Source organism: Paenibacillus jilunlii (genome assembly GCF_900102965.1).
Lineage (GTDB): Bacteria > Bacillota > Bacilli > Paenibacillales > Paenibacillaceae > Paenibacillus_AQ > Paenibacillus_AQ jilunlii.
In genome coordinates this window covers 115343-173013 of sequence record NZ_FNGM01000001.1, presented here as the reverse complement: position 1 = coordinate 173013, position 57671 = coordinate 115343, and the positions used below count along the sequence as shown (strand labels likewise).

Genomic DNA, 57671 nt, shown 5'->3' with positions numbered 1-57671 from the left:
CGTCATCAGCGTGCATTTTCTGAGGTAAACCTCTCGTATCCGCTCGACATGGCCCGCATAATCGTATTCCTTCATGAACTTGTACGCCAGAATTTGCGGCAGCATTGCCGTGTGCACATCTTCCCCTTGCTTGGCAACTACCATTTTCTGAATGATTTCATCCGGGGCGAGAACAAATCCCACACGAAGGCCGGCGGACAAAATTTTGGAGAACGACCCCACATAGATAACCAGCCCTTCATCATCCAGAGATTTGATCGTCGGCACATCTTCCCCGCTGAAACGCAGCTCTCCGTAAGGATTGTCTTCAAGAATGACAACACCATACTTTTTAGCCAGCGTATAAATCGCTTTCCGTTTCTCCAGGCTTGTTGTGATTCCCGTCGGATTCTGGAAGCTTGGAATCAAATACAGCAGCTTTACATTGGGCTCTGTCTTAAGGGCATGCTCCAGCCTGTCAAGATTGATCCCATCCGGTTCCATTGGGATGCCAACCAGCCTTGCACCGGAAGAGCGGAATGAATTAAGCGAACCAATAAAGCTGGGACTCTCACAAATAATCGTGTCGCCTTCGTTGCAGAATACTTTGCAAGCCAGTTCTATTCCCTGTTGGGCACCTGATACGATGAACAGGCTGTCTGAATCTTTTCCCGTATTGAATCCTGATTTTAAATGATAAGTCAGCGCTTGACGGAGGGGGGAATATCCCTCTGTTATCCCGTACTGCAGCGCTGTTACCGGGTCTTGTTCGAGAATGTCTCTCGTAAACGACCGGATAGCTTCAATAGGAAAGGTCTCGGGGGCCGGATTGCCCGCAGAAAACGGGATAACATCCTGACCCGATGTGGCTTTTAAAATTTCTCGGATAATTGACGGCTGCAGTGCCGCGATACGGTTGGAAAAAGAGTAATTCATGTATGTACCTCCCCTAAGAATGAATGAACTTTTGGTTTCAGTATAACGTACTTGGTATACCAATCCTACCTAAAAGTCGCTCCAGCCTTCGGAATGAGGACAAAATTCTTGATGATTTTTTTCCATATGACAGATTCGCTGTATGCCTCAGCTGCTTATTCCTTCGTCCGTGACAGTTGGATGGCCGGCTTGCTCCCTTTCCTGAAACTCCCTCCGATAGAAACACCCGATTAAGACAGCAATTGTCGTCATAGCCGCAGCCAGCAGATACACTTGTACCATTCCAAAGCGGTCTGCATACCATCCCAAGAACAACAAAGATAAGCCAAAGGCAAGGTTCGTGAGCACGTCAATTCCCGCCATCACTTTGGGCAGCTGAGCAGCCGGAGCGCTTGTCTGCAGCAAGGTACGGCGAATAATTCCGGCCATTTGCACCGGTAAACCTGAGACGGCAAAAAGAACAAGCGCAGCAGCCGGGATCGTATTGAGAGCAAATACTACGGTAATCAGCACATACACAAACAATGCTCCAAGCATGTACAAAAAGCTGTTCTTTTGCAGCCGTTTAACCAAGCCGACAACAAGCACCCCGCCTAGAATCGTACCGGAAAAAAAGGAGGCATTCATAAACCCCCACCAGCTAGCATCCTTATGCAGCACCTGAGTCACATACGCCAGAATAAATACACCGAGCCAGGAGGTTCCCCCAATGGTGTCTATGCTGTCCACGATCATCAGGGAACGAATGCGGCGGTTATGCCAAATAATCCTCCACCCCTCCCCAAGTTCTTTCCAATAACCTCCTTTGGATTCGGCTGCTGCCGGACGGGTATCGGATGCTGGAGCTTCAGAGCCTGATTCCTGATGATCCAGCGGATCACGAATGAATGAGGTGACAGTTGCAGCCACCAAATAGCAGCAGGATGCGATCACAAGAGTATTCAATGTACCGAGCCAGGCTACAATAATCCCGCTGAGCGCCCAGCCTGCACATCTAACTACTTGATCACTGACCGCCATCAAGCCATTCGCGCGCATGAGTCCCTCACCGGTGGCCAAGCGGGGAACAAGCGCATTTCGCGCCGGGTTGGTCCAGCCATCCAGAAATGACATGCCAAACACCAGCACAAAAATGAACAGAAACGACCTTTGTCCAGGCACGTTCCACAAGTAAAGCAGCAGCAGGGTAAAAATGACAAACTGCCCAAGTTGGGAGAACAGCAAAATCCGCGTGAGCCGGAACCGGCCGAGAATTATAGGTGCAACCAGCCCGCTAACCACTTGGGCGGACAATCGGAACAACGGAATTAAAGTGGTCTGCATTAGAGAATTGCTTGAGCTGAATACCAAGACCGTTATACTCAAAATGTAGATAATATCTGCTATATTCGAGATCGTCTGAGACCCCCACAGATAATAAAAAGACCGCTTAATCAAAATATCTCTCCTCTCTTTTTCATTGCGATTTTATCATTCCCATAACCAAACTTAGCTTTTTAATGTCCCAATCCCCTTATATGTAAGTTTAATACATTCTGCATAAACCCTTAAATTCCCTCCTTTTGTTTATAAAGGAAATTCACTTGCCACGACATTACCGAAGCAGCACCTGCGAAGGCTGTCCCGTGAAGAAAAGGCAAAAACAAAGAGCAGCGACTCTCCAAGTAAGGGAGAATCGCTGCTCTTATGAATCCAACAGGATATGAAGCACCAAGGGGCATGGATTAATTTCGCGCCACTTACGGATTTACCGCTTTGTAGGCAGCCTCGTATTCGGATATGATTTTGCTGCCGCCGGATTTCTTCCATTTATCAATTTCGCCTTTGAATTCATCCAGACCTATTTTGCCGAGAATGTATTTATAGGTTGCGTCAGTGATAATCTTCTGCAGTTCAGAGCCCTGTGCAGTATTGGTTTCGGATTCAAGCGAAAAGGCCGGGTTCAATACCCCGTATTCCGCATTCTCCTGGATCAGCCGTTCGGCCTCCACCTTCAGCGGGTCGGCATCATGGATCTTGTAGCCGGTCTCATTCGGACGGGAAGCCGCAAACGGCTGTACCTCCTGCTGCCACAGATCGGTATCCTTGATGGTTACCGCGAGGTTCGCATCTGCTGTATAATGCACGCCTTCGATACCATATGTCATCAGAGCGTACACTTCATCACTCATCAGGTCGTTGACAAATTTCAGGAGCCGCTTCAGTTCGGCCTCATCCTTGACCTCCGATTTCGGGAAGGACAGCAGGCCGCCGATACCATTGCTCGATGACCAGATGGCCCGGTCTTCAGGTTTGCCGGTGGAAGTGATATCATTGACCATCACCAGTTCCATGCCGTCCTGTACGCCTTTGGCCAAGTTCAGCAGGTTTTTACTGTCAAAGAGCGCGCCTACATAAATGCCGGCTTTTCCCTGTGCGAAATTCTGCTGCTGATCGTTTTTAGCCGTCACTGCAAAGTCCTGGTTAATGTAGCCGCCGTCATACAAGGCTTTCATATAGTCCATCGTCTGGATGTAGCCCTCCGTTGCAAATTCGGGCGTCATTACACCGGCATCGTCCACCCCCCAGTTGTTCGGGGTTCCGAAATAGGAGCCGAGCGTTTTGAACGCCCCGAACACCAGGTCGCTGCGGTCCATGAATCCGGTGGTATCCTTTTTGCCGTTGCCGTCCGGGTCCTGTTCGGTAAACGCTTTCGCAACTTCCTTCAGCTCGGCGGTTGTTTTGGGAACGGCAAGCCCCAGCTTATCCAGCCAGTCCTTGCGGATAATAACTCCGTTTCTGGCCTTGGACTTCTGGAACGGCACACCGTACAGCTTGCCTTCAATCGAGGCTGAAGTGCGGGTATCCCGGGAAATCGCTGCCAGGTTCGGGAATTCGTCGAGATAAGGGCTTACCTCCCAGAACATGCCGGATTTCAATGCGTTGCGGACCGAAGAGTTGTCGAGAATCGTCAGGGTTACGATATCTGCAAGGGAATCGGAGGCCAGCGAGGTGTTGATCCGCTCTTCCTTGGAAGCATCGGGAATCCAGGAAAACTCGATGTCCGCGTTGGTGAATTCTTCAATTTTGTTCAGCACGGTATCGGTTGGCGGTGAAGCGGTATGCAGAACGTTGAGCCAGGAAATCTTCGTTTTGGCCTGCGTTCCTCCGTTTGCTCCAGCGCTGGCTGCCGCATTTTCTGACCCGGCCTTGCTGTTGTTGTTGGCGTTTCCGCCGCAAGCCGTAAGCAGCAGCCCGCTGCACAGCATTAGAGCAGCCAGTTTTTTGTAATTGCGATTCATGAACATTACCCCTTTGATTGCGAATTGGCATTGCTATATCTTCTACCCCGCCATTGGCGTGGGTACGAATTCACAAGTGCGGCTCTGCTTAATAGACTCCGTCTTCCCCGATTTTCTTCGCCAGTTTGTTCGACAGCATAACGAGGATCAGACCCACAACCCCTTTGAACAAACCAACCGTCGTACTGAAGCTGAGCTGGCCGTTCTTGAGCCCGGCTGTATAGATATAGGTATCGAAGATTTCCCCGACCTCCCGGTTCAGGGAGTTGATCAGCAGATACATATGCTCGAAGCCCAGATCCAGGGTATGTCCGATTTTCAGAATCAGCAGAGTAATGATAACCGGACGGATCGCCGGCAGGGTAACATGCCAGGTTTTGCGCAGCCGTGCCGCGCCGTCCATTTCTGCAGCCTCGTACAGCTGTGTATCTACGACGGTAATAGCCGCAAGATAAATAATCGTGGACCAGCCCAGCTCTTTCCAGATAATCTGGCCGATATACACGGTGCGCAGCCATTCGGGAGAGGTCAGGAAGCTGATTTTGTGTCCGCCCATGGCGGCAATGATCTCATTCAATACCCCGCCGTCCACATTCATGAATACATAAGTAATGGAAACAATGATGACCCATGAGAGAAAGTGGGGAATATAGATGATCGTCTGGACCACATTTTTGAACATCTTGTGCCTGACCTCATTAAGCATCAGCGCCAGAATAATCGGCAGCGGAAAAAAAATCACGATATTCAGCGCAAACAGAATCAGCGTATTCTTCAGCAGCATAAAAAAGGTGGGCTCTGTAAACAGCCTAATAAAATGCTTGAGTCCGACCCAGGGACTGCCCGTGATCCCGAGGAAAGGCTGGTAATCCTGAAAAGCGATGATCAGCCCGCCCATAGGCAGGTACTTAAAAATTACAAAATACAAAAATCCCGGAAGTATCATTAAATACAGCAACTTGTTTCTTTTTAGACCCAGCAGGCTGCGTCCCGTCCGCTTCTTCCTTTCCGGTGTCACTTTCATCTTCATCGTGGTGACATTTGCTTCTTCCACCCTACCGTCCTCCTTGATCGCATTTCTGTAACGCTTCCCAGATTACGGTCCTTTGCCTGTTACGTAAATAATCATCAGTTACTCTAAGCCACGGAGCCGCGCCGTTATGCGGTTTTCCTAAAGCCCACCCCATGCAGGGATACCGATCGCACATAAGGATTATGCCGGATTCCGCCTGCTTCTTCGGCCCCGGACAAAGCCAAAGCTAATGATTATATACGGAATGAAGACCCCCTGATACAGTGTCATTGATACGATAACAAGGAGGATAACCGCATGGCACAATCTTCATTAAAAAAAGAAACTATGGGCAGCAAGCTGTTCACCATAGTCAACACCACCCTGCTGGCACTCATTGCCCTCATCTGTCTTTTACCTTTTGTCAACGTGTTTGCCAGCTCCTTTGCCTCTACCCAGGAAGTTGTGGAGAAAAAATTCATTCTGTTCCCGACCACCTTCTCCCTGGATGCCTACCGTTATATCCTGTCTACACCCACCATCTTTAGGGGCCTCGGCATATCCATCGGCGTCACCCTTGCCGGTACTGCGGTAAGCATGATCCTGACCGCCCTGATGGCCTACGGACTGTCCCGAAAATATCTGGCAGGCCGCGATATCATCAATTTTATTGTCGTGTTCTCCATGCTGTTCAGCGGGGGAATGATCCCTACATTTCTGGTGGTCAAAGCCTTTGGGCTGATCGACTCCTACTGGTCGCTGGTCTTTCCGGTCGCCATCAACGCCTTCAACCTGATCATCATGCGCAATTTCTTTCAGGCCCTTCCAGAGGGTTTGGAGGAATCGGCCAAAATTGACGGGTCCAATGACTTTGGCGTCTTCCTCAAAATCATGCTGCCGCTGGCACTGCCTTCCATCGCTACTTTGTCCCTGTTCTACGGCGTCGCTTACTGGAACACTTATATGACCGCTATCCTGTACATCACGGATTCCACGAAATGGCCGATCCAAGTGCTGCTGCGCCAGATCGTCATCGTCTCCAGCGGGATGCAGGCCGAAGGCACATCGGTCGATGTCATCCCGCCGGCCCAGACGATCAAGATGGCCGTTATTGTCGTCGCTACTGTCCCGATGCTGATCGCTTATCCGTTTGTGCAAAAGCATTTCACCAAAGGAGCCCTCCTGGGGGCAGTCAAGGGCTGAACAACCAGCAACCGCATTCTTCAGCAGCAGCGGCACCAAAACAGCCAGCTTCCGTAAATGGCAGCTGGCTGTTTTTTTAATCTTATGATTGGTGCCGCTAATCCTGCTTCACTTGTCCTGCCTCAAGGCCCGGTAAGCACCCGGTGTGACATGCTCCTTCTTGCGGAAGGAGCGGATGAAATTCTGCGGGTTATGGTACTGAAGCCGCTCTGCAATTTCCTTGATCGTCATCTCGGTCTCCACCAGCCATTTTTTCGCCATTTGCAGCCGATAGCCCATTACATATTCACTGAAGGTCATGCCGAACTCCTTCTTGAAGATACTGCTTAAGTAGTTCGGGCTGTAATGCAGGCGCTCACCGATCAGCTCCAGTGACAGATCCTGATCATATTCAGTGCGTACGATGTTCGCAATCTGGTCGGACAGGCCGCGGAACTGGCGGGTGGTCTTCTCCTTCATAGCGGCAACCATCGGCTGAATGACTTCCTTCACAAGGATTCGCTCAATTTCCTCCGGGTTGCGGATATCCAGCAGGCGGTGATACAGCGCATAATTATCCTCAGTCAACAATACCTCCACGCCGATCAGCTGCTCCAGTTGGATCAGATTGTTCACGAAGCGGATCAGCATTACCTCGAAATTAAGCGGGTTCTTGCTGTGCTTCATGATTTCGCCTAGCAGCGGATAGAGCGCACGCGACACCTTCTCTTCATCTCCAAGCCGGATAGCATCGAACAGCTGTGACTCCAGCTCCGCCGGATAATGCAGCAGCACCGGACCCGAGATTACCCTGGAAATATCTTCATAAAAAATAATGGATTCCTTGCCCAGATTCAGCCGGTGATGCAGCGCCTGCTTACTCATCTCACAGGCCTCTTTGCTGAAGGTAAGATCAGCGTAGAAATCGCTGATCCCAACGCTGACCGACAGCTTCAGGATATCCCTGACTGTGGTGACAATCCGCTTCGCATCCTCCAGCACCTGCTTGCGGCTTCCGGGCCCGCTGCCATCCTCAAAGATCAGAATCGTGGCCTGCGTCCGGTCATTCAACAGAATCGGGATCATCCGCCGTGAATCCGGAATCAGCTCTTCCACCAGCCTGTTCACGGCAACGAGCAGCAGATCCTTGTCGCTGGCCTGCCGTTCCCCGTAATTATCGAGCTGAATCAGCATCGTTGCATACACCGTCCCTTGGGCAAGGGAATACCCGAAACGGGACATATTATGATCCAGCTCCTCCGCCGTAATCCGGCTGTGGAACAGATTGAGAATGAATTGGGTTTCCAGCTGCGGCAGCTCCGATTCCAGCAAATCCTCCAGGCTTTCCTTCTCCAGAAGGATGTTGTCGATGGAGCTGATAATCCAGTCGATCTCATTCTTCAGCACCGGCTGGGTGCTGCCCGAGAGCCGCCGCTGGATTTTCTGGATCGGCTTGTTGAAATAAACAGCGATGACATAGGCCACGATCACAATCAGGAGCGTAATGACCAAGACCATCAAAAACAAGCCGAAACGTGTGGTCTTGAGGGCATCCGCTATTTCCTGCTCGTCGAGCAGCGTAACATAGATCCAGTTATTATAGGAGGATTTGGCGTAGATCGCCGTAACTTCCTGATGCTTCACCTTCTCCAGCACGACACTTCCCGTCTGGCTCACGCTGCCGGCGGTCTCTGTAATACGGCTCAGCTGGGCCCCGCTCAAGCCCGGGGCGGATTCGGATTCATAGAGCAGATCCCCCTGCCGGTTCAGCAGGTATACAGGTGTGTTTTCTTCGGTCTGCAGGGTGTGCTGCAGCGACAGCAGCGAAATATCCGATAGAGCGATGGCCTGCTTCTTCTGTGAGAAGACGGGCAGCGTATTGACGAAACGGATGCCGGTATCCGTCTTAATCCAGAACAGGGACTTGCTCTGGTTGCCGATGTAGCTTGCGGACAGCTTCTTTTTGCCATCCTCCGTTAAATAAGACAGTCGGCCATTAGAAATCTGCCAGTCCTTCACCAGACTGATCAGCGAATATTCAACGCCGTCCATTCCCATGGAGGCAATATAGTTAAGTTGGGAATTAATATCGCGATAGGCCTCAAAGTCCCGCTCTGTGATCGGATTTTTGATGACCTCACGGAAGGAATTGGTGGTGCTGTAAGTATTGAAAGCATATTCAATCGTTTTGATTTTTTGCTCCAGCGTGTTTTTGATCTGGGTGATCAGGCTCTTTTTGCTGTCCGCGACCCTGTCAATGACCGAATGGATGGTCGTTAAGTAAATATAACTGCCAAAGCTGATGACCAGACCAATGCCGAGAACCAGAATGGGGATAAATATCTTGTAGAACATTCTGCCTTTTTTCATAGGGAGACTCCTTCAATTATGTAATCATTTTCAATTATAGCGTTTTCATAATTTGAAATTCAAGGATATTTAACGTGTGCATTGTCTATATTCCCGAATGTGCGCCGCCATCCGGCTTAAGATGTAAGCTTGCACAGTTATACCGGAGTCTACGCAAGCCGTCAAAAAAGCAGGCCTCCCGTCTCAGGAGGCCTGCTATCTTTTGACAACATATTCTCTATGCTTATGCGTTCTCCGCCGTGCCTTCTTCCATGTACATGGTTTCCCACAGATGCCCGTCGATATCCTGGAAGCTCCAGCTGTACATGAATCCGTGGTCGACCGGGTCATTATATTTCGTGCCGCCTGCGGCCAGCGCCTTGTGTACCAGCTCGTCCACCTCTGCTCTGCTGGAAGCGGAGAAAGCCATAATTACCTCAGTGTGGCTGGAGGTGTCGGTGATTTCCTTGGAGACAAAGGTCTTAAAGAACTCTTTGGTCAGCAGCATGGCAAACGTGTTGTCATTGATGATCAAACATGTGGCGTTTTCATCGGTATACTGCAGATTGAATTCGAAACCAAGTGCGGTAAAAAAGTTAATCGAAGCCTGCAGATCATTTACCGGCAAATTGACAAAAAGCTGGCCTGCTTTGAATCCCATTCTCTGATCACCTCTACGTTTATTTGAGTGTTTACCGCTCGATTATAGCATGAAGCGGCAGCAGGAGTTTCTTCCCGATTGCTGTACTTCTTGAAATTGACCAGGGTGAGGAGTACCCTATAGGTGAAGCGGTACGGGTTGCGCCGGCTTTCCTTCCTGCTTCATCAAGAGAATTACAATCCGCTTGAGCATTATCCAATCTCTTTTAACATGAAGCCTGTATGCTGAGGGTAACTACGATCAAGAGGGGTGAAATGAATGCCGAACATTTGGATGCATCTGGAGTATGGGCAGCAGCTGGCGGACGAATTCAGCCGTGATTTCCCTTTTCTGGCGGAGAGGAAAAACCGTCCTGAGCTGTACCATCTGGGCTGCCAGGGGCCGGATTTCCTGCTGTACCACAGCTTTCTTCCCTGGAAAAAGGATACCCGGGCCATCCGCCTCGGTGATCTTATGCATACGGAGAACTGCGGACCTGTACTGATTGATTTCTGGCAGCGGGCTTTGGCCCTTCCTTCCGGTGAGCTGAGGGAGGCGCAGCAATATTTTCTGGGCTTCCTTACCCACCATCTGCTGGACCGCAACCTTCATCCCTATATCAATTGGAAAGCGGGCTATAAGCACCGCAATCACCAGCGTTTTGAGATTGTCCTTGACACTCTGTTCATGAAGCGCCTGAAACAGCTGGACACCTGGCGGCATGCGGCCTGGAAAAAAATCAACGTGGGCTCCCGCCTGCCCTTCCCGATTCACACTATTCTTCGTGAAACGGCGTCAGACTGGTATCCCGAGTCCCGGCGTCTTCCGTCTGAAATCTGGCATGAGGCCTACCTCGACATGATTTTGGCGCATAAATGGTTATACGACCCCAAGGGGTGGAAGAAATCGCTGCTCCGGGGCAAGGCCCGCCGCCTGTTTTCACAGCAGCTGTCCCCTGCGGAAGAGAAGCTCGATTACCTGAACGAAAAACACGGCGAGTGGCGGCATTCGGCGCTCTACTCCGAGGTGCGGACGGAAAGTGTCTGGGACCTGTGGGAGGAGGCACTTGCGGAGGGACGGACGGTGCTGCGCGCTCTGGCGTCTTGGCTGAACAGCACGGTGCCGGCAGAAGCCGCCCGCGCGCTGGAGCATTTCAAGCAGGTGCTGGGCGACCGTTCCTACGATACAGGCAAAGAGTGCAGCAGCAAGCTTAAGAATCTGTATGCCGAGCCGATTTGGGAGGCAGGCATTATCTCGTGAAGGCGTATGTGTTCGGCGTAAACCGTCCATATAGGACATCCACTGGACAGATCTCCGCATGGAGGTCTGTTTTTTCTGGCTCCAGCCGCCGCGATATCCTTCATCATCCGCCCCGTGCCCTACCAAGTAAATAGCCAATGCTCTTAAGCCTCCTGTTCCGATGAACGTTAACCGGACAAGGATACGCTCAGATGAATAGGAGTTCTACACCGACGGGACGAATACAATCCGCTGCTGGCTGTCAGCAGGGGCATTCCAGACGTCCTCTACACTGGACAGCGGAAAAACTACAGGGTTCGTTGTTAGTTTGCCGTCAGCAATAGCATCTATTAATGCCGGAAATTCGGCCATATATCCGGCTGGTGTGACAGACCCCTGGCCACTGCCGATGATCTGGAAGTTGGCAGAACGGAGTGCTGCGGAAGGTATAACGGCATCCGCTCCTGCAACAGAACCGATTTGAATCCAGGTCAAGAGCCGGCTGCGGTCTGATCTCCGGGTGAGAATCGGGAGCATGGCCAACCCGGCAGGCTTGCCCCACAGATAATCTATAACAATGTCAACCTCGGCTGCGGCCTCGCCAAGGCGCCGGGCTACTGCCTCTGGATCACCAGCCAGACACACGGTTACATCAGCACCGATTGCCGTAAGTGAATGGAGGCGTTCCTGGTCACGTCCGGCAGCGATGACCTGGCTTGCGCCGAGAAGCTTGGCAATCTGGACTGCCATCTGTCCGGAATTGCCTGTAGCCCCCATAATCAGAACCTTGAATCCGGGCTGAACCTGAACCCGGCGGCGGAGTGTCACCCAGGAGGACATCGCCGGATTCATTGCGGCAGCAATGAGCACTGGATCGGCATGAGCCGGCAAGGGTACGCTGCGCCGCAGATCAATTACTGCTTTGTCGGCAAAAGCGCCCAGAGCCGAATCTGTTGCCACGAAATAGACCAGCCGGCCATCCGGCAGACGTCCGACCCCATCAATACCGGGGATCAGCGGCAGTTCATCCGTACTGGTATAGTGGGATCCATCAGCCTGAGAACGGACTCGCGGATGTAAACCGGAAGCAAGCACGTCAATCAGAACCTCATGATTGGCGGAGGGTTCGGGCGTGTCGAAGAACTCGTATTTGGGACCTGAATCAAATGATCGTACAACAGCAGCATACATAATATTGACCTCCAGTTGTCCTTATGGACGAAATTAGTTTGTGATACAAACAATATAGTTTGTCCCACGTACAAAGTCAACAGTTATTGTGTTACAATATGAAAATCAGGTGCTGGGCGCAATGAACGGCAGCGCCGATTGTCCGAAATATAACAGAGTGCGGAGTGAAAAATATGACCAGTTACGATGATTCTTTTAATAATCTGGATGACCTGTCGATCGTGGACGCCCTCGTACAGGTTTCATTTCTTATCCAGAACATTCTGGCTAAAATAGGGGCTGAACATGATCTGTCGGTCATTCAAATCCGGCTGCTTGGCATCCTGCGCGACCGGGAGCCGAGCATGCAGCAGCTGGCCCGGCATCTTGGCCTGGATAAATCCAGCATTACCGGACTTGTCGACCGCGCCGAACGGCGCGGATTAGTTGAACGTACGGTTTCCAGTAGCGACCGGCGTGGGTTCAATGTGAGGGCAACTGCAGTAGGCTGGCAGATTATTCATGAAGTCGGTGAGCAGATTGAGCATCAGATTACGGCTATGACTGTAGGGCTTACGGAATCGGAGCGTACCCAGACCATTGTGCTTGCCGGCAAAATACTGGCCGCTGCAGCGGGGGCTAATCGATGAACCGCAGATGCTTCTATGTAGATGTTGCCGTCCCATACGGTTCATAGTACAATTCGGATTTAATTCGAGTACAGGTACACAACAAATTGCCCCTTGCGCCGTTTCGGCAGAAGGGGCAATAGCCTTTTTTACTCATGCGTTTTCATTCATCTGCCTGCCGCGGTCATGCTCCACCACCACACAGGCTCCGCCCTCCGGTGTGTTGCTCAGGTGGATTGAACCGCCCAGCTTGGCAGCCAGCTGCTTTGCAATGTACAGGCCAAGCCCGGAATGACCGTCCCTGCTCGCTCTGGCGTCATCTCCCCGGTAGAATTTTTGAACAGCCTTCTCCAGGTCCCTGCGGCTGAAGCCGGGGCCGGTATCACAGATTTCATACAAGACACGGCTGCCGCGCAGGGTAACGGACACCGAAATCGAACCCCCGCTTGGTGTATATTCCAGGCTGTTCATTACCACATTGTCGAGAATACGCTCCAGCAGCTCAGCATCGGTGTAAAGGCAGAGCCCCGCCGCGTCTTCCATCCGCAGAAGGATGTCAATCCCTTTTTGGCCCGCCTCCAGCCCGTAAGCCTTGATTTTACGTTCCAGAAACGGCGCCAGTTCAAAAGTCTCCGCATGCAGTACAGTATCCGTCCGCTCCATATCCGAAGTGTACTGCATCTGCCGTACCAGCTCGCTGCTTTTACTAGCATTCTCGTGAATTACGCCAAGATAGCGTCTCAGCCTTTCATCGTCCGTCGCTCCCGAATCCATCAGCGCTTCGGTGTAGCTGCGGATAATGGAGAGCGGAGCCTTCAGATCATGCGCCAGCGCTTCGACCATTTCTACCCGTTCCTGCTCCATCCGCCATTGTGCCGAGAGCGAGCTCTCCAGCTCTGTCTTCATTTCGTCAAAAGCGCTGCTCAGCTGGCCCAGCTCATTGTCCGAATGGTAGCCGATTTCGAAGTCAAGATCCTTCTCTTTAATCTTACGGGCAGCCTCCATCAGCAGGCGCAGCGGCTTGTTGATGTTGTTCGACACCACCCGCGAGAAGAGCAGGGCGAACAGGATGATATACAGGAAGGGTGACACCAGTGCGCCAATAAAAATCACCGTCAGCCACCAGTTGCCGGATTTATTCACATAGGTAGGCTTCAGGGCATAGGACAGCAGCACCGCTCCTTTTACTGCACCGTCCCCATCGATGATCGGCACCGTGCGCACATAATTTCCCTGAACACTGGAGGTCGTATTCAGCAGCTTGTACAGCTCCGTTCGTCCTTGTATATGTACGGTGTCCAGTGTGCCATATAGTTTATCTGCATTCCTGTCCACCACCTGGTAGGTGATGCCCTCACCCGGTATCGCCGCTTCCAGCGCCGTTCTGGCAGAAGAGGCAAGCAGTGCCGTCTGCTGCTGCAGAATGTAGCTTTCGATGGCAGGCAGGCGTTTCTCATAATGATTGGCGGGATAGACCAGCTTGTTCTCCACCCGCATAAAGAGCAGCACGGCAAATGCATAGGTAATCACCGTCGCCACTACACTGGCCAGGATAATATAGGTGAAGGCCAGCTGAAACTGGGTTTTAAGCGGTCTTTTGTTCATACAGCAGCTCCTTGCTTACGGATTTGTCCATTTATAGCCGATTCCCCACACTGTAGAGATATAATCCCCGGATGGATCGGCAGCAGCCAGCTTGGCGCGGATTTTCTTGACATGCTCCACCACGGTGGAGGCATCCCCTTCGGCATCATAACCCCACACCTTCTCATAAATATGCTCGCGCGAAAAAACCTGCCCGCCATGCAGCGCCAGCAGCTCGGTGATCTCATATTCCCGCCGGGTTAGCGCAATCGGCTCTCCTGCCACACTGACCAGCCGTTCCTTAAGGCTTAGCTCCAGCTTGCCGAACCGCAGCCGGCTCTGCTGCTGGGGTTTCTGCCGCGACCGCTCCTCCCGCCGGAGATTGGCCTCAATCCGGGCCATCAGCTCCCGGAGGCCAAACGGCTTAATCACATAATCGTCGCCGCCCAGTGTCAGCCCCCGGACCCGGTCCGCTTCCGACTGCCTGGCGCTCAGGAAAATAATCGGGCAGCTTACCCGGTCGCGGATGCTGCGGCAGACCTCAAAGCCGTTCATCCCCGGCATCATAATGTCGAGGATCACCAGATCAGGCTCGCTGTCCGCCAGCCTGACCCCTTCGTTGCCGTCATAAGCGGCCAGCACCTCATGCCCCTTGGCCTGCAGCTCATCGGTGAGCAGCAGAACCAAGGCCACCTCATCGTCAATGATCAGAATTCTGCCCACCTTATCCCTCCTGTCATTTGTTACTCGTAGCTCTTGCGGCCTTCCCATCTGCGAAACCATAGTATACTACAAACAGCAGCAAGCAAAAATACTATACATGCCGGAACGAGGCCGCGGATCAGTTCATCCCGCAGAAACCCGGATAATGCGAAACCCTCCGGCAGAGGGAGCCCGGGCATAGCCAGGGCGGGAAGCCCGGCCAGCCGCGCGGGCCAGGACCATGGCACAAACGGCCAGATGGCATCCCCTATGGAAGTGGTGCCCACGATGGCGGAAATCAGCAATCCGGCCCCTCCTGCTCCAACGGAAGCACCAAGCCCAAAGGCGAGTGACAGGAACAAATGCAGCACACACAGGGCCAGGCTGCCCGCCAGTGCAAGCAAACCGCTGAGCATAAATATCCCGATGCCAGGCTGCCCGATATGCAGCACATAACGCATTCCGGATAACAACACCAGCATAGAGCCGAACAGGAATAACGTCACCAGCATAACCAGCTGCAGCAGCTTGCTTAGATAGATCAGCGGTCTGGGGGCACTCTGCCCCAGCAGACCATTGAAATGCCCGGCATTCTCTTCCTGGGCCGCGAGCAGCCCGGCCAGCAAACCTATGCCGACAGGCAGAATAATGCTGGCCGATTGAAAAAAGGCCTGATGAATCTCATAGGGCAGCTCCGCCGTACGCGCAGGGCGGGCGAAATACCACAGCAGCAGCGCAGGATAGCCGAGAATTGCGGCACCCGTCAGCCAGCGGACCGGTGTCCGCTTCGTTTTGAGCCAGTCCGAAGATAATAACCGCAGCAGCATCGCTATTTCACCTCTTTCCGGGCAAACCACACTCCCGTGAGCCAGGAGCTGGCCGCAAAAAACAGCAAGGATACGGCAATTCCCACCGGAATCACCGAGGGTTCGAGCAGCGGGTTGCCGGATTCCAGCGGGACCCCGTTCGGATGCACACCGGCTACGGGACACATCAGCCGCAGGGCCCAGCTCCATGGCACATAGATCCAGTTTGGCCCGGGTGCGGCAATTACACCGGCGAACATACCGGCAACACCCAGTCCGATAGATGCCGCGATGCCCTTCCACGCCGCTGCCAGCAGCTGGAGCGGAATGAGGCTTAACGATACCAGCCAAGTGAGCAGGCTGGCAACCACAACCTTTTCCACAGGAAGGGTTCCATCCGTAATCAGCAGGCCGGCAATCAGAGCAGCAGCAATGGTTCCCAGGGAGGACAGCAGCATATAATAGGCCAGCACCATGATTTTGCCGAACCATAACGCTCCGGGACGGACATTATGAAGCCGGAGGCTGCGGTAATTCCCGGCCTTGCGTTCCCTAACCTCAGCCAGCGCACAGAGCAGCGCCGTGCCGAGCGGCACAAATACAAACGGCCACCAGTTAAAAACCATACTAAGAAACAGGTCACCCGGCAAGCTCTGTCCTTTGGGAAGATACAGCAGTGCAACGAGCGCGAACAGAACAAAAAACAACGGGGCCGCCCAGACCAGCTTTGCCGAAAAGCTGCGTCTGTATTTTAAATGCTCAGACTGAAGGATATTAAGCATGGTGCACCCCCGCCTGTTCCCGGTTCCGGGCAACGACCTGCATAAACAGGGTTTCCAGATCTTCGCCTTTGTGTATTATGCTCTCATAGCCCAGCCGCCCGCCGCTGATAATGCCGATATAATCGGCAATCTGCTCCACCTCGGACAAAATGTGGCTGGAGAGAATCACCGTAATGCCCTGCGCCGGAAAGGAGCGGATCAGTTCCCGCAGCTCCTGAATGCCGAGCGGGTCCAGCCCGTTCGTCGGCTCATCCAGAATCAGCAGCTCCGGACGGTTCAGCAGTGCAATCGCGATGCCCAGTCTCTGTTTCATGCCGAGGGAAAATTGGGAGGCCTTTTTGGAGCCGGTCTCCTGTAAATCCACGGTGTGCAGCACCTCATCTATTCTTCGCGCAGGCTGCCCCAGCAGCTTTGCATGAACCGTCAGATTTTCCCGGGCCGTAAGGTTCCCGTACAGCGCCGGAGATTCAATCAATGCGCCAATCCGCTCCAGCTGCTTTCTCTCCCAGGGCTTGCCGCCTATCAGAATCTCTCCACTGCTCGGGCGCAGAAGTCCTGTAATCATTTTCAGTGTCGTCGTTTTGCCTGCCCCATTCGGTCCAAGCAGTCCGTATACCGTGCCTGCCGGGATCTTCAATGAAACGTCCTCCACGGCCTGCTGCCGTTTGAACCGCTTGCTCAAATGTTTGGTCTCCAGTATGTATTGCATCTAATCCCATCCTCTCTTGCTTGTCTGGACACAGCTTACCAAGAGAAAATAAAGATTTTATAATGTTTTGGAATTACTTTTTGTCCACCGTGTTTTGTTTAACCTCCGGTTAACGCCCTTGAAATATTCGCTTGATAAGATTAGGGCAAGTAACATATAGGGAGGGATTCCATGCGCCTGGCCTTATTTACGGACACGTTTCTTCCGCAAACCAACGGTGTTGCCCGCACGCTTGGCCGGTTAACCGGCCACCTGAACCGCCGGGGGATTGAACATCTGCTGTTCACACCCAAATCCGCCCCCGAGGACAGCTACCCCGATCCGGTCCGTCCTGTTGCCAGTATCCCGTTTTTTCTCTATCCCGAGTGCAGGCTGGCTCTCCCGAGCATGTCCTCTATTCAGAGCCAGCTGAACGCCTTCCAGCCCGATCTGCTGCATATGTCCACCCCGTTCAACATCGGCTTGTGCGGCCTCCGTTATGCACACAGGCAAGGCCTGCCCCATGTAGCCTCCTACCATACTCATTTCGACCGTTATCTTGAATATTACCGCATGCGCCGGATTGTTCCACTCTACTGGAGATACATGAAATGGTTCCACCGCACCTGCGGTGCCACCTTTGCCCCGTCGCGGGAAACGGCAGAGATCCTGCGGGAGCAGGGCTTCGAACGGCTGCGGCTCTGGTCCAGAGGCGTTGACTGCCAGCAGTATTCCCCGGATAAACGCCAAGCAGCCAGCTTAAGGGAGCGCTATGGAATTTCCGTTCCGCTGGTACTGCTGTATGTAGGCCGGATTGCCCCGGAAAAAGATATCGCCACCCTGCTGCACGCTCTGCAGCTGCTGCCGGAATCCGTTGCCGCCGGGGTTCACCTGCTGGTGGTCGGCGACGGACCGCTGCTGCCCGAGCTGCGTGCCCAGGCACCGCGCAATGTCACCTTCACCGGTGTCAAGCACGGAGAAGAGCTGGCGGAGCTGTATGCCTCCGCCGATCTGTTCGTGTTTCCGTCCAGCACGGAAACCTTCGGCAATGTGGTGCTTGAAGCTATGGCCTCAGGGCTGCCTGTTGTTGCCGCCGGTGCAGGCGGGAGCAAGGAACTGGTCATGCCCGGGAGAACCGGAGCGCTGTTTCAGCCGCAGGAGCCGGGCTCGCTCGCGGAGGAAATATGCCGCCTGTCCAGCGATTCCACGCTGCGGACGGCCATGGGGAGTGAGGGACGGATACAGGCGCTTGGCCGCTCCTGGGAACAGATTTTTGACGGACTGATCCGGGATTATGAAGAAATAATCGACAGCAGACGCATCAAGGCCAGTGCGCAGATATTTTCCGCCTGAGGGGGGATATGGTACATCTTGTCTCAGGCAACTCGAAGGCTCGTTGAATGCAGACAGTAAGCCTGCTAGCTTCCCCTTTATGCTTAAAGAAGGACGCCCCGATGCGGACGCCCTTCTTTGATGCAGGTATTAAAGGCCCATACGATCCTGCGGGGCCAATTGGCCTTGCTCCAGCAAGTCATACTTGGACAGCTTCATATTTACTATGGCAAAAGCCCGGTCCAGCTCCTGCTGCTGGCGCTCCAGGTCCTGCCTGTATTCACGGAGAATGGCCGCTCGCTGCGGAATGGTCGAATCCCCTTGAAGCGTCAGGTCCACCATCTGCTTCAGGGTGGCCACCGGCAGTCCGGTTGCCCGAAAACAGTTCATCAGCGAGATGGATTCCAGGTCCTTTTCCCCGAATATCCGGTTCCCGTGCTCGTCCCGCTGAAGGAGCGGGAGCAGCCCTTCCTTTTCATAATAACGGATGGTATGCGCAGGCAGCCCCAACTTCTCCGAAGCCTCTTTGATGGAGATTCCCAAGGAGTTCACTCCCCTCTGATCACAACCGTGATCCGGTTTTTTCCTAGTATACGGCTAAAAGTACATTTGAAGTCAAGACCCTCCCGCTCCGGTTTCATAACCCAATCTATCTGCCGCCAGGACCGTCCGGGTATCCGCAGCAGCTCAAATTGTGAATTCCACTCCGGTCAGCTGCTCGCTGAGCACCCACAGGCACTCTGCTGTCTCACGGTCAATAGCCCAGGGCCAGACTCCCGAGCCCTGCATACTGTCGGCCGGAACCGCTTCGGCAATATCGGCATCCTCACAGTAGACGCCTCCGAGTCCCGCAAGCTGTTCACTGACCGCACACCAGATACTGGTTGCCGCTCCTTGCTCCGTGTTTTTCATGAAGTCGGAGTTTGCGTTGCTTGCAGGCTCCCCCTTCTCGCCTTCTTGTGCCGGCTGAACCTTGACGGGTTTAACACCAACTTCTTCCTTCTCCAGAAAACGGCCGATTCCCGAGGAAGGGATAAGGCCCGGATGAACGGCAAAGGCCCGGACTCCATACGCTTTGGCTTTCTCGTCCAAGGCAACCGCGAACAGCACATTCGCGCTTTTGGACTGGGCATAGGACTTCCATTTATCATATTCCCGCCGCTCAAAGTTCGGGTCGCTGAGATCAACGCCGCCCAGACGGTGCGCCCGGGATGAAACCGAGATAACCCGGGCCTGATCCGCTTGCTGCAATGCAGGCCAGAGGCGGGCCGTCAGCTGAAAATGCCCCAGATGATTGGTGGCGAACTGCGACTCATAACCGCGGGCATCACGTGCCAGCGGCGCAGCCATAATGCCGGCACTGTTGATGAGGAAATGAAGCGGCCGCCCAGAAGCGATGAACCGCCGGGCGAAGCTGTCGATTGAGTCGGGGTCCATCAGATCAAGAGCTTCCAGCTCCAGGCGGGGGATGCCGGAGACGGCAGCCTTGGCCTTTGCGGGAGTCCGTGCCGGAACGATTACAGTGGCCCCTGCTTCGGCAAGCACACGCGAGGTTTCCAGTCCAATCCCGGAATATCCGCCCGTTACAATCGCTACCTTGCCGGTCAGATCCAGGCCGCCGATCACCTCAGCGGCTGTCGTCCGGGCACCGAACCCGCTTACGAGCGGCGCTTGCACCGTTAGGTAATTGTTGGTTTGTGATTCCAAATGATGATCCCTCCATTCTATTCTTCGGGATCATCATATGCCTTAAAGTTCACTTTAAGGCAAGCGTTTATTGGAATAGCTCCTGAAAATGCCCTATTGCCGCTCCGTCCCTGAGGATTCACCCCCCCAGCTCATGGAAGTATTCCATCCGCAGCTCCGCCGGCTCGCCAAGTGGAAAAAGTAAACTTAAATCTTCTCCCTTCCACTTCCCCGCAAGCAATAGTTGGAAAAAGGATAACTAATTTGAACCATCCACCCCTGTTCAGGTAAATCCGCTTAAAATAAGTCTACTTTTTCCCACTAATCCCTCTGCAGCAAGCTTTTCGATCCACTTAAGTGAACTAATTCCACTTGACTCCCTGCCCCTGCAAAAGCATATTCCGCTTGGAGAACAAGCTCCGGCCCGGACATCACCGCCATTTCAGCGATACTTTTCCATGATTAATGCGGCTTGGCTGTGCATCCTCTGTCTAAGACTTTCAGGCTCAAGCACTGTAATCAATGGGCTGTACTCCAGCAGCTTTCCGAACCAGCCCTGCTCCTCTTCCGGGACAGTAAAGGACATCAGGAGTTCACCTTCGCGCCTCTCCAGCAGCTCAGCTTGCAGAAACGCTTCCTGGAGCAGCACCCTGTGCTCTGCCTTACAGGCTAGACGGACTTTCACTTGCGGCCGGAGGTCTATGCTCTGACAGGAGCAATTCCGCATCCTTATGCGTCAGAGTAAATGTCTGGGACATCAGGTGAACGGACCGCATCCGGGAGAGGCGGAACAGCCGGTAATCCAGCTTATCGCAGCAATATGCGAACAGATACCAGGCGTACCATTTATAGGTCAGAAGGAGCGGCTCCACCCCTCTGTCCGTTACGCTGTTGCCGGCATCCGTATACTGGAATCCAAGCCTTTTTTCTCTTTTATCGCCTGTTCCACCATGGCTATATTCCCGCCTGTCTCCTCTCCTTCACGCAGCACGCCCAGGTTCAGCTGGAGCATTGGCCCAAGTGCCGCTTTGCCGGGTGCGAGAGCAGTCATAACCTCAACGGTGCCTTGTACCCGCAGGTTGTCATACCCGGTTAGCAGGCCCTTCAGCGCAGCAAGAATATATGTATAATCTTCGGATTGGAGGAGCTGCCTGTTCATTTTATAGCTGTCAATGATGTAGTAGCCGCCATTCAGCCCCTGCTGCGAGCCTACAGGAATTCCGGCTAGACTGATGGACGCCATATCCCGCTGGATGGTGCGCGGCGACACTTCGAACTTCTCAGCCAGCACCCGGGCACTGACCGTTTCACGGTTAAGCAGGTAGACCACGATCCCCAGCAGACGGTCAATTTTCATCCGGCTATACCTTCCGCCTCTGCGGATCAGCCTTGCAGCTGTCCATCCATTCACTTTCAAGGAGGCCATAGGCATAGGTGTCATGCCAGAGCGGATGTCCTTCATTGTCGCATTTAAAATATCCGGTCTGAAGCAAATGCCCTTCCCGGCGCAGCCGCAGACGCTCCAGCAGACGCCAAGAGGGGGTGTTGCGGGGATCACAATGTGCGGTCACTCTTCGGGCCTTGAGATCACAGAAAGCGTATTCCAGTAATCTTTGACAAGCCTCCGCCGCATAACCCTTATTATGGAATTCACTGTTGAAAACATAGCCAAGCTCCCAGGTCCGGAATGTCAGCGGCTCCTGCTGCTGAAAATACAGATTCCCGATCATTTTCCCAGACTCCTTCAGGCATACCGCCCAAAAGGCAGGGTCCGCAGAGCGCCGAAGTGCCTCCGCCTGGCTCGCTTGCTCATCAAAAACCCCGTAAGGCTCGTACCTCACCACCTCTTCCCGGGAAAGATATTCATGCAGATCCTCCCAATCCTCCGGCTGGAAGTCTCTTATTGTTAACCGCTGTGTTTCCAGAACTTTCATAGATTTATCTCCTCATCTCTGCTTCACGGTGTTAGATTCACCCACAATATAGCAAGTGTGATGCGGAATTTTCAGTAACATTTCTTATGACAGCCGGTTTCTGCGTCCGCATTATTTGCAAAATCAGTTTTTTGTCGCCGAATAGCATCTTCTCAATCCACTTTGCTTATTCGTATAAGGAGCCAAGCAGTAAAAAACCACGGCCTGCGTCCAGAACGCCTGCCATGGTTCCTTATCTACTTCCGCCGTATCTCCGCATGCTTCTTACATATCAGCCAAGAGCGAATCCCAAATCAGAGCAACTATGCACCCACGGGACTAACTCAGCGCTTTTTTGCGCAATCCGGCAAGGGCAGCCCCCTGTACAAAAAAGCGTTCAATCTTCCGTTCCACCTCAGCATCCGGAATCAGCGGCGGGGCCTGATGCGGCTTCACACGGGCGTCGATCATCACATTATCACAGAACCAGTGCTTGTTCTCTACGCCGCTGTTCACCCCATAGATATCATGCGAGGGATTGCTGCGTGTGAAGGTTGCCCAGAGAAAATTGCTCAATGTTTCACTCATGAACGTGCTGTCATCGCATAAAATAATCATCGGACAGGTATCCAGAGCCCCCTGCTCCTGAATCGCGGCGCTCAGCTTGTCCGTTTCCTTCCGTGCTTCCGCATAATCTGTGAACTTCGGTCCCTGCAGGGCCACGATCCCCGGCATAATTATTTTGGCCTGTCCGAACTCTTGCAGATTCTCCAGTATCCCCGGCACCTCCGTGCACAAGGTCCGCTTCTGTTCTCCCACCGCTGCAAAAACCACTTTGCTGCCGCTGTTAATCCCAGTGCCGGAATAATCCAGTGTATCTATAGTTGTATTGGTCTGAAAATGAATATCCCGCCGTAGATTGATCCGCTCCAGAATATAGGCCAGGAAGCCCTCGATATTATGCGTGCTGACCGGCTGTTCTTCTTCCGCTGTAATGAACAGATATTTGGCCAGGCTAAGCTGGCCTGTTCCCAGTATCCGGTTAGCGATGGTCAGAAGCTCCGCCGGCCGCTTCAACTGCTGGTAAGGCGTATAGCGCTCACTGCCAATGGCGAACAGTAGAGGATGCACACCTGCGGCATCTACTGCATGCACCTCTTTGACTCCCGGCACCTCCTGCTTCACCGCACCGCCCGTCAATTCATGAATCAGTTCCCCGAAAGAGGTATCCTCCTGCGGCGGGCGTCCCACAACGGTGAACGGGAAGATGGCACCTTTTTTGGCATAAACCTTATGCACTTTCATTACAGGGAATGGATGGGTCAGGCTGTAGTAGCCCAGATGGTCGCCAAAAGGCCCCTCCGGCCGGGTCTCGCCGGGATGAATCTCGCCAGTAATTACAAAATCGGCGTCACTGCTGACACAAAAGCCGTCGACATAGCTGTACCGGAAGTGGCGGCCCGCCAGCAGCCCGGCAAAGGTCATCTCGCTTAACCCTTCAGGCAAGGGCATAACTGCGGACAAGGTATGCGCGGGAGGTCCTCCGATGAAGCAGCTGACCTTGAGCGGCTGTCCTCTTTTCGTCGCCTTGGTTTGGTGAATGCCAATGCCCCGGTGAATCTGATAATGCACGCCTACTTCCTTATTGATCTCATACTCATTGCCGCTTAGCTGGATACGGTACATGCCCAGATTGGAATTCATGATCCCCGGCTTGTCGGGGTCCTCGGAATAGACCTGCGGCAGAGTGATAAAAGCGCCGCCATCGCCAGGCCAACACTTAATCTGCGGCAGATCAGAGATCTGAATCTCCTCGAAGCCGGCCGGTACACCGTTTCCCTTTTTCAGCGGCAGCGCTTTTCGGGCAGCCAGCCCCGTCCCGATATATTTAAAGGGCTGCTTAAGCGCCTTCATGGGATCACTGCGTAAAGCGATCACATCCTGGGACGATTCCCAGGTATCGCGGAAGATAAATTTGCTGCGTTCTATAGTACCGAACAGGTTCGATACTGCGCGGTATTTCGAGCCTTTGACCTTCTCAAAAAGCAGGGCCGGACCGCCTGCCTCGTAGACCTTCAGATGAATCGCGGCCATCTCCAGATCAGGATCGACTTCCTCCTGTATGCGGACCAAATGTCCATGTTTCTCCAAATCGGCAATACATTCTTCCATACTGCGGTATCTCATTGGTCTTACTCCAATCTCCAGAAGAAATGTGAACTCTCCTTATTATCAATGAGGGAACGCGCAAGGTCAACGCCGCACCAGGCGATGGGCGCAATCAAAGGTATAAATACCTTTGATTGGGTCGTTCCGGCGCTGACGGGCAATTTCAAAGGTACAAATACCTTTGATTGGGTCGTTTCGGCGCTGACAGGCAATTTCAAAGGTATAAATACCTTTGATTGCGTCGTTCCGGCGCTGACAGGCAATTTTAAAGGTATAAATACCTTTGATTGGGTCGTTTCGGCGCTGACGGGCAATTTCAAAGGTACAAATACCTTTGATTGGGTCATTCCGGCGCTGACAGGCGGAAGTCGGGACCCGCCAGGCAGCGCAAAGGGGGCTCCTCACCAGCAGATAAATCTGCGAGTGAGACAGCCCCCTGATTGTCAGCCCTGTGTTTTCAATGGCCACACTCCGGTAAACTCAACCTCATCATAAGCGAAAAAAGCATTCAGGATGGCTTCGCGGTCATCCGTGAAGAGCTGGTCGGCCACCCCGGCGACAAGCTTCGGGACGGCATTTTTCATGCCGGAGATGGCTGAAGCCGACAGGCCGCAGCTGGCAAGGGCTGAATAGTTGAAAACAAACAGCCCGTGTACAAGCGCCCGGCCTGCTTCATCCCGGCTCTGGAGCGCAAAGCCCGGGCTGAGATACGGATGCGCATCCAGCAGCGGGTTCGCCAGCTCCGGCGGCGCTTCGTAGCGGTCGCTCCAGCGGGCGATATGGCTGTCGACCAGCCGCAGCTCCGGACGCAGCCCCGGGTCGCTGAGCAGTCCGGTGCTGACCACCAGAAAATCAAACGAGAATTCCCCCTTTGGCGTGGTCACTACCGCCTTGTCGCCGATCGCTTCCACCTTCAGCCACGGTGAACCGAGATGCAGCTGGAAGCCCGGCCAAGCCGCCGCACGGGCGAAGGTGTCATTGGTCGGCGGCTGATTGGTTTTGAAGAAATGCGAAATTACAGCGTATTTATCAGAGTCAGGCAAGGTATGAAACCGTTCAATCATGCCCGATACCTCCATCTGGCGGATGGGGTTGATGTTCGGAAGCTGCCCGCGGCGGACAAATACATGGGCCTCCGCCGCCCCCTCCGTGAGCAGAAAATTCGCGTTGTCGAAGGCCGAGGCTCCGCCGCCGAGAACCGCAATTCTTTTGCCGCGCAGGGCGGTGCAATCTATCGCCTCGGAGGTATGGGCATATAGAGCTTTCGGCAGATGGTCAGCCACCATCGGCGGCACATGCCACTCGCCTCCGCCCTGGATGCCCGTGGCCAGCACAACCTTGCGCGCCAGCAATTGCCCGGACGGTGCTCCCGCACCAGAGATATGCAGGCGGTGAATCCCCTCTCCGCACGGCTCTATCAGCTTAAGCTGAACCTCATTGATCACGGGCAAACCCAGGATTCTCCGGTACCAGCGCAGATACTTCATCCACTCGCCGCGCGGGATCTTGTCTATGGCTTCCCAGCCCTCCGATCCGTTCTGCGCCTCCCACCAGGAACGGAAGGTCAATGAAGGAATCCCCAGATCCACAGAAGTTAAATGTTTGGGTGTCCGCAGCGTGACCATCCGCGCATAAGTCTCCCAAGGCCCCTCGGCTCCTTCGCTGTTCTCGTCAATGACCAGAATGTTGGATATCCGTTCACGCAACAACCCAAAAGCCGCCCCCAGGCCGCTTTGTCCGCCGCCGACAACCACAACATCATATACATGGCCTTCAGGATGGCTTAACGGCCTTACCCAGTCTGCGCCTCCATAAGCAAGATAGGAAAGATCGGTAATCACACGTTCATTTAAGGCTTCCAGGCTCATCATTCCTCAGACCTTTCGAATGGATCTTTAGGCCATATTATAGCGTGTAAGCCCCGTCTTTTGAACGGATATGTCAGGTTTATTGTCATTATATCCAAAATCCCTCAACCTGATTGTATAAGATCACTAACACTTGAGGTCTGAACCAGCTATTCTATTGACAAAAGATAAAATCCGGCTATACGAACGGTTTCCGTGTTAGATTTCCTCCGCTGGCTGGACCGTTTCAATGTCCCGCACGCTCAGGGTGCCTGGTTCTTAATCCGCTGAAGAACTGGATTGTCCTCCATTTCACTCAGACCCTCATAATTGGTGGACATGCTGATATGAGCCCATTTCTCCACTTCTTCCGCACGGGCTTCTGAGGCTGCACGGACCAATGCTACTGCTTCGGGACCCAGCAGAAGGCGCAGCGGGGGTTCCTCCAGCCGGGCCAGACCTGCGATGATCCCGGCGGCACGGACCGGATCGCCATTCTCTTTTCCGTATACGGATATACGGTATTTATTCATCGCCCCCACGGTCTGCTCATAATCCTCTCCGACGGGAGGGATGCTCATCGAAGACCCGCCCCAATCGGTCCGGAAGGCTCCCGGTTCAACGATGGTGACCTTGATGCCTAGAGGGTTTACTTCGTTATGAAGCACCTCCGAGAAGCCTTCAACCGCGAATTTAGCCGCCTGGTAGGCTGCAAGCCCCGGTGTCCCGCCTACCCGTCCGCCAACGGATGAAATCTGAATGATATGTCCGCTGCGCTGCTTGCGCAGTACAGGCAGAGCAGCTTTGGTCACATGGATCACGCCGAACAGATTGGCATCGATTTGTGCCCGGAAATCCTCGTCAGGCGTCTCCTCGATGGGAGAGCTGTTCGCGTAGCCGGCGTTGTTCACTACCACATCCAACGCTCCGAATTCATCCAGTGCCAGCTGGATTGCCGCTTTTGCTGAAGCAGCATTTGTGACATCCAGCTCAGATGTGCGCACCTGATCGCCATATATCTGTACCAGGCTGTTAAGCTGCTCTGGACGGCGGGCAGTTGCAACCACTTTATCCCCATTGTCTAAGACTGCTTTGGCAATTTCCAGACCTAAACCACGTGAACTGCCGGTAATCAGCCATACTCTACTCATCATTATGATCTCCTTCAATTTGGAATGTTTAATCCAAAGCAAGTATAGCCCTCCAAAAGACAAAGGTCAAGTATTTTTTGGATTATTCACTCCAACAATGATAATAATTAAATAAATAATAAAGGTTTAATTGCATAAAACCATAAAATAACCCTCTAATTTTCGGAGTAAACAATCCACTAACTTGACACTTCAACACACGGACACTACATTTAAGCTTACGAGGTGTATATGATGAGTAAACGCGACGATATCCTTAGTGCCACATTGGATCTGATTGATGAGGAAGGGCTGCAGTCTGTGACCATTGCCAAAATCATGAAGAGAGCAAATGTGGGCTCCGGCACGCTTTTCAACTATTTTAGCAATAAAGAAGAGTTGGTAAACGAGGTGTACAAGGCAGCGCGTCAACATATGGGCGAAGCCTTGCTGCGCAATTACAATCCTGATCTAAGCCTGTATGAAAGATTCAAATGCCTGCAGCTGAACAGGCTGCATTTTGGATTATCCTCTCCAAAGGAATTTCTGTTCATTGACAGCTATTCCTATTCTCCTTACATTTCAGCCGATCTCCGCAAAATGGAGGATGCTTCGCGGGAGATCATGCTCTCTCTGATTGAGGAAGGACAGAATCAGGGAATATTTAAGGAAATGGACCCGCACTTGTCCCATCAGATTATTCACGGGATTATGGTTTCCATCGTAAAGGGCTTCATCATTCAAAAATACCCCCTGGACGAGCTGCAGGTACAGCAAACGCTGGAGGCTTGTTGGAAGGCCATCAGAGTGTAATAAACAGCCCCGGCATGGATCGCGTTGATCCTGCCGGGGCTGTTTATAGACAAAAAGTACCTTTACTGAAACCGCTCAAAATAATCATAATTACGCGGCGGTAGATCAACCTTCTGCTATGGTCATCTTGCACCACCTGTCACTTTCTTATCAATAACATCCAGCATATATCCGGCAAAAGCGGCCAACTGACCCGGCTGTACCTGCCTGTCTTCCGAAACTCCATTATATTGATTCAAAAAGACCTGCACGAGTTCCCTGAACTCAAGCGGCAGGTTCGCTGTTCCCCATTCCCCGCCTTCTCTCTTCGAAGCGATCTTGCCCTCCTGTAGGTAATACAGCACGCGGCACAAATTCAATGTTATGTACATCGGGTTTTCCATAATCTCCGCTGCCGCATCCGCGATGTCATGCAGAATAGAGGACAGATAGGCGCCGGGGTTAACCGGAGGATACTGCATGGCAAGGGGTTGCCCGTATAACGTTCTGCCCCTGTAATAAGCGACAGCGATTTGTGAGGCGAGGTCTTTATCCTCATAGTCTCCGCATACATAATCCTCATCAGCCCGATATCTCTCCCGGTGGTAGTCGGAGAAATGCAGCTCACATGGCGTTGGGCAGGTCACGGGTGTTAGCGCTGCTTCCCGGATAACACTAATCTCCAACCCGTTTGTCATATCATCCCGCAGGGCCAAAAGCTTGCGCGCAATCCTTTGGGCGCTTGCAGGCGGCAGCTTTTCGCGGATTACCACCAGAATATCGATATCACTTCCGGCAGGATTGAAGCAGCCCATAGCCAAGGAGCCATGCAGGTATATCCCTGCCAGATCTGCTTCTAATTCTTCTCTGAAAATCACCGTAAACCTGTCCAGAATCCGCTCCGCCTGTATGTTCATTTTTTTCGCCTCCCTTGCAATCATCAACTTCCATTATATTCAAACGAGGGGCGGATACATAGAAAAAAAATAAGTAGAGCTGTTCTCCACGCGCCAGTCAGCCCGCAGAATTCCGGGGGCTGCAGATGATTCTCTCTGCACTCATTACGTCAAAGCCAGCCAAAGTCCTCCAACTCCTGATTGACCCTGCCGACCAAGGACTGAATAGAATCCTGGTCATATAAGAACGTGATGCCGGTGGGAAGCGGCTCTGCAGTTTCATGATTGAAGTCGTTAAAATCCATGCCTTCGGGAAGCTGATACACCTTAACATCCTTAAGTTCATTCCAATCCCTGATGTACGGCTGCCCGCTGAGATTAATAACATTCACTATCCCATGACTAATATCCAGATACAAATAGCTGCCCCTTCTGCGGGGCGGCTTGGGATGCGCTGAATTCAGCAGAACCTCACGGGTGAATTCCTTGCCGGACATATACAGAATAATGACCTCATCAGTGTCGGCATCCACTCCAAGCATCAGATGGGGAGCCCAACCGGCAAAAAAACGCAGTGCCGTTGAATTCTGCAAATGATCGTCAAATTTCCAGCCAAGCGGCGTCAAGGCGTATTCTCCGTCCGGCAGCTCCAGATACGCATTCAGCAGAGCTTGAAGTGTTTCGGTGCCCGGCGCTTCATAAGGCTCCAAGGCAGCCGGGTCCACCACATAATTAACTATAGTCCGCTTAATTCCACTGTAACTGTCCCTTATATCATGGTGTCTGTACAGATCCTCCAGCACCGGCAGAATTCCCGTATGCGTATCCACGAAGAGCTGCCTGGATTCGGGCTTCAGTTCCCGCAGATAGATCGTTTCAATGTTTCCTTCACGTATAACCTGCTTCACATCAGCAAAATGAGGTCCAACTTCAGTAAGGATTAGTTCGCGGATACTAGCGTTATCCGCAGGAATCATTTGCTGGAAATCATCAGACAGCCAGGCCTGCTGGGCAACAAAATATTGCGCGGCTGCGGTCATGCCGACAGGCGGCAATACCAGCTCCAGCCTCTCCATATGGAAGCTTTCATGCTCACGGAAATCCAGCCTCTCTGCTTGCGCGCTGTATTCTACTAAATTATAGCCCTTGATCCACTCATACACTGGTTTACCCCCTCTTAACTAGAAACAAAGTGACTTCGTCTATACATTTCTGCGGCTCTTCGCCGGGAGTTATGTATCCTTCGGGTTAACTTGAGAATTTCCGCGACCTCATTTCTTCCCGCCGGCAGAGTTACAGGAAGCTGAGAGCAATGAAGTTCATCAGGAACTGGAGCTTAGTGGAAAAAGTAAAACTAATTCGCTGAAATCCTGGATACAGAAGGTTTTAGTTGGAGTTTGTACACCTAATTCGTGCATATTCATTCCATACGGCCGCTTTCAGCCTTTTTATACAATATCACGGCGGCTGGAAATATAAAACATGGCTGATGTTTCACAAACTACTATTTGCTGGGATAGCCATCCCGGAAATTCTCGTGACGAGCAATATCATCAAAAAGCGCATACCGTCAAAGGTACGCGCTCTTGGGGTTTACGCTTGGATTGGGATTAGAATCTGGCTACATAAAACTCGCGGTTGGCGGGGATATTTTTTTGTGTTAACTGATTGCCAGCTGCATCTCTGATTCTCAACAAATAAGATACCGTTGTCAGGGTGCTGATCGTAGGGAATCGAACGACACCAAATTCGTCAAAATCAGCAGTTACCGTTGTTGAGCCGCTAGTCAAGGAAGCTGTCCAGCCGGTGGAATCCTTAGGCACATTATTCAAGTCTGTAGCCAGCACTACAAATCTGTCAAAGGTTTGTCTGATTCTGCGTCTTCTTCTCACAGGCTTTGCATTCGCCTTGCGGGCCATCATTGCTTTTTTGGCCAGTAAAGCTTTTTTGGCCATTACGGCTTTTTTGTCAGGAGCTTTCATTTACTTCACCACTTTCTGATAGGATACAGTAGTAGATGCATTTCGTACGTGCAGTGAAACGCATTTATGCCTATCATTCGAGAAATGTGGTAGTGTCTTAGAATTATAGATATGTACCCACTGTGCCTTTCCGCGCATACCCTGTATCGGAGAGGTGAGGCGACAGCCATGCGCAATAAACTGTGGATGAAGCAGTATGCTTCCAAAATGAACCGTCCGCTGAGGACCGAAATTCGTAAAACGTATCATTCCGGCAAGGGACCAGCAGCGCTGCCTGTTATTGTTCAATTCAAGCACAAAATTTCCCCAAGCAGAATGTTGGCCTTACACAAGCATCTAGGCGCACATGCTTTTGCTATTAAACACCATATTCCTATGCTTAACGCCTTTTCCTCCCAAGTCTCAGTGAATTGCCTGAAACGGCTGTGCTGCTGGGAAGGTGTTCATAAGGTACATCTGGATCAGATTAAATCCATATCGCTGGATATTGCTACTCCTTCCATTGGTGCGGCAGCTGTTCAAAGCAAGCGGGGGCTTACCGGAAAAGGCATCAATATCGCCGTTCTCGACACCGGAGTATACCCCCACCCCGATCTGGTCCGTCCCGTGAACCGTATCGTGGCCTTCAAGGATTTCGTCAACCACCGGAAACGCCCCTATGACGATAACGGCCATGGCACACATATTGCCGGAGATGCGGCAGGCAACGGCTGGCTTAGCCAAGGTAAGTACAGAGGTCCTGCACCGGAAGCGGGCGTAGTAGGCGTTAAAGTGCTGGATATCAACGGAGATGGCTATGACTCTACGATTATTAAAGGCATAGAATGGTGTATTGCGGAGAAGAAACGGTTAAAGCTGCGCATTCTGTCCATGTCGTTCGGCGGAACCGTAAGTACTTCTTGCAGAGACGACCTGCTCTGCCAGGCCGTAGACAAAGCCGTCCAAGCCGGACTTACCGTTGTAATCGCCGCAGGCAACAGCGGCCCCGGACGCAAGACGATTGAGTCACCGGGCATCAATCCTGCGGCGATTACGGTCGGAGCAGTAGATGACCGCCGGACCCTCACGCAAAAAGATGACCGCATTACCTTCTATTCCAGCCGGGGTCCAACACCCTGCGGGAAGATTAAACCGGATATCACAGCCCCGGGTGAATCCGTCATTTCCCTTCGTGCCCCCGGATCCCAACTGGCCCGGAGATTCCCTTACATGCGGATCGGCAAACAATATTTCGTACTATCCGGCACCAGTGTTTCTACTCCTATCGTCTCCGGGGCCGCCGCCCAGCTTCTGCAGAGCTATCCTTCGCTCACACCTCGCCAGGTAAAAGCCCGGCTGAAGAGAAACGCATTCCGTCTCGGCTTGAAGCCGAATACTGCAGGCAGCGGCGAGATCAATATGCGCTTTTTGCTTGGAAAGAGATGATTAGCTATCTGCCCGGGCAGATTTGCATATTTTTCGCCCATAAACTTCCGGGTTTATTGAATTACAAGTCTTCTGACATCTGCCGCGCCCAGGCCGCCAGTGCCTCATCTTGGCCGTAACTGCCGATGCACTGAAAACCGAGCGGCAGGTTGTCAATACTGGCTGATGGAAGGCTGATAGCCGGGCAGCCGGCAAAGGTCCAGATGGCGGTCATTCCGGACCACCCGGTGCCCTCACCGATCTTCGGTGCGGTTCCGCCTTGCGCCGGCGATACCCAGAGGTCCACGCCTTGTGCCGCTTGGGCTGTTTCCAGCTCCCGGCGCAGCCTGACCTGCCTCCGGCGGTACATCTCCAGCTCCGTATCAGTTATTTCCCGGCCACGGAGAATAGCTTCCCTTACCGGAGTCCCATAGATCTCTGCAAATCGATCGAACCATGGGGCGTGCTCTCGTGCCATTTCCCCCTCCAGAAACCGCAGCATGGCGTCCCCGTAGATAAATTCATCCTCCCAAGGCATATTCACCTGCTTCACTGCATAGCCCTTTTGCTGTAGACCTTCGATTTGTGCAGAAAAAGCTGCTTTGACCCCACCGCTCATCAGTTCCATGTATATTCCTTTGGGGATGCCCAGCACCGGTTTTCTGCCAGCTTGCCGGTAATGGTGATTCCAGTCTGGGATGAGCAAGGCTGCCGCCACCTGCATATCAGATACCTTTTGCGTGAAGAATCCTATGGTATCAAAGGAAGGGGCCAGCAAAATAACACCATCCAGCGGCACTCTTCCATAGCTTGGCTTGAAACCCACCACACCGCAAAAGGAAGCAGGGGCAATCACGGAACGAAGAGTCTGGGTCCCCAACGCCAACGGACATAATCCTGCGGCAACCGCTGCTGCTGACCCCGCACTTGAACCGCCAGGGGTATGAGACAGATCGTGCGGATTGCGTGTTGCGATAGGGCCATTGTAAGCAAATTCTTCGGTGACCGTCTTGCCGGCGATCAAAGCACCCAATGAACGAAGGCGTCTAATCAACGATCCTTCCTGCCCTGCCAACACCGCAGCCGGCAGACCGGACCCGGCCCGGGTTAGCAATCCCTCTACATGCAGCAGGTCCTTAATGCCTACAGGAATTCCGTAAAAAGCTGGCTTCGCCCCTGTTCCTCTATAGGTATCGAGCAAATTTTCCGCAGCAGCGTCCAGCCGTTCTCCCGCATTCGCTTCAGCTGCAAAGGCATGAATGTGAGGTTCCAGCCGTGAATAGCGCTCCCGGAACAGATCCCATGACGGATGCAGTCCGTTCTGCGTCCGATCCGGAATATCCTTAGCAATCAAGGAAGTTGAATTGAGAAGCATACAATCATCTCCAAAGGAAAGTGAACATCTCCCCCTACTTACGAGCGGCAAGGAATTTGGTGGCGTTTTTTTGCTTTATGCCTTGCCTTCCCTCTGATATTCGCCCAGCTTCTCATTCAGCCGCTTGGCTTCCTTCTGGCCGTCAATATGCAGCATCGTGTACACCATACCTTTAATCACAAGGCTGGTAATCAGAAAAGGGAGAAAACGCTCATTTTCTCTAAACGGACCGGAACTGAAGAGCCACAGCCACACGATCACAAAAACATCAGCAAGCAGAAAACAGATATAGAAGGAGAACGTTTGCGCTTTTTGACCAAGCCCGGGTGTGCTCACCAAAGCATATTTGAAGCAGGTAAATGCCGAAGCCGCCACAATAATCTGCCACAGGATCGATGCTTTTACGGAACCGGTTGAGCTCAAGGCCTGCACAATAGCCACCAGAATCGTTACACATCCACAGACTGCAAACCAATCCTTCACCATATGGGATACAAAATTACCGGTTTTCATGATGAAGCCTCCTCAGAGTCCTAGTTTTTGCTTAAGCACAGGAACGTATTGCCGGGAAATGATGACCTTTTCGCCATTGTGCAGCAAGGCTTCGAATCGGCCATAAAGGAGCGGGCTGACGGACTTGATTTTGGCAATATTCAGGATGGTTGACTTGGAGGCTCGAAAAAAATCCCTGTGCGCATAAGCCAGTTCAATCTCATACAGCTTCAGCCTGGATTCATACACCTTCTCGGCACAATAAATAAAAACTTTGTGGTCCACCGCCTCAAAATAATACACCTCATCCGGTTCGATGATATGCATTTGAAGATCGGTCATGCCAATCAGCTTCTTGGAAGCTGCCATAGCTTGAATCGAATACAGCAGCTTCAGCACCGCTTCATCCGGATCATTGCACCTCAGAATAATCTCAGGCTCGCTGTCTTCCGGTATGCTCTCAATGGTGATTTTCATGAGCGTCCCCTCCCGCGCATCTGTTACAATCCCAGTATATTTTTGTAAAAGTGCATCTTCAAGGGGCTTTGCGCAAGCTGCACACAGAGGACATTAAGCTGCTGTATAAGCATAGCAGGCTGGCTACAACCATCCAGAGGCTTCCCCGCAAAAGGTTAACGCAAGCACATGCATGGCTCTGGTGCAGGCAATATACAGCATACTCCGGTCGAGCTCTGTCCTGTAATTCACTGCATCACAAAAAGGGATAATCACCTGATCGAACTCCAGCCCCTTAGCCATATGTGCGGAGGTAATCATTATCCCCTCATGAAATCTGTCGCTGCTGAAATCCAGCAGAACTATATCCTTGTGAGTACCTTTTACTGCTTCGTACAAGCTTTGCGCCTGCTCCTGTGTCTTGCAGACCACCCCAAGGGAATGATGCCCCGATTTGCGGAAGCGCGTGATTAACCTGTTGATGTGCGATAATTCTCCTTCAGGCGTGTCTGCACCAATGATTACCGGAGGTTCACCATGGCGCTCGACCGGAACTATCCGGCTGTTATGATTAATCCTCTGGGCAAAATGAATAATTTCGAGGGTGGAGCGGTAGCTCTTCAGCAGTTCAACCGTATCGGCTCCGGGAAAAACCTGTTTGATCACTGAGATAGATGATGAAGAATACGGATTCACAGATTGGCTGCTGTCACCGAGGATCGTCTTTTTGCATTTAAAAAGAAGCGATAAAACCCTGTATTGGATGGCCGTGTAGTCCTGCATTTCATCCACCAAGAGATGTTTTACAGTATCGAAGCCTGTGGTTCCTTCCATTCGAAGCTTCAGATAGACCAGGGGAAAGACGTCACAGAATTCAAGCAGCTTTGCCTTTTTGGGCTTGAACAGCTCCGGCCTGCCGGTATGCTCGTAGAAATCCTTATAGAGAGTAAGCATATTAAGCGATTTGAACATTTTTTGGACAGCGGTTTTGATTTTATTGGCTGTGGCTGAGGGCAAGCTCCGCCCGTTCTCATCCCGGGTCCGGGCTGACAGGATCGATGCCGTCTTCTCCAGCCTTTGTCTAACCAGGAGACTGCGTGCGGACTGATAGGCGCTCTGCACTTCCTCAGCGGGAATCCGCACCTGACCAACGGATATATCAGCAGGAACAAAATAGGCCTCGCTAATGTGCATAATGTAGCTCTCCAGAGCTTGAACAAAATCCATATCCGCCTTGTATCCGATCCGTTCAATGGCGGAGTCATCCACCGAGCCGGCCAGCTCTGCCACCTGCTGGTTAAAGGTCTGGAATCCGCATATTCCCGCAAGCTCAGTGGCAGCAAGCTCATCGAAGCTGAGTTCCCTGATTTTCTCTTCGCCCAGCTCCGGCAGGACATTCGAAATATAATCGGAGAACACTTTATTCGGAGAGATAATCAGGATATTTTGCGAGGTTAAGGTTTCCTTATACCGGTACAGCAGGTAAGCCACACGGTGCAAGGCAACAGAGGTTTTACCCGACCCGGCAACCCCTTGGATGATCAGCTCATGGGCGGATTCATTGCGGATGATCACATTCTGCTCCTTCTGAATGGTAGCGACAATATTTTTCATTTTCTCGTCCGAGGTCTGGCTGAGCTCCTTTTGCAGCACATCGTCATTGATGTTCAGCGAACTTTCGATCATATATTCCATTTCACTGTTTCTGATGCTGTATTGTCTCTTTAGCGTGATTTCCCCGGTTACCTCCCCAGAAGGTGAAGCATAGTTGGCCCTGCCGGTATTGAAATCATAGAACATGCTTGCGATGGGAGAACGCCAGTCATAGATCACATTCTCCTGGCTGTCATCGCCCGCAAAGGAATGCACCCCGATGTAGCAGGCCAAGGCTTCCGAATGATGATCTGCAAGGAAATCAATTCTGCCAAAATAGGGTGTATGAAGCAGCTTCCGCAGCCTATCCCGCTTGACTACTGCTTGTTCACCATGATCAATGCTCAAGGAAATCTCAACTCTGTTGGCTGCCCGTTCCGCTGGATCGATCTGCGCGGAGTTGGCCCAGAGGTATTTTTTGGCCGCAAGAATCTCTTCCCCGGCTGAGCTTATACGCCTATCTACTGCTTGCAACGCGTTCTGAAGCCTGGCTACTATCTCCTGCAAATATAGCTTTTCATCCGTTTCACTTCGATTAACAATCATATTGCCCCTCTTTTCCTGATGAGAATACTCATAAGTATAGAGAGAAACCCAAAAAAATATAGACTTATACTTTCCGCTGTAGTATTATGCAATTATCGTGGGTCCAAAAAAGGTCATACGCTAGGACTCAAATTCCAATTCAAGGGTACATATCTAATGGACTCATAGATGATATTTAATAAACTCATAGATGTCGTGAAGTACACGCCGTTTTGCTGCATTTACTGTCTGAGATTTACGGGACGGGCTGCAGTGAGGCGGCTTTTTTATTTGCCGAAGAAGAGAAGCAAGTTTCGGATTAACTACTTATGGAGGCAGATTGAAATGTGTGCTCCTTCAAGCTCCGGTTGCAAGTATATGGATTTGCGCCGGTTTCCCGGCCCGCCATTTATTTACCAATTGATGCGGACTCAAAAGGCCTGTCCGGATGCCAGATCAAACGCCTACATCAAAGCAGACAAAATGGCATCGCACAGCTCCATGGTTTTCACATTATCCCGGCCGCTGGAGACGGGCGTCAGCCCTTCACGGCAGCAGTGGATGAAATGCGCCATTTCGCCGACGAAGCCTCGCAGATACAAATCTCTGTAGCCGCCGGACATCGCAGATGCGGAAGGGGTGAACACCATATCCTGCTCCGCAAGCGATTGCCAGGGCAGCCCGCTGGCCGCCAGAGAATGATGAACCGACAGCTTCACGACTTCATCCGCACAGACGAACCCGTGATCGAAGGTAACTGTCAGGCTCTCACTTTCTCTGGACCAGGCGCTCATCCCGGCAAAATAGACGCTGCCCACAACGCCATTAGCAAATTTCAGCGAAATGCTTTGGGCGATCCGTTCATTGTCATTGTTCGTGAACCCCGATATTTGGACGGCTTCACCAAACAAAAACCGCAATAAATCCACAATATGAATGGCGGCGAGCTTCAAGAACTGCTCTTCATCTTTGCAGAAAGGCGTGCTGTCCACTGCGAACCGGGCCTGGAAGGAGCGGGCTTCACCCAGCGTTCCTTCCGTAATCAGCTCCTTCAGCTTCAAGTAGACAGGGGCATAACGCTTCATGAACCCCACCATCAGCACCACTCCGGCCTGCTCGGCGGCATCGGCAAGCTGAAGCGCTTCCGGGCCATTCCAGCCAAGCGGCTTGTCCACATAGACATTTTTTCCGGCATGGATACAATCCAGCACCAGCGCAGTTTGATCCTGCGGCTGCGCGACCACCACCACTCCGTCGCATTCTGCATCCTGCAGCATCTTCCGGTAGTCGCTGTAAGGTTTGCCGCTGCTGCCGAACCGCTGGAGTGCGGCCCTGGAGCGCTCCAGATTCCGGGTTGCAACCGCAACAATTTCTGCCCCCGCTTGGGTGGCCGAAGGATAAATATTCGTAGATGCATGAAATCCCGCACCGATAAAACTAAGCTTTGCTGTATTCAAATGTGTTCTCTCCCCTGAATATGGATTCTTGTCCCTCATCATAGAGCAATTTAGGAAACAAAAAAAGGACGCCTGTCCTCCCCGCGGAATTCCCGGTGGAACCCCTGGCGAATATCCACTATACTTGTCAAGAAAACGATTGCAATATCTCAGTAGAATGAAAGGAGCTCATAATGCAGATTTCTGTGTTTTACAACCATATTGTTACAGCATGTAAACAAACGGGGCTGCCGCTGCCGGAGGTGCTGGGTCTGGTGCGCGGATATGGCATTCAGGCTGTAGAGCTGGATCTGGATGAGGTGCAGCCGAGTCCTGAGGCTATAAAAAAGCTGCTGGAGCAAGCCGGAATGTCCGTGGCTTCCATGTACGCTTTTTGTGATTTCGGCAACGCTCCCGATGTCCGGCCCGGCCTTTCATTCATTGATACGGCTGCATATTTGGGTGCGGGCAAAGTTCTTGTGATTCCCGGCTTCATCGGCGAGTCGGCAGACCAGGAGCTGCGGGAACGCTCACTGCAGCACATGGCTGCGGCACTCAGGGAAATGAGCGAGTATGCCGGGTGCAAAGGGCTGATTGTCACCCTGGAAGATTTCGATGACAGCCGGGCGCCATTTTCCACTTCTGAAGAATTGTTATGGTTCCTAAATGAGGTTCCGAAGCTTGGCATCACCTTCGATACAGGGAATTTCATCTACCGGGGCGAAGACGCGCTGGAAGCCTTCGAGAAGCTGAAATCGAGAATTGTTCATGTTCACTGCAAAGACCGCTCACTGGAAGAGCACCCTGGTGAAGTTCCGAAGATCAGCACAAACGGGACCAGGCTGTTTCCTTCTCCTGTCGGCTCTGGCTGCATTCCGATGCAAGCGATCTTGGATCGGCTAGAGACTATCGGGTACAAGAACATGGTAGCCATTGAGCATTTTGACGCTGCAGATCAACTGGCTTATATGAAACAATCTGCACAATGGCTGCAGGCCACATTCAACCCGCTTCAGACATAACAAGCAGCAAGAGGGACCGCAGAAACTGTGGCCCCCTCTTGCTCTGTATACCAGCCTGCTGCTGCTGCACACTACCCGCTTGCTCTGCACACTAGCCGTTTGCCATACACTAGCCTATTGCTCTCCGTATACTGGCTTATTGCTGCTGCGCCGCAAACGCATCTGCTGCCGTGCTCAGATAGTACGCCAGTCCGGTCTGCTGCCCTTCAAGCATGCTGAGATGGAAGTCATCGCCGAGGAAAAAGCGGTTCTGCGCGGCAAAATCCGCAGCAGATACCGGATGCCCGTGCTGACCCAGAAAATCCAGATGCTTGCGGATGAATTCCATCGTGCTCACATCTCCTGCCTTAACTCCCGACCGCAAAGCGTCAGCCATAGCCGTCATAAACGCTGCGCCTTCCGCTGCCATATCGTTCATGTGCTGGACATCAACCGGAGCACCGTCAGCTAAGAGGTCATAATCGTACGTTTCCTTTAAGTAATCTCCCTGCTCCTGCAGGGCTGCTGTCCATTCTTGCTCACTCGCAAGTCCTTTGAACATTTCCGTCTCTTTCATGGGTTCGCCTCTTTCTTTGCTTGTTATCGATTTCTGCAGGGTCTCAATCATCGTATCGATCCTTTGTCTGCGCAGCAGCAGAAGCTTTTCCTGCTCCACAAGTATGGATAAGCGATCCGGTTCCTCCTCAAGCAGCTGCCCGATCTGCTCAAGCGTGAAATCCAGCTCCTTGTAGAGCATAATTTGCTGCAAGCGCTCCAGCTCCGCCATCCCGTACAGCCGGTACCCGGCTTCACTGATCTCTGCCGGGATCAGCAGACCCGTTTTGTGATAATGATGCAGGGTTTTCACCGTAGTTCCGGACAGTACAGCTACCTCTTTTACTGTGTACAGCACTCTGCTTCCTCCTTTCCTTGACGAGTTTACAGGCTCCCCAAAGAGGAGAGTCAAGCCTTTTTCCACACCCCGAACTCCACATCCATCTCAAAACCGATATGCTGGTAAAACGGCTGCATAGGACCTGTATATGCCTTAACCATGCCGAGCGACCGCAGGCGGTTCAGCGCTTCATAGATTACCGTCTTGCCGAGCCCCCTCAGCCGATAATCCGCATGGGTTCCCACAGGTTCAAGAATCCCGATCCGGTTCACCTCGTCCACAAAAGCATTGCAGAACGCCACGACCTCCCCCTGCCCGTTAACCAGAGACAAGTCGAGCTCGGGACAGTAGCCTGGCGCTTGGCGGATTCCCCCGTATAATTGCAGCATCTTCTCTGCATGAGCAGTACCTGGATAGTTAAACGCCATGATGTGCCCCTGCGCTTTCGCCTGGTCCGATACCTCTTCCCCGCATTGAAGCGAACAGCCCTCAGGGATAACCACCTTCAGTTCCTTCTCCAAACGGATAGAGATAACATTATCACTTTCATTCGGGAGAAGCACATATCCTCTGCTCTGAGCCATCTCTTCCAGCTTTGTCATTGGCTTGGGAATTGCCAGCTTCACGGCACCCGGTGCAGACTTCTCTTCAATGAATTCGAACATCTCACGCAGCAGCTCCTCTTGCGGTTGCTCCGTATCCAGCTGGAAGTAAAAATCTCCATCCCTGCAGACGACAGCAGCCAGTTCACCATTATCGTGTTCCCATAGCCCGATATTTTGTTCCCACCCGGGAAGCAAGCCCGCTCTCAACTGATAGAAAAAAATCTCAAATTGAAAACGGGCAATCGTCCAGCTGTTCGGCCGCTTAAGCCTTGAATGTGCTTGGGAAAGAAACCGGCTCACCTTCATCATGTCGTCATGTGTATAGGCTCTATATCGGGTCCCCATATGTACTCATCTCCATTAGCATGATATTGTCTTTATTGTAAAGCGATAGACGATACAGCGGTATGCCAAGTTCGTATGTAAAAAGTTCTTGCCCACAGAACCCTGCCGGTTACGCGGCCCATTTCCAAACCAAACACCCGCAGATCAATTCTGCGGGTGTTTGGTTATTTCTTTGAATATATTATTTTCTTAATGCTTCGCCTTGGTTCCAATCCGGAAATCAATTACGAAATACAGCAGACTGCGATTCATCGCAGAATATCGAGCATTCTATTGCAGAAAGTGCAATCAAGCAGCACCTATTTACAGTTCCCCGCGCTTACTGTGCAGCGCTAGGCTGGAAAAACTGCGGCAGATAAGCCTTGTTTCGCTCCAGCATCTCATTCAGCATCGCCTCTGCATCATTCACAGACGGCACCAGCGGATGATGTGCCAATGCAGTCAATGCCATGTCTCTGCTGCCGCTGACTGCCGCCGCAATCGCGAGCTGCTCATAGGTTTTGACCGCATGAATCAGCCCTTTCACGGCAGGAGGGACAACCGTTACGGGCATGGGGACAGGTCCATCCTTCAGCACTTTGCAGTTCACTTCGATACAGGCATCGTCCGGGAGGAAATCAAGAATCCCCCGGTTTGCCACGTTAAGCGTTTGGATATCACCGGAGTTGTTATACAGCGAATTCATCAGCCGGACCGCTGCCTCCGAGTAATACGCCCCGCCGCGCAGCTCGAGCTGCTTCGGCTTTTCGGCCAGATTCACATCCTGATACAGCTCAAACAGCTCATCTTCCAGCCGTTTCACAACCTCTGCCCTGGTTTCTCCTTTGGCCGCGGATGCCTGCTGCTGCTCCAGAATCTCCCGCTGCAAATAGAAATATTTCAAATAATACGAAGGAATCGAACCCAGCGAACGCAGCAGGCTGGCATTCCATTCATACTGGGGCACATTCCGCGCCGAGTATCCATCCCTGTTCGCCAGGAGCTCGGGAAGCTTGGATTCTCCGTTAACCGTAATTTGGCTGATAAAGTGCAGATGATTGAGTCCGGCAAACTCGCAATAAATCCGGTCCTGGGGGACTTGATAGAGTGACGACAGCCATTTGTAGGCCGCAATGGGCGAATTGCATAACCCTATCGACTTAATTCTTGAGTGCTTGTTGATGGCCTCTGTCACCATTCCCGCCGGATTGGTGAAATTCAGCAGCCAGGCATCCGGGCACAGCTCCTCCATATCCCGGGCGATCCCGAGCAGGACCGGAATCGTGCGCAGCGCCTTCATCATTCCTCCCGGACCGGTTGTTTCCTGGCCGATCATGCCGTACTTCAGCGGGATCGTCTCATCCCAGCCGCGGGCTTCCAGCATACCGACCCGCATCTGGGTCGAGACAAAGTCTGCCCCGGCAAGCGCTGAACGCCGGTCTAACGTAAGCTTCACTTCAATGGGAAGGCCGGATTTTGCGACCATCCGCTGGGCAAGCTGGCCTACAATGGACAGCTTGCGGAAGCCCTCTTCGATATCGGCAAGCACAATTTCACTTACGGGGAATGTGGAATAATTCAGAATGAAACCTTCGATCAGCTCCGGTGTATAAGAGGAGCCTCCACCGATGACGGCTACTTTCAATTTTTGTGCCATAACGCATTCGCCTCCTGTACCGATAATTGCTCACCAAGCGCATGATAGACGGATTCTCCTGCCGGATTCCCGCTCTTTTCCATAGCCATGAATAACGCCCCTGCCACAGGCTCAAGTCTGAGCACCACAAGCCGGCAGCCCGGAGCTATTGCAGATATTTCCGCTTCAATGTAAGGGGAGATAAACCGGCTGTCGCCCCTGGTCAATATGCTGCCGGCCATCACCAGATCGAAGCTGTCCTGCTGCATGTCCAGCTTGCGGATCACCGCACTTGCTGCAATCCCCAGCTCCCGGCCTTGCCTCCCAAGGATATCCCGGGCGAGCTCATCGTGCTCGGCGACCTCAAACAGCAGCTTGGCAATCTCAAGCGGGACCCGCATTTCATGATCCAGATAATGATGGAACATCGCTTCAGTAGATGAGAACCCCAGCAGATTCAGTGTGGCCTGCGACAGTCTTGTCGGCTGCTCACGCCCTTCCCAAGCCCGGATCACGGAGCGGAATACTTCTACAGCCAGCTCTCCGCCGCCGCCAAAATCACCAAATGCATACCCGAAGCCGCCGACCTGCAGCTCACGGCCTTCCTTATTGATCCCATAGCAGTTGGTACCTGTTCCGCAAATGACCACGACCCCGTGGGACTGCCGCGTTCCGGCACGCAAACCAATGACCGTATCACATACAATGTGATGCCGCTCCAGGCCAAGGCCTGCAATCATCGGCCGCAGCACCTGATAATCCGCCTCCCGGTCGGCTCCCGCCAGCCCGAATGTGGAGTAAGTGATGCTCTCTTTCGTCAAGCCTGAAGCGTGAAGCGCCTCATCCACCGCCAGCCGGATATTCTGTTCAGCTATCGCGGCTCCGGATTGATGGTTGCCGCAGCCCGTTACCGCGCGGCCCATAACCCTTCCAGCCTGGTCCGTTACAACAGCCAGCGTTTTGCTGCCTCCTCCATCTACACCCAAATAGTAGTTCAATGTCTCCCGCTCCTGTAGCGCTGCCGGGACCTCAAGTCCATTCCCATCTTCCGGCCCCGGCAAGCGCAGTGTTAGATTGTGATTTTTCTCCATTACCCGGGTCCGATTACTTCAGCTTGCTCAGGTTCTCCTGCCATTTCCGGGTCTTGAAGGCCAGCAGATCAGCATAGCCCACTGCCTGGGCATCCTTATCCGCTTTGTCCAGTATGGCAAGCACCTCTGCTTCGCCGGCTGCATTCATTACTGCCTGCGCTCTGGCTTTCTCATAGATTTCAGCCACGCTTTGTGAAATAATCCCCTCCTGGGAATCGCCGGCCGGTGCCAGGTTTACGAACTCTGTCGTGTCATACTGCGTTTTCCAGGTGATTTCGGACTGCCATTTCGTTTCCCAGCTCTTTTTGTCCTCCGGCAGTGTGGACTCGAACTTCATCTTGGAATTATCCACATATACCGTGTTGCCGTTCCATTGCAGATTGACCGTAGCATTCATCAGTTCATCGCGCCCTTTGGTATCCGTAGTGAAGGCGTCGGTAAAGAGCGGCGCCCCTTCCTCGTCCGTCCCCTTCCAGTACTTGCCTTCAGGTCCCCACATAATGATCCGCTGCCCTTCCGGGCCGGTGAACCAGTCGAGAAAGGCAAAGATGGCTTCTGGGTCCTTAGCCGCTGTAGTGATCACGCTGACGTTCCAACCCAAGCGGTTATAGGAGCCGGGGAAAATCTTATTCTTGTCTAGTCCCTCCTTGCGGACCGGCCATACCATAATGTAGCCTGCCTCGGGGTCCTCTGCTTCCAGCAGCGAGTTGCCGATCGCACCGAATTCCGTCGGGCTGGATGCAGCGTATACAGCCGCTTTGCCTGTAATGATCTTCTGCTCTACCTGCTCCCGGGTCTGCGTGAAGGCATCCTGGCTGATCAGCCGGTCCTGGAACAGCTTGTTGGCGTAGACCAGCGACTCACGAAAGGCCGGGTCTGTGAACACGGAGGTCAGCTCGCTGCCATTCGGGACCGCCATCATGCTCTTCCCACTGTATTGGTAAGGCCGGTTCTCCGCAAAGGCCGATGACAATACGTCGATGCCTTCCGCGCCTTGCCCTACTTCCAGCGGCACCACATCCGGATACTTCTGCTTCACCTGCAGCAGATAATGATAGAGATCCTCCGTTGTTTCGAGACTTGGAGCCCCCAGCTCGTTATAAATTTTCTTGCTCACCATATATCCGGTATTTCCGTTCGGCTGGGTCGTGTACCAGTTCGGGAACTGATACAGCTTGCCGTCTTCGGAGCGCAGCATGTTCAGCGTTTCATCCCCCGCCCACTTTTTGAGATTGGGGTATTGGTCCAGATAATCATCGAAAGGAACCAGTGCGCCCGCCTGTCTCAGCTGTTCCACATCCGCTCCCCGCTCGGTCCAGATCACATCCGGCAGCTGACCGGAGACGATCATCGTACTGAGCTTTTGCTTCGCATTGCCACCCGAGCTAATGGGCACTACGTTGACCTTTTTATTCTCCTTGATCCACTTGGTGGACAGATCCTCGCCCCAATTCGGCATGGTGTACCAGTCGTAATGTCCGTAGAACGAAAATTCCAATGGCTGTTCTCCAAGAACATACCCGCCTCCCGGAGCCGCATTAGCCGAGGAATTGCCTTTCCCTGCAGCGTTAGCCGGGGCGCCATTGTCCTTTGCTGAATTCCCGCCTGAGCACCCCGCAATACCTGCAGTCAGACTGAGCACAGCAGCTAAGGATACCGCCATTGATCGAACAGATTTCATCGCAGATTTCCCCCTTCGTTTTTGCTATTCTTTCAACGAACCGACCATCACGCCTTTGACAAAATATTTCTGCAGAAACGGGTAGATGCACAGGATCGGGAGCGTAGCCACCATCATCGTCGCCATCGACAGCGATTTGGTTGTGACGGCCTTCATCCGGCTCATCCGTCCCTGGGCGGCTGAATCCATCTGCGCCAGCTGTTCACTCATAATGTTCGAGTTCAGAATCTGCTGGAGCTTGGTCTGGATCGGCATGAGTCCGGTGTCGCTGATATAAATGCTGGGCGTGAACCAGTCGTTCCAGTGATAGACGGCGGTGAACAAGGACAAGGTGGCAATAACAGGGCCTGACAGCGGGAAAATAATCCGGAACAGCACCATCCAGTTGGAGCAGCCGTCAATCCGCGCAGATTCTTCGAGGGCTTGCGGGATACCTTTGAAAAAGGTACGGAAGATGATCATATTCCACACACTGATTATTCCCGGAATGATCATAACCCAGAAGGTATTGAACAGATGCAGCTCGCGGATCAGCAGGAAGGTAGGAATCAATCCCCCGCTGAAGTACATCGTAATAATACACAGAACCATGTATGGTTTACGGCCAATCAGCTCCTGCTTGCTCATTCCGTAAGCGAAAATCGCCGTAGCAGCAATAGAGGCCAGCGTGCCGGTGACCGTTCTCAGGATCGAAATCACAAATCCGTTAATCAAACGGCTGTCCTCAAAAACCACCCTGTAATTCTCCAGTGAAAATTGCCTGGGCCAAAAGGTTATGCCGCCCTTCATTGTATCAGTTCCGTTGTTAAACGAAATTACAGCGGCGTTCCAGAATGGATAAAAGGCCATAAGCGCCAGAAGGAACAGCAGACTGTATATGACCGCTATCAGGACTTTATCGCCAGTCGTGGACTTCATGAATATCTGCCTCCATTTCTGCTACCACAAGCTGTTGCCGGATTTGCGTGCGGCATAGTTGGCTCCCACCAGCAGGAACACCCCGATCAGTGATTTGAAGAGGCCCGCCGCCGTAGCGTAGGAATAACGGTTATTTTGTATCCCTATCCGGTATACATAAGTGTCAATGACATCGCCGACATCACGCAGCACGGGGTTCGAGCCGAGCAGCAGAATATCCTCGAAGCCGGCACTGAGAAGATTGCCAACCGCCAGAATCATGAAGACGATGATTACCGGCAGAATGGAGGGCAGCGTGATCGAGAACATCTGTCTCAGCCGGCTTGCGCCGTCCATTGCCGCTGCTTCATGCATATGGGGGTCGACACCGGCGATAGCTGCCAGATACACAATCGAGGAGAAGCCGATTTCCTTCCACACCCCTGTAGTCACAAGAATGGTCCAGAAGTATCCGGGAAGCGAGAGAAAATTGACGGGCTCGCGGATCAGGCTCAGCTTCTGCAGCAGCATATTTACACTCCCGTTCTCTGTGGAGAGCATGGACATTACAAATCCCGAGACAATGACCCAGGATAAAAAATGCGGCAGATAGCTGATGGTCTGAACCGTCCGCTTGAACACCCGGCTTTTGATTTCGTTCAGCATCAGAGCAAGTAGAATAGGAGCCGGAAAGCCAATCAAAAGCTTAAGCAGACTGATGACAATGGTGTTGCGCATAACGGTCCAAAACTCCGGGGCATGAAAAAACATCTCAAAGTGCTTGAATCCCACCCACGGACTGCCCGTGAAACCTTTAAAAAGATTGTAATCCTGAAATGCCATCAGTACGCCGTACATGGGAATATAACTGAATACGAGGATAAACAACAGGGCGGGCACCACCATGAGTTGAAGATCCCACTGCTTGAGGATACGTTTCAGCAATGAATCTTTCACGGTCTTTTGTCCAAGCTCCAGCTTATATGCGGTTTTTTGCATTTTGACCTCCCTTGCCTCTAATTGTGTGAGCTGAAATTACCTATGGAGTTATATAATCTAACCCTAGATTAACATTCTTCTGCGGCAAACTCTCCGCTTAACTGCTCATAAACTGACACTATCTTACTGCAAGCTGTATTTGCTTTGTTTCTGACGTTTCTTGGCTCAGTGCCCATATGGCGCTTGAACAGCCGGTTGAAATTGGAGAGTGTGCGGAAACCGCATTCCAGGGCAATGTCGACAATTTTACGGTCCGATGCTTCAAGCAGGCCATATGCATTTTCCAGGCGAAGGTGAATTAAATACATGAGGGGGGACATGCCGACGGTCCGGCGGAAAATATCGCTGAAGCGCGAGGGGCTTAAGTAGGTCAGGGCAGCCAGCTCTTCCAGGGTCCAGGGATAGGCAAACCGCTGTTCCATAACCCGCGTGACATGCCGTATTTTTTCAAGCTGCGGGGCAGTGATGGTTCCCTTACTCTTCTTCAGGTTGTCTACACGAAAATAGCGGTTGACTTTCACCAGGAATTGCAGAAGATAAGCATACACAATGGAGGTGTACGAACGTCTTTCACTCCCGTGCTCTTCTTGCATCAGCAGCAGAAGCCCCCGGAGCTCGTCCATCTTGGGATGGTCGCGGTCAAGCAGGTTGTTGAACGATAGGCCCATTTCCTTAAAAGGGCACAGTATGTCCGGATCACAGCGCAGGCTGCCCAGAAACCATGAGGGATCAAACGTAATGACCTGCATGACCAAATTACCGGTCTCGTAGGCGCAGTGGAGATCATTGGAGTTGATCAGCAGAATATCCCCTTCCCGGAAATCATAACGCTCCCCGTTGATTCTGTAGTAGCCGGTGCCGGATTTGATCATGTTAATCTCCAGCGCGTCATGGGCGTGCAGCCGCTGATAGTGGGAAGTGACACCGATGGTGTCCTCCAGATAAATGGGATACTCCCGCGGGAACAAAACCTTCTCTCTGAACCTGTCTTCGGTAAGGATAATTTCCATCCGCACTCGCCTCCAAGTATACGCAATTTGAGAAAAGACCTGCTGTATTTGCTGAAAATCAAGCTCTGAAACCAGATTACGTTCATCCTATGTTATTCCTGTTTTGGTGTCAATAATAGTTACATCTGATTACGCTCCCCGTCACCTGAAAATGATCATACACATAGTCCGTAACTATCTCGCTTCGTACAACTTGATATATTCTTCCACAGTAATCTTCCTGCATAGTTCAGCGATGAGATCATAGGGAAGACTGTTTACTTTTTTGAACCGGACACAGGATTTGCCCATATCCAGCTTGGTCTGGACATGCTTTGGGTACTCCGCTTTGAACCATGTCAGCAGTTCAGGGAACATATACATCCCCATATGGTAGAGTGCAATAAAATTCTTCTGCGAGGCTATACTGACAAAGGGGAGCGGCTGCTCCGGATTCACATGATAACCCGGTGCATAGAGCTGATGAGGAACTACATAGGTGATCATTCCGTAGGACATGGTCTCCTGGAATCCCTCAGGCAGGTTGACCTTAATCGTCTCTCTAAGTTTCGTTACTGCTTCCCTCCGTTCCTCCGGCAACTGGCTGATATAATCCTCAGGATTGTTCGATTCGTTTTTCAACCTTACTCCTCCTTTGTGTGGACAAACCGTGATACAGAATAGTACCAATATACAAATAGCCGGATGGATTAACAAGCGTTAATGCCTCCATATATCTCAAGTTTCCGTTTATATAGTGCTTAAAATTCTTCCAGATAATATAATGAAAACGAAATGTTAATGCAAGCTACCCGAAAGGATGTTGATGATCTTCATGAAATTTAGCGAATACCGGTATGAACGTCCGGATGCTGCCAAGCTGAAAGTACGCTTTAACGAGCTGTTGAAAGGTCTTAGCGCAGATAGCCTGGAGGAGCAAAAAGCGGCTTTTAGCGAGATTAACAAGCTGCGTAATGAATTTGACACGATGGCAACCCTGGTCAGCATTAGACACTCGATCAACACAGAAGATGAATTCTACAAAGCTGAACAGGAATACATGGATGAAGTGGGCCCCGTTATTCAGGAGTATGTAACCGACTTTTTCCGGGCACTTGTGGAGTCCAAATTCAGAGCTGAATTCGAACAGGAATGGGGCACACAGCTGCTTCAGATTGCCGAAATCTCATTACGGACATTCAGTCCGGAGGTTATTGAAGACTTGCAGCTGGAGAATAAGCTGTCTACCGAATACAGCCAGATTATTGCTTCGGCGAAAATTCTCTTTGAGGGTGAGGAGCGCACACTGCCGCAGCTTGCACCGTTCGAGCTGTCGACAGACCGCGGGATGCGCAAGCGCGCTTCGGAGGCCCGGTATCAATTCATGGCCGAGCATGAGGCTGAGTTTGACCGGATTTTTGACGAGCTGGTCAAGGTCCGTACCGGTATCGCCAAAAAACTCGGCTATAACAGCTTCGTTGAGCTAGGCTACGACCGGATGCTGCGTACCGACTACAATGCCGAAATGGTCGCCAATTTCCGCAAGCAGGTGCAGGATTACATCGTTCCGGTCTCCCGGAAGCTGAAGGAACGGCAGGCGGCCCGCCTGGGTCTGGAGAACTTGAAGTATTACGATGAAAGCCTGAATTTCAACAGCGGAAACGCTACGCCGAAGGGTGATCCCGACTGGATTATTGCGAACGGCGCCAAAATGTACAAAGAGCTGTCCCCCGAAACCGATGAATTTTTCGGCTTCATGCTGGAGAATGAACTGATGGATCTCGTCAGCAAAAAAGGCAAGCAGGGCGGCGGATACTGTACCTACCTCAGTCTGTATGAGGCTCCTTTCATTTTCTCTAATTTCAATGGAACCTCCGGGGATATCGATGTGCTGACTCATGAGGTGGGACATGCATTCCAGGTGTATCAGAGCCGCCATATTCATGTGCCTGAGTATGCTTTTCCAACCTATGAGGCTGCAGAAATCCACTCGATGAGTATGGAGTTTTTCGCCTGGCCCTGGATGGAATTGTTCTTTGAAGAGGATGCTGCCAAGTACCGTTTCAACCATCTGGGTGACAGTCTGCAGTTCATCCCCTACGGCGTTTCCGTAGATGAATTCCAGCATTTTGTCTATGCCAATCCGGATGCGACACCTGAAAGGCGCAAGCAGGCCTGGCGTGAAATCGAGAAAAAGTATCTGCCACTACGCGATTATGAAGACAACACTTATTTGGAACAGGGCGGATTCTGGCAGAAGCAGGCCCATATCTTCCGCTCCCCGTTCTACTATATTGACTATACGCTCGCCCAGCTCTGCGCCTTCCAGTTCTGGAAGCGTTCGAACGAGGATTTCACATCAGCTTGGGCCGATTATCTGCGGCTCTGCCAGGCCGGCGGAAGCCTGTCTTTCCTCCATCTGGTCGAGCTGGCCGGACTGAAATCCCCCTTCGAGGATGGCAGCATCCGTTCCGTAATTGGAGACATTGAAGACTGGCTGAACAGCGTAGACGACAAGCAGCTGTGAGATTAAGGATGGCTGCCCTGGCTGCTTCGGCTGTTACGGTTGACCGAGCTGCTTGGCCGCTCCGGCTGATCCTGCTGGCCGAGCTGCTTTAGCCGCTCCGGCTGCTCCGGCCGCCAAAGGGCAGCCAGCTTTAGCGGATAAAGGTTCACTAATCCAACCACGTCTGCTCCTAAAGAACCCTAGTTGGAAAAAGTACCACTAATCCCGCTGAAACCACCCATAATTGGGGATTTGACTTGAATTAAGTGAACAAATTCCAACTAAAACCTGTAAAAGCCAGAATTTTGGCTAATTAGCTTTACTTTTTCCACTTAAACTTCGGCTTCAGGTGAGCCTAGCAGGTTTACGAGCATTCAGTTTCTCCGGTTGAACTCAAAAAGGAACCCGCCTAAAGCCTAAGCGGGCTCCCTTTTTTTGTACGCTGCCACATTCATTCCGTACCTTACGTCGTGTTCATTCCGTACTTTTACTGTCGTGTTCATTCCCTCACCTTCGCGGCCCCGGTTATTTCCTGGACTTTGCCGCTGCCTTCTCCCGATTCTCCGCTGCTCTGAATTTCACGATCCGGCTGATCAAATCAAGCGGCAGCGGCTTATCCAGCGGAAACTGCACAGACCCTTTGGCTCCCTTATACTGTGCCAGTTCCTCCCGAAATGCCTCAATCCCGCTGGGGGCCGGATAAAATCCGATATGCTTTTTAAAAGCCGCAAAATGCACCAGATTCCCGTGCAGGAAGAAAGTTGGCATCTGGTAGCTTATTTTCTCTTGGGCCTCCGGCGCCGCCTCATGAATTACCTTTCTTACGGCTTCCAGCTTCTCGCGGATTTCCAAAGGGGCTTGGGAAATATAATCGTCGATGGACTCATAGGTGATCTTAACAGGTTCCATAACCGGCTCCTCTCTGTTATCCCGTTCTTACACCTTGCTTATGGAATCCAAATGACCAGTCAGCACGCGGATAATCCGCTGCTTGTCCAGGCGCTCAGGCTCCAGCATCGCATGCAGGGCCAATCCGTCAACCAATGCATACAGCCTTTCCGCTTCCACATCCCTATCCAGGTCTTCCCTAAGTATTCCCTGCCAGTCCAGAATTTCGACCATCTTGCGTATACCCAGATAAATATTGTCGTTCAGCTCGCCATACTCTTCGTCCGTATATTTCAGATGAAAGACAAAGGCGAACCATACCTCCATTTCAGCCATGGTACTGTCATCTACAGGAATCAGCTCCAACAGCACCCTAGTCACCTGCTCCTTGGGCGGCAAATCAAGTTGTAGAACAGTGTCAATCCTGGCTTGGGCCCGGTCCTTCACCAGATTCATGGCAAAAGCAAGCAGCTCATGCTGTGTAGAGAAATAATGGCGCAAGGCCCCAAGAGAAACTCCTGCTTCCTGCGCTATTTTTCGTACAGTCGCCCCTTTCATTCCGTGATTCATGATAACGCGCCAGGTCGCTTCTGCAATATGCGATTTTCGCTCCGAATGATCCACAATTTTTGGCATAGCCCTATTGTAGCACACTTAAAACTTCTCGCGCAATTTAATAATACAATTGTATTATTTAAAATCTGCTGCTATAATTTCATATATTAAGCGTATAAATTAGACATAAGGGGTGGGTTATGAATTTTGTTGCTTGGGCGATTGTTGCCTGTGAGGTCTTATTCTGGGTTGTTATTCTTGCCGGTTTTTCAGCACGTTATCTATTCAAACGCCAGAAGCTGGGACTGTTCTTCCTCGCCTTGACTCCGGTTCTGGATCTGATTCTGTTAATCATTGCAGGCATCGATTTGTACAATGGCGCTTCCGCCACTACGGCCCATGCCGTTGCAGCCATCTATATTTCCGTGTCTATTGTATTCGGCAAAAGCATGATCAGCTGGGCAGACGAACGCTTCCGCTATTATGTAACCAAGCAGGGAGCTGCACCGGTCAAACGTTACGGCATAGACCATGCCAGGCATTATTTCAAAAGCTGGCTGAAGCATTTGCTTGCTTTTATCCTTGGAGCCGGGATTCTGTATGGACTCATGATCTGGATCGGCGACCCGGAACGTACGGAAGCGCTCTTTAGCATACTGAAGTTATGGACCGTTGTAGTTGGGATTGATCTCCTTATTTCAAGCTCATACTTTATCTGGCCGAGAAAAGCAAAAGCCTGAGCCGCCTGGCTTCCCATGCCAAACTTTTCGGCGCTGGACAAAAAACACACCATGCGGTGTGTTTTTTTCATAATATAGAATTTATATGCTTCACGCTATAAATGACTCGCAGAAACGGCTACCGTCCTTTTAAGGACGGCGTAGCCGTTTCTACTTGTAAGACATGATACTCATGTAACCCCTGAGTGCTAGTTCACCTTGGTCAGCGCCCACTTCTGGGCGTCGCTTCCGTTATCCGTCCATTGCTGGACCGCTGCCCCATCTTCCGTAGAAGAGCCCGATACATCCACGGCCAAACCGCTTACTTTGGAAATCAGCTTGTAATAGCCCCCTCCTGCATCTATGATACTCCAGCGCTGGGCATTACTGCCGTTGTCGTCCCACTGCTGCAGCTGTACTCCGGCCGATGTTGAAGAACCTGGTACATCCAGCACTTTGCCGCTGTGCACAGCGGTTAGCTTGTAATACCCGTCTCCTGTGCTATCCACTCTGAACTGCTGATTAGCGGCGGTATAGTTGGTCCACTGCTGGATTTTGGCTCCGCTTGCTGTGGACACTTCCACCACATCCATCACCTTGCCGCTGGCTTTGGATGCAAAAGTGTAGACTCCGCCGCTCACGATGTTCGGCGCATTGGAGGCCTGATAGACACGAACATAGTCAACCAGCATTTGGGCCGGGAAAGGAGTAGCGGCATTGGGACTTCCAGGCCAGTTGCCTCCAACGGCAAGATTCAGCAAAAGGAACGACGGCTTCTGGAATTCCTCTGTATTTCCGGTCCCATTTTCAATATAAAACTCATTGAACTTATTGCCGTCCACAAACCAGCGGATATATTTGGCGTCCCACTCAATGCTGTACACATGATACTGGGAGAAGTCCAGATTTCCGGATATCTGCCCGTAATCGGCCTGGCCGTTCGCATCCCAGTGCACAGTTCCGTTGACAAAAGCATTATTATTTACACGCTCCATAATATCCGTTTCCCCGCATTTGGGCCAGCCCACGCCGGGTGCGTCAATATTTGTCCCCAGCATCCAAAAGGCCGGCCATAACCCCTGACCTGAAGGTAGCTTGATTCTGGCTTCGATTTTTCCATAAGTAAAGCTCTTCTTGCCTTGTGTTTTTATACGTGCAGAGGTATAGCTGCTGCCGTTATAAGACTCCTTCAACGCCGTTATCACGAGATTGCCGCCTGTGACCTGCAGATTCTGCGGACGGCTGGTGTAATATTGCAGCTCATTATTCCCCCAGCCGCTGTTTCCGGTACCGATTTCGGCAGTCCAGTTGGATGTGTTCAAGGATGTACCGTCGAATTCGTCGCTCCATGCCAGATTCCAATTCGTAGCCGCGTACACATTGCCTGTGGGAAACAGCGTAATCAGGAGTGCAAACATCACCAGCAAGCTAAGCATTTTACCTCTTTTCAGCATCTTATTCCTCCTTGAATGTTAGAACTATCTCAATACACGCCGCGCGAACGTGCTCTTGAAACCCAACCGGTGTCTTGCATATGTATAACTTCCACCTTAACCAGCCAGCAGTTGCAGGTTTAGCATTCCTGCCGCGTTTGGAGCTCCTTCCCCAACCGATTTCGTTCCTCCCGCAAAAATGCACCTCGCTGCCGCAACCGCTTTCGTAATGCCTCTCTTTGCATTGTATATGTTCCTCACCCATAATATTCCTGTCATTCCACAACTGGCCTCCACGCCGCTGACTTCTCACCATAATACCCTTATATTCCAAAAAAACAGACCTCTTCCTTATACAAGAAGCGGTCTGTTTCAGCATTATTCACGGTAAAAGCACGGGATGGCTTACTCCATGCCATGTTCTTTCCGGATGTTATACAAGCCTTGAAGCAGCAGCTCCGACGGATCGCGGTTCAGCTGCAGATGGATTAACAGCATATGCAGCGGAATAGCGCATACGTTATTGCCTTCGGTAACCGCCGGGAATCCGGCTTCAAACACCGGACCATGGGTTTCATTCCAGGCCAGCCCGGCATGTACCTGCTCAGGTGCAAATTCTTCACGCACGGCTTCAATACAATGCGGCACCAGCACGTTATCGATCATCGCCTTGGCTTCTTCTTCACTGGTTGGAGGCGGTGTGAGAGGTTTGCCCCCCTTGACCTTCATCAAGTCAATGAAGAACGAAGCCATCCAGACATTCGGACTGTTGTTCGTCTGGAATCTGGTAACCAGCTCATGCAGGAAAAAGCCGCAGGAATAGACATCCTTTGCTTCATCCAATACATGAAATACAAATACCGGGCCATAAACCTCCATGTTCATCACTTGGCCCTGAACTTCATTGAAATGCATCTTAAGGGCCACGATACCATTATGGTGAACCGCCTTTACAAGCTCAGCCATCTGCTCTTCAGTCATGGTTTTCTGTGTGCTGGTTGCTTCCCCGCCTGTTTGTACCTCATTCGTTGCTTCGTCAGTCGTTGACTTATTGTTCATTATCATATTCACCCCACTTCCTATCATACCATCCCAAGGCTGTAAGCGACATCTTGTTATGGACAAGACATGCAATTGACAATTTTGCAAATAGAAGGATCATTTATAGCGCGAAGCAAATAAGCTTAAGCCAGCCGCCCCAGTGCATCGCGGACAGCCTGCTTTTCCTTCTTCAGCACGGCTTCATCCAGCGCCTGTTCCAGCAGGTTACGGATCTGCAGTAATTCTGGCGCGCTAGAGAACTTAGCCCCCGTATTGTCATACCAGACAGGAAACGCAGCAATAACGATCTGGCGCTGGACGTCACTGCCGCCAAGCCATTGTATAATGTCGGACGGCGTGGGCTGCGATTGAACATATAGAGTATCCCACCCGCCATAAGGAAAGGCGACCTTGTCCTCCATCCACCCCAGCACCCTGCGGCTGTGAAAATCCTGCAGCAGCGAGTTCGCTTGATAACCGCTCAGCTTTTGCGTTGACGCCAATTCCTCCAGCAAGCGGAAGACCCGCTCCAGCCCTTCATCCTCCGGAAGACACTGAGCAGACAGATAAGCAAGTGTACCCCGCCCTACTTCCAGGGACGGAGTCTCTGACCAGAGCGAGCGTACAAATTCTGCTGCCTTTTCCTTAAGCACATCCCCGGCAAGAGAAAGGATGGCTTCTTTAGTATGGCTGTCACGCTCCTGTCCTGCCCGTTCCAAAAAAGCCTGCAGCACCTCATCAGCGTTATAGTTACCAAAGGCTCCTACAGTCTCCGGATCTATTCCGAACATTTCTGCGTAGCGAAGGAGTAATGGCAGCTTCTTCTGTGCCTGTGGCAAAGTCAGCGTGATATATTCATTCAACCAGGCCATCCATTGTCTGCTGGCAGGCTTCTCCGGGTCCAACCCGGCCTCCCCGCAAAACTCCGGGTACTGCCATTCCTCCGCACCTACACAACCCAGTGCCGTAATCTTGTCGATGAACTCCGTGATCGACGGTGCCAGCAACAGATATTCCGCCGTTTCGTGGGCCCAATGCACAACAGCGGTTCCAGAAGCGCTATGCAAATCCAGCAGCAGCTCATCCCCATTGCCTGCCGGATGAAAGCTGAGATAACGCTGCGTCTCCCTGGAATCTTCTTCGCCGGGGGGAACAAAAAAATCCAGCCGGTCCGCATCCCAACCCAGCTCTCCGCTCACCTCAAAGGGAAGGATTGCTGTGTCTGGCAGATTCCAATAGACATAAACTTTCCCCGCCCCCTCCTTCAGCAGGGAGCTCAGCTCCTGCGGCAGCCGGATTCCAAGCCTCGATTCCACTTCAGCAAGCTCGCTTTCCGCCGCAGGAGGACACGCGCTGAATCGGGTGTCCGCCCCCTTTTGCTCAAGTGCCTGAATAAGCCCCTGCCATTGCCGTTTCCACGCATTCATTTGCTCTTTCATCAAAGCTGCCACCTCCCCAGGCTGTCAACTGTCGTGTGATTTATGTATATTACAGGTTGTCCTTCTCCCAAAGTGCTACTTCCTCACGGACGCGGGGCGCCACTTCGGTGCCGAGCAGCCTGATCGCTTCCATCACCTCAGCGTGTGGCATTGTACCGTGCGGAACATGCAGCAGAAATCTTGTAACGCCTACATGCTTGCGCAGATGAATGATTTTGTCCGCTACACGTTCAGGGTCCCCCACATATAAAGCTCCGTCGAAGCTGCATGCTTCATCGTAATCCTTACGGTGATAGGGCGGAAGCCCCTTCTCCACAGCTCTGACATTCGTCCGCGCATAGGTGGACGGGAAAAACTGTTCAATCGCCTTCCGGGTATCCGCAGCAATAAAACCATGCGCATGCGCCGCAATCGGCAGCCGTGAGCTGTCATGGCCTGCACGGACAGCTGCTTCTTTGTAGAGCTTAGCGTGTGAAGCAAATTCCAGAGGACGCACCGGCCCGATCATCGCCAGCGCAAAAGGCAGCCCAAGTGTTCCAGCACGGACAGCGGATTCGGGACTTCCCGCGCTGGCAATCCACACCGGCAAAGGCTGCTGCACCGGGCGCGGATAAATTCCCAGGTTATGTATGGCAGGTCTATGCCGGCCTTCCCAGCTCACTCTTTCGGACTGCTGAAGCTTCATCAGCAAATCCAGCTTCTCTTCGAATAAGGTTTCATAGTCTTTCAGATCACAGCCGAATAAAGGAAAGGACTCCGTAAACGAACCACGGCCCACCATAATCTCAGCCCGTCCGTCCGACAAACCGTCCAGTGTGGCAAAATCCTGATAGACGCGCACCGGATCGGCTGACGACAGGATCATTACCGCGCTGGTCAACCGGATTCGGGAGGTCAGGGATGCC

55 protein-coding genes (2 of these 55 running past the window's edge) are annotated in these 57671 nt (G+C 52.1%); 9 read left to right on the top strand and 46 right to left on the bottom strand.

Features of this window, described 5'->3' with window-relative positions; translation table 11 throughout:
• From BLQ82_RS00805 to BLQ82_RS00790, 4 genes are all read right to left on the bottom strand, one after another.
• On the bottom strand, positions 1–915 hold the 5' portion of the coding sequence (locus BLQ82_RS00805) for an aminotransferase-like domain-containing protein (protein ID WP_062526472.1). It extends 258 nt beyond the left edge of the window; the window shows 915 of its 1173 coding nt (coding positions 1–915); it begins with the start codon at positions 913–915; its stop codon lies off the left edge, out of view.
• Positions 916–1062: 147 nt separating this feature from the next.
• Positions 1063–2352 (bottom strand): MFS transporter, encoded by a 1290-nt coding sequence (locus BLQ82_RS00800; protein ID WP_062526470.1) that lies wholly within the window; start codon positions 2350–2352, stop codon positions 1063–1065.
• 302 nt (positions 2353–2654) lie between these two features.
• A complete protein-coding gene (locus BLQ82_RS00795; RefSeq protein WP_062526468.1) occupies positions 2655–4196 on the bottom strand; it encodes an extracellular solute-binding protein in 1542 nt (513 codons plus the stop codon).
• Between the two features lie 88 nt (positions 4197–4284).
• Positions 4285–5226, bottom strand: a complete 942-nt coding sequence (locus BLQ82_RS00790) for an ABC transporter permease (protein WP_062526873.1) — start codon at positions 5224–5226, stop codon at positions 4285–4287.
• A 300-nt stretch (positions 5227–5526) separates the two neighbouring features.
• Here BLQ82_RS00790 and BLQ82_RS00785 point away from each other — a divergent pair, with 300 nt between their 5' ends.
• A complete protein-coding gene (locus tag BLQ82_RS00785) occupies positions 5527–6411 on the top strand; it encodes a carbohydrate ABC transporter permease (RefSeq protein WP_062526466.1) in 885 nt (294 codons plus the stop codon).
• Positions 6412–6519: 108 nt separating this feature from the next.
• Here BLQ82_RS00785 and BLQ82_RS00780 read toward each other — a convergent pair whose 3' ends face one another.
• Together BLQ82_RS00780 and BLQ82_RS00775 are read right to left on the bottom strand one after the other, a co-directional pair.
• Positions 6520–8760: an AraC family transcriptional regulator gene (locus BLQ82_RS00780; RefSeq protein WP_062526464.1), complete on the bottom strand. Its 2241-nt coding sequence runs from the start codon at positions 8758–8760 to the stop codon at positions 6520–6522.
• Between the two features lie 223 nt (positions 8761–8983).
• Positions 8984–9400 carry a VOC family protein gene (locus BLQ82_RS00775; protein ID WP_025707813.1) on the bottom strand — a complete coding sequence of 139 codons (417 nt, stop codon included), beginning with the start codon at positions 9398–9400 and terminating at the stop codon, positions 8984–8986.
• Positions 9401–9658: 258 nt separating this feature from the next.
• Here BLQ82_RS00775 and BLQ82_RS00770 point away from each other — a divergent pair, with 258 nt between their 5' ends.
• On the top strand, positions 9659–10639 hold the full coding sequence (locus tag BLQ82_RS00770) for a zinc dependent phospholipase C family protein (RefSeq protein ID WP_062526462.1): 981 nt from the start codon (positions 9659–9661) through the stop codon (positions 10637–10639).
• Between the two features lie 204 nt (positions 10640–10843).
• Here BLQ82_RS00770 and BLQ82_RS00765 read toward each other — a convergent pair whose 3' ends face one another.
• Positions 10844–11809, bottom strand: coding sequence for a quinone oxidoreductase family protein (locus BLQ82_RS00765; protein WP_062526460.1), 966 nt, complete (start codon positions 11807–11809; stop codon positions 10844–10846).
• A gap of 173 nt (positions 11810–11982) precedes the next feature.
• Between BLQ82_RS00765 and BLQ82_RS32930 the strand changes: the two genes are divergently transcribed.
• Positions 11983–12438, top strand: coding sequence for a MarR family winged helix-turn-helix transcriptional regulator (locus tag BLQ82_RS32930; protein ID WP_062526457.1), 456 nt, complete (start codon positions 11983–11985; stop codon positions 12436–12438).
• 132 nt (positions 12439–12570) lie between these two features.
• Here the strand turns inward: BLQ82_RS32930 and BLQ82_RS00755 are convergent, their stop codons facing one another.
• Genes BLQ82_RS00755 through BLQ82_RS00735 form a run of 5 tightly spaced genes read right to left on the bottom strand, consistent with a single transcriptional unit; the run spans position 12571 to position 17000 of the window.
• Positions 12571–14022: a sensor histidine kinase gene (locus tag BLQ82_RS00755; protein ID WP_062526455.1), complete on the bottom strand. Its 1452-nt coding sequence runs from the start codon at positions 14020–14022 to the stop codon at positions 12571–12573.
• A gap of 15 nt (positions 14023–14037) precedes the next feature.
• A complete protein-coding gene (locus BLQ82_RS00750) occupies positions 14038–14724 on the bottom strand; it encodes a response regulator transcription factor (protein WP_062526454.1) in 687 nt (228 codons plus the stop codon).
• Positions 14725–14744: 20 nt separating this feature from the next.
• Entirely contained in the window at positions 14745–15530 is a 786-nt protein-coding gene (locus BLQ82_RS00745) for a lantibiotic immunity ABC transporter MutG family permease subunit (RefSeq protein WP_062526452.1), read from the bottom strand.
• Positions 15531–15532: 2 nt separating this feature from the next.
• The gene (locus tag BLQ82_RS00740; RefSeq protein ID WP_062526450.1) at positions 15533–16291 is read right to left on the bottom strand and encodes a lantibiotic immunity ABC transporter MutE/EpiE family permease subunit; all 759 of its coding nucleotides are present in this window, start codon (positions 16289–16291) and stop codon (positions 15533–15535) included.
• Positions 16284–17000: a lantibiotic protection ABC transporter ATP-binding protein gene (locus BLQ82_RS00735; protein ID WP_062526448.1), complete on the bottom strand. Its 717-nt coding sequence runs from the start codon at positions 16998–17000 to the stop codon at positions 16284–16286. The genes BLQ82_RS00740 and BLQ82_RS00735 overlap by 8 nt, the downstream gene beginning before the upstream one ends.
• Positions 17001–17171: 171 nt before the next feature.
• On the opposite strand from BLQ82_RS00735, the gene BLQ82_RS00730 reads away from it, so the two are divergent.
• Positions 17172–18332, top strand: a complete 1161-nt coding sequence (locus tag BLQ82_RS00730; protein ID WP_062526446.1) for a glycosyltransferase family 4 protein — start codon at positions 17172–17174, stop codon at positions 18330–18332.
• A gap of 129 nt (positions 18333–18461) precedes the next feature.
• Here BLQ82_RS00730 and BLQ82_RS00725 read toward each other — a convergent pair whose 3' ends face one another.
• From BLQ82_RS00725 to BLQ82_RS00680, 10 genes are all read right to left on the bottom strand, one after another.
• Complete coding sequence (locus BLQ82_RS00725; protein ID WP_062526444.1) at positions 18462–18854, bottom strand: MerR family transcriptional regulator; 393 nt, start codon at positions 18852–18854, stop codon at positions 18462–18464.
• A 144-nt stretch (positions 18855–18998) separates the two neighbouring features.
• Positions 18999–20018: an SDR family NAD(P)-dependent oxidoreductase gene (locus BLQ82_RS00720; protein WP_074647564.1), complete on the bottom strand. Its 1020-nt coding sequence runs from the start codon at positions 20016–20018 to the stop codon at positions 18999–19001.
• Positions 20019–20439: 421 nt separating this feature from the next.
• A complete protein-coding gene (locus BLQ82_RS32485) occupies positions 20440–20724 on the bottom strand; it encodes a WCX domain-containing protein (RefSeq protein ID WP_082722785.1) in 285 nt (94 codons plus the stop codon).
• Positions 20660–20869, bottom strand: a complete 210-nt coding sequence (locus BLQ82_RS33130; protein WP_062526438.1) for a WYL domain-containing protein — start codon at positions 20867–20869, stop codon at positions 20660–20662. Before BLQ82_RS33130 ends, BLQ82_RS32485 begins: the two co-directional genes overlap by 65 nt.
• An 11-nt stretch (positions 20870–20880) precedes the next feature.
• Entirely contained in the window at positions 20881–21354 is a 474-nt protein-coding gene (locus tag BLQ82_RS00705; RefSeq protein WP_062526436.1) for a helix-turn-helix transcriptional regulator, read from the bottom strand.
• A 4-nt stretch (positions 21355–21358) separates the two neighbouring features.
• A complete protein-coding gene (locus tag BLQ82_RS00700; RefSeq protein WP_062526434.1) occupies positions 21359–21931 on the bottom strand; it encodes a GNAT family N-acetyltransferase in 573 nt (190 codons plus the stop codon).
• Between the two features lie 318 nt (positions 21932–22249).
• A complete protein-coding gene (locus BLQ82_RS00695; protein ID WP_062526432.1) occupies positions 22250–24097 on the bottom strand; it encodes a UbiD family decarboxylase in 1848 nt (615 codons plus the stop codon).
• 66 nt (positions 24098–24163) lie between these two features.
• Entirely contained in the window at positions 24164–24547 is a 384-nt protein-coding gene (locus tag BLQ82_RS32300; RefSeq protein WP_157243848.1) for a hypothetical protein, read from the bottom strand.
• Positions 24523–25947 carry an FAD/NAD(P)-binding protein gene (locus tag BLQ82_RS00685; RefSeq protein WP_062526871.1) on the bottom strand — a complete coding sequence of 475 codons (1425 nt, stop codon included), beginning with the start codon at positions 25945–25947 and terminating at the stop codon, positions 24523–24525. Before BLQ82_RS00685 ends, BLQ82_RS32300 begins: the two co-directional genes overlap by 25 nt.
• 242 nt (positions 25948–26189) lie before the next feature.
• Entirely contained in the window at positions 26190–27080 is an 891-nt protein-coding gene (locus BLQ82_RS00680; RefSeq protein ID WP_244280663.1) for an oxidoreductase, read from the bottom strand.
• A 228-nt stretch (positions 27081–27308) separates the two neighbouring features.
• On the opposite strand from BLQ82_RS00680, the gene BLQ82_RS00675 reads away from it, so the two are divergent.
• On the top strand, positions 27309–27869 hold the full coding sequence (locus tag BLQ82_RS00675; RefSeq protein WP_244280662.1) for a TetR/AcrR family transcriptional regulator: 561 nt from the start codon (positions 27309–27311) through the stop codon (positions 27867–27869).
• Positions 27870–27991: 122 nt separating this feature from the next.
• Here BLQ82_RS00675 and BLQ82_RS00670 read toward each other — a convergent pair whose 3' ends face one another.
• The 3 genes from BLQ82_RS00670 to BLQ82_RS00660 form a co-directional block, all read right to left on the bottom strand.
• Positions 27992–28765: an aminoglycoside adenylyltransferase domain-containing protein gene (locus BLQ82_RS00670; protein WP_062526426.1), complete on the bottom strand. Its 774-nt coding sequence runs from the start codon at positions 28763–28765 to the stop codon at positions 27992–27994.
• Between the two features lie 149 nt (positions 28766–28914).
• Positions 28915–29907 (bottom strand): hypothetical protein, encoded by a 993-nt coding sequence (locus BLQ82_RS00665; protein WP_062526424.1) that lies wholly within the window; start codon positions 29905–29907, stop codon positions 28915–28917.
• A 447-nt stretch (positions 29908–30354) separates the two neighbouring features.
• Complete coding sequence (locus tag BLQ82_RS00660; RefSeq protein WP_062526421.1) at positions 30355–30726, bottom strand: hypothetical protein; 372 nt, start codon at positions 30724–30726, stop codon at positions 30355–30357.
• Positions 30727–30894: 168 nt separating this feature from the next.
• Here BLQ82_RS00660 and BLQ82_RS00655 point away from each other — a divergent pair, with 168 nt between their 5' ends.
• Positions 30895–32151 carry a S8 family peptidase gene (locus BLQ82_RS00655; protein ID WP_062526419.1) on the top strand — a complete coding sequence of 419 codons (1257 nt, stop codon included), beginning with the start codon at positions 30895–30897 and terminating at the stop codon, positions 32149–32151.
• A 61-nt stretch (positions 32152–32212) separates the two neighbouring features.
• Here the strand turns inward: BLQ82_RS00655 and BLQ82_RS00650 are convergent, their stop codons facing one another.
• The 5 genes from BLQ82_RS00650 to BLQ82_RS00630 all read right to left on the bottom strand — a co-directional run bounded on the left by BLQ82_RS00650 (position 32213) and on the right by BLQ82_RS00630 (position 38088).
• The gene (locus BLQ82_RS00650; protein WP_062526417.1) at positions 32213–33505 is read right to left on the bottom strand and encodes an amidase; all 1293 of its coding nucleotides are present in this window, start codon (positions 33503–33505) and stop codon (positions 32213–32215) included.
• A gap of 75 nt (positions 33506–33580) precedes the next feature.
• Entirely contained in the window at positions 33581–34018 is a 438-nt protein-coding gene (locus BLQ82_RS00645) for a hypothetical protein (protein WP_062526415.1), read from the bottom strand.
• A gap of 12 nt (positions 34019–34030) precedes the next feature.
• Complete coding sequence (locus tag BLQ82_RS00640) at positions 34031–34474, bottom strand: LytTR family DNA-binding domain-containing protein (protein ID WP_062526413.1); 444 nt, start codon at positions 34472–34474, stop codon at positions 34031–34033.
• Between the two features lie 123 nt (positions 34475–34597).
• Entirely contained in the window at positions 34598–36652 is a 2055-nt protein-coding gene (locus BLQ82_RS00635; protein ID WP_208810640.1) for a HelD family protein, read from the bottom strand.
• Between the two features lie 443 nt (positions 36653–37095).
• Entirely contained in the window at positions 37096–38088 is a 993-nt protein-coding gene (locus BLQ82_RS00630; RefSeq protein WP_062526411.1) for a Gfo/Idh/MocA family protein, read from the bottom strand.
• Positions 38089–38261: 173 nt separating this feature from the next.
• On the opposite strand from BLQ82_RS00630, the gene BLQ82_RS00625 reads away from it, so the two are divergent.
• Positions 38262–39089: a sugar phosphate isomerase/epimerase family protein gene (locus BLQ82_RS00625; RefSeq protein WP_062526409.1), complete on the top strand. Its 828-nt coding sequence runs from the start codon at positions 38262–38264 to the stop codon at positions 39087–39089.
• 136 nt (positions 39090–39225) lie between these two features.
• On the opposite strand, the gene BLQ82_RS00620 is transcribed toward BLQ82_RS00625, so the two are convergent.
• The 9 genes from BLQ82_RS00620 to BLQ82_RS00580 form a co-directional block, all read right to left on the bottom strand.
• On the bottom strand, positions 39226–39981 hold the full coding sequence (locus tag BLQ82_RS00620) for a MerR family transcriptional regulator (protein WP_062526407.1): 756 nt from the start codon (positions 39979–39981) through the stop codon (positions 39226–39228).
• A 50-nt stretch (positions 39982–40031) separates the two neighbouring features.
• A complete protein-coding gene (locus BLQ82_RS00615) occupies positions 40032–40913 on the bottom strand; it encodes a GNAT family N-acetyltransferase (RefSeq protein ID WP_062526404.1) in 882 nt (293 codons plus the stop codon).
• A gap of 319 nt (positions 40914–41232) precedes the next feature.
• Entirely contained in the window at positions 41233–42549 is a 1317-nt protein-coding gene (locus BLQ82_RS00610; protein ID WP_062526402.1) for a 6-phospho-beta-glucosidase, read from the bottom strand.
• Positions 42534–43526: an N-acetylglucosamine kinase gene (locus BLQ82_RS00605; protein ID WP_062526867.1), complete on the bottom strand. Its 993-nt coding sequence runs from the start codon at positions 43524–43526 to the stop codon at positions 42534–42536. Before BLQ82_RS00605 ends, BLQ82_RS00610 begins: the two co-directional genes overlap by 16 nt.
• Positions 43527–43632: 106 nt before the next feature.
• Complete coding sequence (locus tag BLQ82_RS00600; RefSeq protein WP_074647557.1) at positions 43633–45300, bottom strand: extracellular solute-binding protein; 1668 nt, start codon at positions 45298–45300, stop codon at positions 43633–43635.
• Between the two features lie 24 nt (positions 45301–45324).
• A complete protein-coding gene (locus BLQ82_RS00595; protein WP_062526398.1) occupies positions 45325–46218 on the bottom strand; it encodes a carbohydrate ABC transporter permease in 894 nt (297 codons plus the stop codon).
• A 21-nt stretch (positions 46219–46239) separates the two neighbouring features.
• A complete protein-coding gene (locus BLQ82_RS00590; protein ID WP_062526396.1) occupies positions 46240–47196 on the bottom strand; it encodes an ABC transporter permease in 957 nt (318 codons plus the stop codon).
• 68 nt (positions 47197–47264) lie between these two features.
• The gene (locus tag BLQ82_RS00585; RefSeq protein ID WP_074647555.1) at positions 47265–48206 is read right to left on the bottom strand and encodes an AraC family transcriptional regulator; all 942 of its coding nucleotides are present in this window, start codon (positions 48204–48206) and stop codon (positions 47265–47267) included.
• 174 nt (positions 48207–48380) lie between these two features.
• Positions 48381–48827, bottom strand: coding sequence for a DUF1801 domain-containing protein (locus BLQ82_RS00580; RefSeq protein WP_062526394.1), 447 nt, complete (start codon positions 48825–48827; stop codon positions 48381–48383).
• A gap of 193 nt (positions 48828–49020) precedes the next feature.
• Here BLQ82_RS00580 and BLQ82_RS00575 point away from each other — a divergent pair, with 193 nt between their 5' ends.
• Positions 49021–50712 carry a M3 family oligoendopeptidase gene (locus BLQ82_RS00575; RefSeq protein ID WP_062526392.1) on the top strand — a complete coding sequence of 564 codons (1692 nt, stop codon included), beginning with the start codon at positions 49021–49023 and terminating at the stop codon, positions 50710–50712.
• Between the two features lie 2 nt (positions 50713–50714).
• On the opposite strand, the gene BLQ82_RS31715 is transcribed toward BLQ82_RS00575, so the two are convergent.
• The 3 genes from BLQ82_RS31715 to BLQ82_RS00565 all read right to left on the bottom strand — a co-directional run bounded on the left by BLQ82_RS31715 (position 50715) and on the right by BLQ82_RS00565 (position 52215).
• Positions 50715–50873 (bottom strand): hypothetical protein, encoded by a 159-nt coding sequence (locus BLQ82_RS31715; RefSeq protein ID WP_157243847.1) that lies wholly within the window; start codon positions 50871–50873, stop codon positions 50715–50717.
• Between the two features lie 343 nt (positions 50874–51216).
• Positions 51217–51600: an iron chaperone gene (locus tag BLQ82_RS00570; protein WP_062526389.1), complete on the bottom strand. Its 384-nt coding sequence runs from the start codon at positions 51598–51600 to the stop codon at positions 51217–51219.
• Between the two features lie 27 nt (positions 51601–51627).
• The gene (locus tag BLQ82_RS00565; RefSeq protein ID WP_062526388.1) at positions 51628–52215 is read right to left on the bottom strand and encodes a TetR/AcrR family transcriptional regulator; all 588 of its coding nucleotides are present in this window, start codon (positions 52213–52215) and stop codon (positions 51628–51630) included.
• A gap of 119 nt (positions 52216–52334) precedes the next feature.
• On the opposite strand from BLQ82_RS00565, the gene BLQ82_RS00560 reads away from it, so the two are divergent.
• Complete coding sequence (locus BLQ82_RS00560) at positions 52335–52874, top strand: hypothetical protein (protein WP_062526386.1); 540 nt, start codon at positions 52335–52337, stop codon at positions 52872–52874.
• Between the two features lie 188 nt (positions 52875–53062).
• Here BLQ82_RS00560 and BLQ82_RS00555 read toward each other — a convergent pair whose 3' ends face one another.
• The 4 genes from BLQ82_RS00555 to BLQ82_RS00535 form a co-directional block, all read right to left on the bottom strand.
• Positions 53063–54307 carry an RICIN domain-containing protein gene (locus BLQ82_RS00555; protein ID WP_062526384.1) on the bottom strand — a complete coding sequence of 415 codons (1245 nt, stop codon included), beginning with the start codon at positions 54305–54307 and terminating at the stop codon, positions 53063–53065.
• 384 nt (positions 54308–54691) lie between these two features.
• Positions 54692–55345 (bottom strand): hypothetical protein, encoded by a 654-nt coding sequence (locus BLQ82_RS00545; protein WP_062526865.1) that lies wholly within the window; start codon positions 55343–55345, stop codon positions 54692–54694.
• Between the two features lie 125 nt (positions 55346–55470).
• Positions 55471–56766, bottom strand: coding sequence for an SMI1/KNR4 family protein (locus BLQ82_RS00540; protein ID WP_062526380.1), 1296 nt, complete (start codon positions 56764–56766; stop codon positions 55471–55473).
• A 49-nt stretch (positions 56767–56815) separates the two neighbouring features.
• A protein-coding gene (locus tag BLQ82_RS00535) for an LLM class flavin-dependent oxidoreductase (RefSeq protein ID WP_062526378.1) crosses the window boundary here: on the bottom strand, positions 56816–57671 show its 3' portion. It continues 200 nt past the right edge of the window; the window shows 856 of its 1056 coding nt (coding positions 201–1056); its start codon lies beyond the right edge, outside the window — the gene reads right to left on this strand; the stop codon is at positions 56816–56818.

What these genes read in the sequence shown, in the direction of transcription:
- BLQ82_RS00740 (WP_062526450.1), bottom strand. Translation starts at nt 16,291, where the DNA reads ATGCTTAATATCCTTCAGTCTGAGCATTTAAAATACAGACGCAGCTTT.
- BLQ82_RS00790 (WP_062526873.1), bottom strand. Translation starts at nt 5,226, where the DNA reads ATGAAGATGAAAGTGACACCGGAAAGGAAGAAGCGGACGGGACGCAGC.
- BLQ82_RS00675 (WP_244280662.1), top strand. Translation starts at nt 27,309, where the DNA reads ATGATGAGTAAACGCGACGATATCCTTAGTGCCACATTGGATCTGATT.
- BLQ82_RS00745 (WP_062526452.1), bottom strand. Translation starts at nt 15,530, where the DNA reads ATGCTGCTGCGGTTATTATCTTCGGACTGGCTCAAAACGAAGCGGACA.
- BLQ82_RS00565 (WP_062526388.1), bottom strand. Translation starts at nt 52,215, where the DNA reads ATGCCAAAAATTGTGGATCATTCGGAGCGAAAATCGCATATTGCAGAA.
- BLQ82_RS00755 (WP_062526455.1), bottom strand. Translation starts at nt 14,022, where the DNA reads ATGAACAAAAGACCGCTTAAAACCCAGTTTCAGCTGGCCTTCACCTAT.
- BLQ82_RS00695 (WP_062526432.1), bottom strand. Translation starts at nt 24,097, where the DNA reads ATGAGATACCGCAGTATGGAAGAATGTATTGCCGATTTGGAGAAACAT.
- BLQ82_RS00645 (WP_062526415.1), bottom strand. Translation starts at nt 34,018, where the DNA reads ATGAAAACCGGTAATTTTGTATCCCATATGGTGAAGGATTGGTTTGCA.
- BLQ82_RS00685 (WP_062526871.1), bottom strand. Translation starts at nt 25,947, where the DNA reads ATGAGCCTGGAAGCCTTAAATGAACGTGTGATTACCGATCTTTCCTAT.
- BLQ82_RS00780 (WP_062526464.1), bottom strand. Translation starts at nt 8,760, where the DNA reads ATGAAAAAAGGCAGAATGTTCTACAAGATATTTATCCCCATTCTGGTT.
- BLQ82_RS00735 (WP_062526448.1), bottom strand. Translation starts at nt 17,000, where the DNA reads ATGCAATACATACTGGAGACCAAACATTTGAGCAAGCGGTTCAAACGG.
- BLQ82_RS00635 (WP_208810640.1), bottom strand. Translation starts at nt 36,652, where the DNA reads ATGATTGTTAATCGAAGTGAAACGGATGAAAAGCTATATTTGCAGGAG.
- BLQ82_RS00600 (WP_074647557.1), bottom strand. Translation starts at nt 45,300, where the DNA reads ATGAAATCTGTTCGATCAATGGCGGTATCCTTAGCTGCTGTGCTCAGT.
- BLQ82_RS00575 (WP_062526392.1), top strand. Translation starts at nt 49,021, where the DNA reads ATGAAATTTAGCGAATACCGGTATGAACGTCCGGATGCTGCCAAGCTG.
- BLQ82_RS00570 (WP_062526389.1), bottom strand. Translation starts at nt 51,600, where the DNA reads ATGGAACCTGTTAAGATCACCTATGAGTCCATCGACGATTATATTTCC.
- BLQ82_RS00655 (WP_062526419.1), top strand. Translation starts at nt 30,895, where the DNA reads ATGCGCAATAAACTGTGGATGAAGCAGTATGCTTCCAAAATGAACCGT.
- BLQ82_RS00590 (WP_062526396.1), bottom strand. Translation starts at nt 47,196, where the DNA reads ATGCAAAAAACCGCATATAAGCTGGAGCTTGGACAAAAGACCGTGAAA.
- BLQ82_RS00610 (WP_062526402.1), bottom strand. Translation starts at nt 42,549, where the DNA reads ATGGCACAAAAATTGAAAGTAGCCGTCATCGGTGGAGGCTCCTCTTAT.
- BLQ82_RS00730 (WP_062526446.1), top strand. Translation starts at nt 17,172, where the DNA reads ATGCGCCTGGCCTTATTTACGGACACGTTTCTTCCGCAAACCAACGGT.
- BLQ82_RS00640 (WP_062526413.1), bottom strand. Translation starts at nt 34,474, where the DNA reads ATGAAAATCACCATTGAGAGCATACCGGAAGACAGCGAGCCTGAGATT.
- BLQ82_RS32930 (WP_062526457.1), top strand. Translation starts at nt 11,983, where the DNA reads ATGACCAGTTACGATGATTCTTTTAATAATCTGGATGACCTGTCGATC.
- BLQ82_RS00595 (WP_062526398.1), bottom strand. Translation starts at nt 46,218, where the DNA reads ATGAAGTCCACGACTGGCGATAAAGTCCTGATAGCGGTCATATACAGT.
- BLQ82_RS00700 (WP_062526434.1), bottom strand. Translation starts at nt 21,931, where the DNA reads ATGAAAGTTCTGGAAACACAGCGGTTAACAATAAGAGACTTCCAGCCG.
- BLQ82_RS00540 (WP_062526380.1), bottom strand. Translation starts at nt 56,766, where the DNA reads ATGAAAGAGCAAATGAATGCGTGGAAACGGCAATGGCAGGGGCTTATT.
- BLQ82_RS00765 (WP_062526460.1), bottom strand. Translation starts at nt 11,809, where the DNA reads ATGTATGCTGCTGTTGTACGATCATTTGATTCAGGTCCCAAATACGAG.
- BLQ82_RS00670 (WP_062526426.1), bottom strand. Translation starts at nt 28,765, where the DNA reads ATGAACATACAGGCGGAGCGGATTCTGGACAGGTTTACGGTGATTTTC.
- BLQ82_RS00775 (WP_025707813.1), bottom strand. Translation starts at nt 9,400, where the DNA reads ATGGGATTCAAAGCAGGCCAGCTTTTTGTCAATTTGCCGGTAAATGAT.
- BLQ82_RS00545 (WP_062526865.1), bottom strand. Translation starts at nt 55,345, where the DNA reads ATGAACAATAAGTCAACGACTGACGAAGCAACGAATGAGGTACAAACA.
- BLQ82_RS00555 (WP_062526384.1), bottom strand. Translation starts at nt 54,307, where the DNA reads ATGCTGAAAAGAGGTAAAATGCTTAGCTTGCTGGTGATGTTTGCACTC.
- BLQ82_RS00785 (WP_062526466.1), top strand. Translation starts at nt 5,527, where the DNA reads ATGGCACAATCTTCATTAAAAAAAGAAACTATGGGCAGCAAGCTGTTC.
- BLQ82_RS00705 (WP_062526436.1), bottom strand. Translation starts at nt 21,354, where the DNA reads ATGAAAATTGACCGTCTGCTGGGGATCGTGGTCTACCTGCTTAACCGT.
- BLQ82_RS00795 (WP_062526468.1), bottom strand. Translation starts at nt 4,196, where the DNA reads ATGAATCGCAATTACAAAAAACTGGCTGCTCTAATGCTGTGCAGCGGG.
- BLQ82_RS00625 (WP_062526409.1), top strand. Translation starts at nt 38,262, where the DNA reads ATGCAGATTTCTGTGTTTTACAACCATATTGTTACAGCATGTAAACAA.
- BLQ82_RS00680 (WP_244280663.1), bottom strand. Translation starts at nt 27,080, where the DNA reads ATGATGAGTAGAGTATGGCTGATTACCGGCAGTTCACGTGGTTTAGGT.
- BLQ82_RS00650 (WP_062526417.1), bottom strand. Translation starts at nt 33,505, where the DNA reads ATGCTTCTCAATTCAACTTCCTTGATTGCTAAGGATATTCCGGATCGG.
- BLQ82_RS00615 (WP_062526404.1), bottom strand. Translation starts at nt 40,913, where the DNA reads ATGGGGACCCGATATAGAGCCTATACACATGACGACATGATGAAGGTG.
- BLQ82_RS32485 (WP_082722785.1), bottom strand. Translation starts at nt 20,724, where the DNA reads ATGCGGAATTGCTCCTGTCAGAGCATAGACCTCCGGCCGCAAGTGAAA.
- BLQ82_RS00585 (WP_074647555.1), bottom strand. Translation starts at nt 48,206, where the DNA reads ATGGAAATTATCCTTACCGAAGACAGGTTCAGAGAGAAGGTTTTGTTC.
- BLQ82_RS00770 (WP_062526462.1), top strand. Translation starts at nt 9,659, where the DNA reads ATGCCGAACATTTGGATGCATCTGGAGTATGGGCAGCAGCTGGCGGAC.
- BLQ82_RS00560 (WP_062526386.1), top strand. Translation starts at nt 52,335, where the DNA reads ATGAATTTTGTTGCTTGGGCGATTGTTGCCTGTGAGGTCTTATTCTGG.
- BLQ82_RS00660 (WP_062526421.1), bottom strand. Translation starts at nt 30,726, where the DNA reads ATGAAAGCTCCTGACAAAAAAGCCGTAATGGCCAAAAAAGCTTTACTG.